Below are 56,339 nucleotides of genomic sequence, written 5' to 3' on the forward strand. Positions count from 1 at the left end.
ACACCCCCCCCCCCACCCCCCCGGGGGGGGGGGGCGGGCCCCCTCTCTGCGCTGTTCAGCGGTGTTTTTCGATGAGGGCGAGGACCGCCTTTTTGTCCTGAAAGCCGACGCTGGTGGCCGCCGCCCGGCCGCCTTTGACCAGCAGCAGGGTGGGGATGCTCATCACCTGGTAGCGCACCGCCAGGCCGGGCTGCTCATCCACATTGACCTTGCAGATCTTCACCCCGGCGGGCGGGTCGGCCGCGATCTCGTCGACGATAGGGGAAAACATCCGGCAGGGGCCGCACCAGGGGGCCCAAAAGTCGATGACTGCCAGGCCATCGTAGCGCTCGACCTCCGCTTCAAAATTGGCTTCTGTCAACACCAGTGGTTCCATTTGCAAACGCATCCTTTCTCCTCCCTCAAGACCGGCTGCTGCCGTCGAGGGTCTGCTGTACGATCTGTTCCATCACCGATCGGGTGAGCATCCCCGGCACATAGCCGAAGAGGTTGCCGTCCCGGTCGATCATATAGGTGGTGGGGAAGGCGGTGACGCCGTAGCCGCCAAAGACCGCGCCAGTCTCGTCCATCACCACCGGGTAGTCGTATCCGTTTTTCTGCAGGAAGGAGACGACCTCCTCCCGGCTGACGTCCTGGTTATGGGGGTACTTGGCGCTCTTGGGGTTGGCCACCCCCAGCACCACCACGTCGCCGCTGTTCTCGCCGTACTTTTCATAGAGGGCCTGCACGTCGGGCATCTCCCGCTGGCAGGGGCCGCACCAGATGGCCCAGAAGTTGAGAAAGACCACCTTGCCCCTGTACTCCGACAGGGTGTGGGTCCTGCCGTTTTGGTCCACCAGGGTGAAGTCGGGGGCGGGGAAGGCGCTGGTCTGCGAGCTGCCCCCCTGGGACTGGCTGCCGCCGCCGGAGGAGGCGCCCCCCTCCCCCGCGTCCGCGGTCGAGGAGGAGGTGTTCTGGGAGGCCCCGTTTTGATCGGCGCCGCCGGTGCCGATGCCCGAGAGATAGCCGGTGATGCCGTTCATCCAGCCGGTGAACATCATCACCCCCATCAAAATCATCAGCGCGCCCCCCACCTTGACGGTGTAGCGAAGCCCCTTCTGGTGGCGCTTGAAGAAGTTCAGCAGGCTGCTGGTAAAGAGCCCCACCCCCAGAAAGGGGAGGACAAAGCCCAGGGTGTAGACCCCCACCAGCCCAAAGCCCACCAGGGAGGAGCCGGCCGAGGAGGCCATCAGCAGCACCGAGGCCAGGGCCGGGCCCACGCAGGGGGTCCAGGCAAAGCTGAAGGTGAAACCCAGCACCAGGGCCACCAGGGGGCTCATGGCGAAGCGGTCCATCCGAAGGGGGAGGCGGTGCTCCCGACTGAACCCCTTGCCGCCGAAAAAGCCCAGCTGGTAGAGGCCGAAGAGGATGACGATCAGCCCGCCGACGCGGGCGAAGATCGCCCGGTTGCCGCTGAAAAACTTGCCCAGGGCCGTGAAGCCAAAGCCCAGCAGGAAGAAGGCGAAGCTGACCCCCAGCACAAAAAAGAGGGTGTTCAGCAGCACCGTGCTGCGCTTGTAGCGGATCTGCCCGTCGGGGCCGAGCGACTTGGTCCCCCCCGCCAGGTACCCCACATAGAGGGGCACCAGGGGGAGGACGCAGGGGGAGAAAAAGCTCAACAGCCCCTGCAAAAATACCGTGAGGACCGGCACGCCGGTCTCGATGGACAAGCCCATAGAGGACCTCCTTCACTGAAAAGAATCGGCGCTGTCTGCGCTCAGGAGAGGGCGGCAAACAGGTCGTTGAACGCCTCGCTCATGGTGGGGTGGGTGTAGATGCCGTCGCGCAGGGCGGTGTAGGGCAGGCCCGCGTCCATGGCCAGTTTGACCAGGTTGATCATCTCGTAGGACTCCTCGCAGAAGAGGTGCGCCCCCAAAATCTGGCCGGTCTCCCCGTCCACCACCGCCTTGAGCAGCCCCGCCGGGTTTTGCAGCACCTGCGCCTTGGGGATGGCGGCGGCCGCCAGCCGGGCGACCTTCACCCGGTAGCCCTTGGCGCGGGCCTCCTCCTCGCTGAGACCCACCCGGGAGAAGGCGGGGTCGAGGAAGACACTGTAGGGCACAGCGCCGCGGTTTTGGGTGGTGCGGCTGCCGTCCCCCAGCAGTTGGGAGCGGACAATGCGGCTGTCGTCCAGGGAGATGTAGGTGAACTGCAGTCCCCCCACCACGTCGCCCATGGCCCAGATGTGGGAGGCGGTGGTGCGCAGCCGCTCATCCACCTTGACGGCGCCCCGCTCGGTCAGCTCCACCCCCGCCGCGTCGAGGGCGAGCCCCTCCACATTGGGGCGGCGGCCGGTGGCCACCAGCACCGCGTCGGCCTGCAATTCGCGGGGACCGTCGGGGTTCTCGAGGGCGAGGACCGCCTGGGCGCCTTCCTCCCGCACCTCCTTCACCTGGGTGGAGAGGAGCACCTCCGCCCCCAGGCCCTGCAGCCGCTGCAGGACGGCCTGGGCGATCTCCCCGTCCTCCCGGGGGAGGAAGCGGCCGCCGTCTTGGATCACCGTCACCTGACTGCCGAAGGAGGTGTAGAGGGAGGCAAACTCCATCCCGATGTACCCGCCGCCGATGATGGCCAGCCGGCGGGGCAGCTCCTCCAGGTCCAGCAATCCCTCGCTCAAATAGACCCTGGGATTCCCCTGTAAGCCAGAAATCGGGGGGACAAAGGGGCGGGAGCCGGTGTTGAGGAAGATGTTCTCCCCCCAAAGCAGCTGGACCTGCCCCGCCCCGTCGGTCACCTGCACCGCGTGGGGGCCGAGGAAGCTGGCCGTCCCGTCGATGACCTGGACATTGGGGTTGCCCGCCAACTTGTCGTAGTTTTTCTGGCGCAGAGCGCCGGTGAGCCGCCGCTTCTCTGCGATGGCCTCCCGGTACCGGGCCGCCTTCTCCGCAAAGCTGCCCCCCTGCACCTTGGAGAGGGCGGCGCTGTGGACCAGCGACTTGGAGGGGATGCACCCCACATTGATGCAGGTGCCCCCGTACATCGCGGGCGAGCGCTCGATCAGGGCGACCTGTTTGCCCGCTGCTCCCAGAGCCCCAGCCAGGGTCTTGCCCCCCTTGCCGAATCCAATCACAATGGCGTCGTACTTTTTCAACGAAAAGACCTCTTTTCCCTTTTGACAGGGCGGGCGCACTGAGCGCCCACCCGCGTGTATCGACCCAGACCGCGGGGGAAAGGCCTGCGGCTGGGAAAGCCCTGTGTCAGGGCTGCTTGCCGAATATCTTCTGGCCGATGGAGCGGATGGTGATCCCCTCCAGCCGCGCCTTGCAGCACTCGTCCAGTTCGCCGTAGATGTCGTCCATAATTTTGCCCATGCCAGAGGCCACCAGACAGGGCAGGTCGGTGTCCCCACTGCGCCAGTTGGCCGAGACAAAGCAGCAGTCCAGCGCCTCGCCGATTTGGCGGAGGGTCACCTCGCCCGCGTCCCGGTCAAAGAGGTAGCCGCCGTCGGCCCCCTCCTTTGTCTCCACCAGGCCCGCCTTTTTGAGCTTGGAGAGCACCTTTCGCACCCGGGCGGCATTGGTGCAGATGTTCTGGGCCAGCTCCTCGCTGGACAGGGTGCCGCCCCGGTGGCTCAAATAGACCAGGGCGTGCACCGCCACATTGAATTCACTGGTCAACCCCTATTCCTCCCCTCTGACAGTCTCGTAGGGCCAGTCGATGATGCCGCCGAAGTCGTACACCTGCTGGTACCCCAGGGCCGCCAGCTGCTCGGCGGCGGCCCTGCTGCGCACCCCGCTGCGGCAGTAGACCAGCAGCTCCGCCCCGGTGTCCGGCAGGGCGGCGGGCCGCTGGCTGCCGATGGTGTCCAGCGGCACCAGCACCGCGCCGGGGATGTGGCTCTCCCCATACTCCTCGGCAGTGCGCACATCCACCACCGTCGCCCCGCCGGCCTCCATCCGCTCCTTGGCCTCTCGGGGAGAGATCTTGTGGTACTCCCCCGCGGCCGCGGAGGCGGCTGACCCGCCGCCCGCCCCGCCGCAACCGGTGAGGGCCAGCAGCGAGCCCAACAGGGCGGCCGCCAGTGCCCTTCCCTTTTTCTTCATCTCGACTCACCTCAAACTGTAATTTGTTTTGTATCAGTTTCTAACTGTTATTATATCAGTTTCAGTTTGAATTGCAACCCCCTTTCTAAATTTTTTTACAGTGGCAGGGCGGGGCCCTTCTTTCTGGCCTTTTTCTCCGCTGGGCAAACTGGCCGCTCTATCTCTGCCCCACAACAAAAAGAGGCCGACGGAAAACTGCTCTCCGTCGGCCCCTTCTCCTCTATTGAATCTATCTAATGCTTCGGAGGTATCAACTGAACTGCCCTTGGCGAAGGAATGCCTCGCGGCCCTCCAATGCCTCCATCAAGAAGAGGACGCCCAAGGTCACCCCACAGCGAAAGGCCTCGCTCTGCTCCATGCTGTACCGGTCGTTCCACAGCCGCTGCATCTCTTGCAGCTCGATGAGCTCCTTCGGCGACAACCTGTCCTTCCACCAGTCCAGTCCGTCACTCAGGGCTTTGGCAGTCTGCCGATAGGCGTCGCTGCAAGGATCGATTGTATCTTGCGGACAAAGTTCTCCGCGAAAGAGCCGTTCCAACAGCGTGTTGTCTGTCATCGGTTTGCTCCCTTCTCAGTCGGTCGCCGACCCTTGAAAGAAACCGCCGCGCATGGTATCATATTTGCGCTGCAAGTTGCCTTCGGGCGGCGAGCGGTGCTGGGAAGCGGCTGCTTTTGTGAAGAGGAAGCCGCTTCTTCTCATTTTTTGAGGGCATCCCTCACCAGGTATATCCCCTTGCGGACCACTTCCGAGCGGGTGGCGTGCATTTGTTTGGCGCACTGGTCGAGGACCTCTTTGGTCTCTCTGTCCACCCGCAGGTAGATTCGCTCCGACAGGGGATTTTCAGATGGCGGGCGCCCCATCTTTTTCCCCGACATGAATTCACCTCACTTTCCGTCGGTTAAAAATCTTATAGTATTTAGTCGACAAAAGTCGAGAAAAATTTGCAAATTAAAAGCAAAACACGCCTTCCCCTCTTCGCCCGACGTCATTTGAAGGAAGTGGTCTTTGCTGTCCAACGCCACTTTTACACCGCGACGCAAACTGTAAAAATCATCCAGTCGATCAATCGTTTACAGACCAATAGAGCTTTGCAAAACAATGGATGCAATAGCACCGACAGAAGGCCTCGTGAAACTGCTATTTGTTAAAACAGAGAATCGTCTAAAAATGAAATACAATCAACAAAAAGCCAATGTGTTCCGGCTTGCTGCATCCCTGCCAGTAAGAAAATTATACTAGATATGACTGCGTTTTATTAGGGAAATGGGCTGCCGGAAAGGGGTTCAAGCGGATAAACCCGCCGCTTGACCGGGGGTGTCGGTGCTAACTTTGATACACGCTACAATTCGTTTGGGTTCGTCGGCAAACTTAAACCGCACCTTGCTATTGCCGTTTTCGCAAACCTCGATATGGTCTACAAGCTCGATGAGGACGTCCCTTGACAGCGCGTTGATATTTTGATAGTGCACATATGAAAACTGCCAGTAAAAAACGGCTTTCCCCGCAAGCATACGGAGAGGGGGCGAGCAGTCCAGCTCATTGACACTGTACTGCGCAGATATATTCCACAGATAAAAGGCCCCCTTGCTCGGGGCCTTTTATTTTGCGCCAAAAACGGGTTATAAAGTGGGTTATGAAAAGAGAAAAGCGCATGACAAATGGCTTTGTCATGCGCTTTTATTTGGTGGAGGCGACGAGAATCGAACTCGTGTCCGAAAACCGCTCCCCACGGGCATCTCCGAGTGCAGACCATCTTTTACATTCCCCGCCCCGCGCGCCGGTGGTCAGGCTCGCGGGCCAAGTATCCTCATATACCTGATACGCTACGAGGCCCTCGCGTATACATGTTCGCCACTAAAATGACACCCGAACGCGGTCCGTGGCCCCCCCGCGCCGGATGAGCGGCACTAGGCCGCTAAAGCGTAATCGTTGTTATCGACGTTTACTTTTAAGGTGCGGATTGTTGAGGCGGTCCCGCACCGCCACTCGCTTCCCGTGCTTCACGATCCCCGTCGAAACCATTGCGCCCCCTCATAAATGCGCCCCTGCGGGCGCCTGGGTGTGCCGGTTTTTATCAGCGGGTGCGCTCTTTGAGCGCCCGGTCGATCTGGCGCTTAGCGTCCCGCTCGGCGGCGGACGCCCGCTTGTCGTGCAGCTTTTTGCCCTTGCACAGGCCCAGCTGCACCTTGACCTTCGACCCCTTAAAGTATACCGAAATGGGGATCAAAGTCAACCCCTCCTGCTTGATTTGGCCCAGCAGGCGGTTGATTTCTCGCCGGTGGAGGAGGAGCTTGCGCTCCCGCACCGGGTCCCGGTTGAAGATGTTCCCCTTTTCATAGGGGCTGATGTGCATCCCCAGCACGTAGACCTCGCCCTTGTAGATGTCGCACCAGCTGTCCTTCAGGTTGACCGCCCCCGCCCGCAGGGACTTGACCTCGGTCCCGGCCAGGGAGATCCCCGCTTCGATGCTCTCCAAAATAAAGTAGTCGTGGCGGGCTTTCTTGTTTTGGGCGATGGTCTTGATGGCCTCTTTGTTTCCCACGGGTCTCCCCTCCTTCTTCGGCCCCCTCTGGGAGAGGGTATGCCGTTTTGCTCCATTTCATGCGCCCCGCAACAGGGGGCAGAGCTGTTTTTGTGTCAGAGTTCGCTGCGCCCCTCCAGCGCCCGGTAGAGGGTCACCTCGTCGGCGTATTCCAGCACCCCGCCCACCGGGATGCCGTAGGCCAGCCGGGTCACCTTGATCCCCAGGGGCTTGATGAGCCGGGAGACGTACATGGCGGTGGCCTCCCCCTCCACGGTGGGGGAGGTGGCCATGATGATCTCTTTGACCTCGCTGTTGTTCAGGCGGGCCAGCAGCTCTTTGATGTAGAGTTTGTCCGGCCCGATCCCGTCGATGGGGGAGATGAGCCCCCCCAAAATGTGGTAGGTGCCGAAGTACTCTTTGGTGCGCTCAAAGGCAAAGACGTCCCGCGGGTCCTCCACCACGCAGATGGTGCTCCGGTCCCGCCCCTCGTCGGCGCAGACCGAGCAGACCTCGGTGTCCGACAGGTTCTGGCAGACCTTGCAGCGCTTGATCTCGCGGTGGGCCCGAACGATGGTCTCGGCAAATCTCTGGGCGTCCTCGGCGCTCATTCCCAGCACGTAAAACGCCAGCCGCTGCGCCGTCTTGCGGCCGATGCCCGGCAGCTTTTCAAACTGCTCGGACAGTTCGCTGAGGGCGTTGATGTTGTAGGACACGGCCTAGAAGGGCATCCCGGGCAGGCCGGCGGCCCCGCCGGTGACTTCCGCCATCCGGGAGGACGCCTCGTCCTCCACCTTGCGCACCGCCTCGTTGACAGCCGCCATGATCAGGTCCTGCAGCATCTCGATGTCGTCTGGGTCCACCACCTCGGGCTTGATTTCCAGGGCGGTGAGCTCCTTCTTGCCGTTGATGGTGACTTCGATCATCCCACCGCCGGCCGACACCTTGAACTCGCTCTCCTCGATCTCGTCCTGCACCTGGGCGATCCTCTCCTGCATTTCCTGGGCCTGCTTGATCATCTGGTTCATATTCTTCGGGCCGTAGCCCTGGGGCAGTCTGGCTTTCATGGGCGCTTGCACTCCTTTTTTCATCTCATCAGCTGTCCGAAACAGCCGCCTATTCTTTGATCGTCACGTCGATTCCCTGGGCCTGGGCCCGGGCGATGAGCTGATCCAGCTTCTGGCCGCCCCCCTCTGTGGGCGCGGCTTCGTCCTCCGGCTCCCGGTAGGGGCCGAGGCGGCAGGTCTTGCCGGTCACCTCGCTCACCGCCGCCCGGATGTCCGCCTTGGTGCGGGCGTTCTCCCGCATCATCTTCAAAAAGGTGGCGTTCTCCGAGGCGATGAGCACCAGGTCACCCGATAGGTAGGCCCGGGAGTTTGCCAGGGCCGCGGCGGCCAGCCGGTTGTGGTTTGCCAGGGCGTCGAGCACCTGGGGCCACTCCGGCAGCGGCTGGGGGGCGGCCTCTGCGGCCGGAGCGGCTGCCGCCACCGGCTTTTCGGGAACTGCTTCCGGGATCGGGGGCGCGGCGGGGGCAGGGGCGGCAGGCTCCTGCCAGTCGGCGTCCTCCGCCGGGGGCGGGGCGTCGGGGAGGGGCACCTCCTCTTCCCGCTCCTCCCGCGCCGGTTCTGGGGCGGGGCGGGCGACCGGCTTGGCCTGGGGCACGGCGGCCGGCTTGGCTGCGGACACCCGGACCGCGGTGACCTGCGGGGCTGTCGGCTGATTTGCGGCGGCGGTGATCTCCACCAGCAGCATCTCCATGGCGATGCGGGGGGAGGCGGCCCGCCCCACCGCGTCGGCCCCCTTCATCAGCCGGGCCATCCAGCCCATCATCTCCCCCTGGGGGATGCGGGCAGCCTGCTCGACATAGCGCTGGCGGTCGTCGGGGGGACAGAGGACCAGGGTGTCAAAGTCCTCCATCACCTTGCAGAGCATCAGGTCCCGGCCGTGGCTGAGCAGTTCCTGTGCCAGGCGGCCCATGTCCACCGAGTGGGCGAAGAGGTCGTCGAGCAGGGCGATCGCCCGGCCCAGGTCACGGTCGAGCAGGCAGTCGAACAGGTCAAATAGGTAGCTCTTGTCGGCCACGCCGCAGAGGTCCTTGACCATCTGCAAGCTCACCCGCTCGCCGGTGGAGGCGCACTTGTCCAGCAGGGAGAGGGCGTCGCGCATCCCGCCGTCGGCCAGTTTGGCCAGCAGGAAGCGGGCGTCGTCGTCCAACTGCACCCCTTCCCTCTCGGCGATGACCGCCAGCCGCCCGGCGATCTGCTCGGCGGTGATGCGGGCAAAGTCGAAGCGCTGGCAGCGGCTGAGGATGGTCACCGGCAGCTTGTGCAGCTCGGTGGTGGCCAGGATAAAGACCACGTGCTCGGGCGGCTCCTCCATGATCTTGAGCAGGGCGTTGAAGGCGCTGGGGGAGAGCATGTGCACCTCGTCGATGATGTAGACCCGCTTTTTGCAGCGGGTGGGGACGAAGTTCGCCTCCTCCCGCAGGGCGCGGATGTTGTCCACCCCGTTGTTGCTGGCGGCGTCCAGCTCCACCACGTCGGTGATGGAATCCTCGTCGATGCCGGTGCAGATGTCGCAGACCCCGCAGGGCTGGCCGTCCTTGACGTTGGGGCAGTTGATGGCCTTTGCCAGGATTTTGGAGCAGGTGGTCTTGCCGGTGCCCCGGGAACCGGTAAAGAGGTAGGCGTGGGAGAGTTTCCCCGTCTCCACCTGATTTTTGAGGGTGGTGACGATGGGCTCCTGCCCGATCACGTCGTCAAAGGTCAAGGGGCGGTATTTGCGGTAGAGAGCGCGGTAGATGGCGGCCACCTCCTTTTTTGAAAATAGCGCAAAAAACAGGGCCCGTACACTGTGGTATGCGGACACACAGGTTGATCTGCGGCACACAAGACGACCCGCTTAATGCTGCTCGGTTCCCCGCCTGACATGGTTCACGGCGCCCTGTCGCACAGGACCCGCATATCCGCATACCAGAGTGCGCGTTTGCCCTGTTTTATAACGAGACAATTGTATCATATCCGCCCCCGGGTTGCAAGCAGAAATCCGTTTCCTTTCCCCCGGTGTGGGCGGCGCTTTTTCGCCCCTGTGCGGCGGGGCAAAGCGGTGTTCCCACCCGCGCGACCGGCCCATGCCGAGGGAGGCGGCCCAGCACTGAAAAAGGGGCGGGGGCGGCATTTTCCCCTTCCAAGGGCAGCCGTTCCGCGGCCTTCTTCTGCTGCCCGACAGCCAACTCTTTTTCACAGTCAGTCCACTCGATTTTGAGGGGGGCGGACACCCCATTGTATATTGTATGAGGTAGTCGCCCAGTCTTTTCCGAATCCATATTTCTCGACATCCGCTCGCCCCAAACGGGCGAAGAGCGAACGCTGAACCCCCGCGGGATAGGGATCCAATATCCCCCCAAAGCTCCCCTCCCTTGACATCCGCCCGGTTTTGCAAAGCAAAATCGCCCACTCAAAGTGGACGAAAGGCAGATGTCGAAACTTCGTGGGATGGGGACCCAATGCCCCCTCCAAGCTTCCCTCTCTTGACATCTGTCCGGTTTTGCGAAGCAAAATCGCCCACTTGAATGGGCGAAGGGCAGATGTCGAAACTTCGTGGGATGGGGACCCAATGCCCTCTTCCAAGCTTCCCTCCCTTGACATCCGCCCGGTTTTGCGAAGCAAAATCGCCCACTTGAATGGGCGAAGGGAGGATGTCGAAACTTCGTGGGATGGGGACCCAATGCCCCCCAAAGCTCCCTTCCCTTGACATCCGCCCGGTTTTGCAAAGCAAAATCGCCCACTTAAGTGGGCGAAGGGAGGATGTCGAAACTTCGTGGGATGGGGACCCACGAAGTTTTATTCGTCCACGAACCGATACCCCACCCCCACCTCGGTGAGGATGTAGTGGGGGTGGGCGGTGTCCGTCTCGATCTTGCGGCGGATGTTGGCCATGAACACCCGCAGGGACTGGGAGTCCTCGGTGCCGGAATACCCCCAAATCTCCTTGAGGATAAAGCTGTGGGTCAGCACCTTCCCCCGGTGCTCGATGAGCAGCAGCAACAGCTTGTACTCGATGGGGGTCAGGTGCACCTCTTCCCCGTTCACCCGCACCTGCCGCCGGCCAAAGTCCACCGTCAGGTCGCCGGTGGAAAAGACCTCCTCCTGGGGCAGGGCGGCGGGCGGGGTGCGCAGCGCCACCCGCACCCGCGCCAACAGCTCGCCGATGGAGAAGGGCTTGGTCACATAGTCGTTGGCCCCGCCGTCCAGGGCCTGCACCTTCTCCCTCTCCTGGGTGCGGGCGGACACCACGATCACCGGCACCTGCGAAAAGGAGCGCATCTGGTGCAGCACCTCCAGCCCGTCCAGGTCGGGCAGCCCCAGGTCCAGGAGCACCAGGTCGGGCGGGTCGTTCATCACCTGCCCGATCCCCTCGATCCCCGTGGTGACCACCTGGATGTCGTAGCCGCTGGTGCGCAGGGAGATGGAGAGGAAGTTCGAGATGCTCTTGTCGTCCTCGACAATCAGAATACGGCGCTCTGCAAACATTTTTTGCCCTCCTCCTCGCTCTTTTCCAGCGGCAGCCAAAAGCGGAAGGTGGCGCCGCCAATGTCGTTGTTCTCCGCCTCGATCCCCCCGCCGTGGGCCTGCACGATGGACTGGCAGATGGAGAGTCCCAGGCCGATCCCCCGCCGGCTGTCCCCCGGCGAGGTGACGAAACTGTCAAAGAGGTGGGGCAGCAGCTCCGGGGCAACGCCCCCGCCGTTGTCGCTCACCTCAAAGACCACCCGCTCCCCCTCCCCGTGCACCGCCAGGCGGATGGCGGCGCTGTCGGGGGTGTGGGCCACGGCATTTCCCAGCAGGTTGACCAGCACCTGCACCATCAGCTTGCCGTCCATGGGCGCCAGCAGCAGCTCGTCGGGCAGGGAGACCGCCACCGGGCGGGTGTGGGGCAACCTCGCCAGGCGGGCGGTGGCCTCGGCCACCACGTCGTCCACCACCTCGTTTTTCACCTGCAGCGCCAGCTTGCCGTCCTGGATGCGGGTCATGTTGAGCAGGTTTTCTACCATGCTCTCCAGCCAGGCCACGTCGCCGGAGATGTCGCCCAACAGCTTCATCGCCGTCTCCCGGTCCAGCTGGTCGTAGCTGTGGCGCAAAAACTCGGCCGAGCCGCCGATGCCGGTGAGGGGGGTGCGCAGGTCGTGGGAGACCGCCCGCAGGAGATTGTTGCGCAGCTTCTCCTTTTCGATCTCCACCTGGTTGCGCTGCTGCAGGGCGTAGAGCTGTTCCCGCTCCACCGCCAGGGCCAGCTGGCTGATCACCGTGTCGATGAACAGGGTCTCCTCCTCCCCCAAGGGGGCGTTGCCGCAGTACACCTCCACCACCCCCAGGGGGCGGCTGCCGCTCTTAAAAGGGGCATAGCGCCACTGGGAGATGGCGAAATTTTCGGTGCCACAGCCGCAGGGTTCCCCCTCCTTTAGGCACCACTTGGCCAGGGTGTCATCCCCCACCTCCACCCCGTCCAGGTAGTGGCCGGGCAGGTAGTAGGGCTGGGAGAGGCCCCCACCCTCTTCGATGAGATAGACCACGCACCGCCGCTGCACCCCTTCGTAGATGCTGGCGACACCGTGGCAGACCACCTCTTTTAGCCCCGAGAGGTTGAGGAAGCTGCGGCTGATCTCGTAGAGGCGCTGGGTCTGGTCCTCCTTTTTGCGGGCCAGCTGGGCGTGCCTTTGCAGCTGGGAGGTGAGGCTGGCGGCGATGAGGGAGACCAGCAAGAAGAGGATGAGGGTGACGATGTAGCTGGGGTCGGCGATGCGAAAGGTCAGCCGCGGCTGGGTGAAGAGGAAGTTGAAGACGAAGACGCAGACCAGCGAGGCCACGATCCCCCAGAAAAAGACGCCCGTCTCCACCACGATCACCAGCACACCGGTGAGATAGACCATGGTGATGTTTTCCTGGCGGATGCCGACGCGGTCGAAGAGGGCGGCCACGGCGGTGCAGACAAGCAAGATCAAGACCGTCTGCCCCAGGTGGAGCAGGCGGCCCTTTGCGCGGGCTCGGTCAGGACCCATAACGGCCTCCTTTTTTGTCGGGAAAAGAAGAATTTTGTAACAGCAGTATAGCATATCTGCCCGCAAAAAGAAAAGCGCCGCCCGGCCGATTGCGCAAACGGGCAAAATGCGCTATACTGAAAGGCAGTATCGAGCGAAATGCGATAAAGGACGGTTTGACAGAGAGAATGGACAAAAAGCAGAGACACGCCACCCTGATCCTGGTGGGGATCCTGACCATCGCCTGCGCCCTGTTGGTTTTGGTGCGCTGCGACACCGGCTATAAAAACGACGTGAAAGACGGGGCCTTTATCCTCACCGCCAAGCAGGTCACCGACACCTTCAACGCCAAGGCCGCCGGCAAATTCCCCAACTTCAAGGCCGCCGGGGACGCCACCTATACGGGGGAGGAAATGACCCTCGCCTACACCGCCGAAAAGGAGGGGGGCGTGGTCTCGGCCGTCTCCCTGACCGGCAAACTCGACAGCGAGGAGCACATGAAGAACTTCTCCGGCTGCGCCGGCATCCTGATGGTGGTGATGGACAACAACCTGCGGGAGGAAGAGCTCAACACCCTCATTGAGGAGTTGGCCTTTGCAAAGGTAGCGACCGGCGAGGAGGAGATCCACACCCAGTACCAGCACAACCAGCGCGTCTACCGCTTTGACCGCACCGGCGACAGCGCCGCCTTTACCGTCACGGCCCAGAAGTAAAAAAAGAGGAGCACTGCTCCTCTTTTTTTGTTGGGACAGCTGGAGATCCCCTCTGCCGGGGGATTGTGCCGCCCGGCGGGGCTGTGGTATAATTGGGCACAGTAAAGATTGTCCGCGCCGCCGGGCGGCCCCGCACCGGGGCTGTCCGGCGCGCCGGCGACGGGAGGATGTTGGAAGAGATGACCTACAAAAAGGAATTTATCGAGTTCATGGTGCGCTCCGGGGTGCTCACCTTCGGCGACTTCACCACCAAGAGCGGCCGCAAAACCCCCTACTTCATCAACACCGGCAACTACAAGACCGGCTATCAGGCCTCCAAACTGGGGCAGTTTTACGCCGCCTGCCTGCACGACAACCTGGGCGACCAGGTGGACGCCCTCTTCGGCCCCGCCTACAAGGGCATCCCCCTGGCGGTGTCCTGCTCCATCGCCCTCTACGAGCAGTACGGGCAGGACGTGAACTACTGCTTCAACCGCAAGGAGGCCAAGGACCACGGCGAGGGCGGCACCATGGTGGGCTACAAGCTGCAAGACGGCGACCGGGTCGCCATCATTGAAGACGTCATCACCGCCGGAACCGCCATCCGCGAGTGCCTGCCAGTGCTGCAGGGCGCCGCCAAGGTGGACATCCGCGCCCTCGTCATCTCGGTGGATCGGATGGAAAAGGGCACCGGCGACAAGTCCGCCATCCAAGAGGTGAAGGAGCAGTACGGCATCGACGCCTACCCCATCGTCACCGTGCGGGAGATCATCTCCTACCTGCACGGCCGGGAGATCGACGGCAAGGTCTACATCGACGACGAGATGAAGGCCCGGATGGAGGCCTATCTGGAGAAATACGGGATCTGACCGGCCGAGGGCCGGAGGAGAGGGCTGCGCCGGCCGGCGCGGCCCTCTTTTTTTGCCGCTGTGCCCAGCCGGCGGGAGCGCCCCTTTATTAAAAAAGATCGCACCGATCCCCCCTCCCCATTCTTTCTTTACTTCGCGAGAAAAAGATGGTAAAGTGAAAATAGGACAGGGGGGCCTCGCATCAGCCGTGGCCCCAGAGCAAGCCCCTTCTGTCGGGTCGTATTTCCACCCCATTTTGAAAGGCGGTGGTCCATTCGTGAAACGCATTACTGACAACAAGTTCATCCTTCTCTCCGCCCTGTTTTGCGCGGGGCTCTTTGCCCTTCTGTGGGGCACCGGCATGGTCCTCTTCCCCCATGCCTTTTCCCCCCTGAACCTGCTGCTCCTCTTTCTGGGCGCCTTTTTGGCCATCCTGGTGGCGGTCTTCCTCTTTCGTCAGCGCTTCAACCGGCACCTCTACCGGCTGGCCTACGCCGACTTGCTGACGGGGATCGCCAACGCCAACTACTTTGAGGAGGAGGGCACCCGCCGGCGGCGGGCCGCCGCGCCCCACAGCCTCTGCGTCGTCTCCACCGACATCAGCCATTTCAGTACCATCAACGACAGCTACGGCCGGCAGATGGGGGACGACATCATCCTGCAAGTGACCAAAGCCCTGCAGGCGACCTTTGGCGGGGAAGCGCTGTTGGCCCGGGTCAAGGCCGACCACTTTCTGCTGCTGCTCCCCTTTTCCGGCGAGGAGGGGACCCGCGCTGCCCTGCTGCGATTCGGCGCCCAAAACAGCGACTACGCCGCCGCCAGCCACCACATCAAGCTCCGCTTCAATTTTGGGGTCGCTGAGATCGGCGACGATCACACCCCTTTTACCGCCTTTGTCGACGCGGCGGAGATCGCCCGCCGCGAGGCCCGCATCCGCCCCGACCCGGTCCTCTTCTTCTCCGGCGAGCTGGAAGAGCAGTTGCGCCAAAACAGGGAGATGGAGGACCAGATGGAACAGGCCCTGGCGGACGGGGAGTTCGTGGCCTACTACCAGCCCAAATTCAACATGGCCACCGGCGAGGTCTGCGGGGCGGAAGCCCTGGTCCGCTGGCAGCGGGGCCCCTCTCACCTCTACTACCCCGACCAGTTCATCCCCCTGTTCGAGCGAAACGGCTTTATCACCGAGGTGGACTTCTGCGTCCTCGACCAGGCCTGCGCCCTGCTGCGCCGCCGGCTGGACAGCGGGCTCCCCGCCTTTCCCATCTCGGTCAACCAGTCCCGCCTCCACCTACAGGAGGAGGGGTACCTGCAGCGGCTGACGGAGATGGTGGAGCGCCACCGGGTGCCCCCCGGCCTGATCGAACTGGAACTCACCGAGACGGCCTTCAACGAGCTGGGCCACCTCGAGGAACTGGGAAGGCAGCTCAAAGAGATCGGCTTTCTCCTCTCCATCGACGACTTCGGCTCCGGCTACTCCTCCCTCTCCCTGCTGGGGGGATTTCCGCTGGACACCATCAAACTCGACCGCACCTTTATGGACAAGGCCCTCTCCTCCCCCCGCTCCCAGATCATTGTCCAAAAGGTGGTGGAGCTGGCCCACGAGATGGGGATCTTGGTCATCAGCGAAGGGGTGGAACTGCCGGAACAGGCCCGCTTTTTGCTGCAGATCGGCTGCCAGCACGCCCAGGGCTACCTCTATGCCCGCCCTCTCCCGGCGGACGCGTTTGAAGCCCTCTGCCGGCAAAACACACCGGCCGCCCCCACTGCGGACAAATGAAAAAAGGCCCCGCCCTCTTTTTGCGAGAGGGCGGGGCCTTTTTTGGCTACAGCAGTTTCTGCAGGTCTTCGCTCAGGTGGCGCATGTGGGTGATTTCAAACTCCACCGTGCTCTTGAGCATTCCGTTGTAGAGGTTGCCCTCTTTGGCGGGCTGCCGGTCCTCTGCGTACAGCCGGTCAAGGCCCTCCTCCAGCACGGCAATCTGCTCGTCCATATAGGCTTTTACCTTTTTCTTGGCATCGCTCATCCTGTGTCCCTCCCTGGTTTTGGGTTGGCGGCCGCCGAAAACAGCCGCCTTCACCCTTCACTTTTCCCCGCCGCCGGGCAGATATGCGCCGCCCGCCGCCCTTTGCCCTTTTGCTGCAAAAAACAAAGCGGTTTTGTGAAGTCCACCAAAATCGCGATCCGTTCACAGAAATTGCGAAAACTGCGCACAGACCGGACATAAAGTGCCCTTACAATGAAAGCAGAGGGGGGAAGGGGCTTCTGGTCCCTTTGAATCCCCCTCCAAAAGGGGGAACGACCTGTGAAACTGACATTTTACGGCGCCGCGCACGAGGTCACCGGCAGCTGCCACTGCATCGAGGTGGGGAACACCCGCCTGCTGGTCGACTGCGGCCTACAGCAGGGGCGGGACGAAAAGGACAACCAGCAGCTCCCCTTCGCCGCCGCTAGCATCGACGCGGTGCTGGTCACCCACGCCCACATCGACCACTCCGGCCGGCTGCCCCTGCTGGTAAAGGACGGCTTTCAGGGCAAGATCTACGCCATCGACGCCACCTGTCGCCTCCTCTCCATCATGCTGCGCGACAGCGCCCACATCCAAGAGGTGGACACCCAGTGGGAAAACCGCAAGCGCGGCCGCTCCGGCGACGAGGGGGTGGAGCCCCTCTACACCGTGCAGGACGCGGAGCGGGTCCTGCCCCTGCTGACCCCCTGCCGCTACGGCGAGTTTGTGGAGATCGCCGACGGTGTGCGGGCCCGGTTTCAGGACGCGGGGCACCTGTTGGGCTCCTCCTCCATCGAGCTGTGGGTGCGGGAGGGGCAGGTGGAGAAGAAACTGGTCTTTTCCGGCGACATCGGCAACACCGACCAGCCCATCATCCGCGACCCCCAATTTCTCACCCAGGCCGACTACGTGGTGATGGAGAGCACCTACGGCGACCGGCTGCACGAGCCCTCCACCGACTATGTGGCCGACCTGGCCGACATCCTCAACCAGACCTTCGCCAAGGGGGGCAATGTGGTCATCCCTTCCTTTGCCGTGGGGCGCACCCAAGAGCTGCTCTATTTCCTGCGGGAGATCAAGGACCGGCACCTGGTGGGGGCCAACCCCCACTTCCCCGTCTACGTGGACAGCCCCCTGGCCACCGAGGCCACCCGCATCTACAGCAGCGACCTGCTTCCCTATGCCGACGAGGACACCCTGAAACTGCTCCACCTGGGCAGCGATCCGCTGGAATTTGAGGGGATGCGGATGTGCGAGAGCAGCGAGGAGTCCAAGGCCCTCAACGCCGATCCCACCCCCAAAGTCATCCTCTCGGCCAGCGGGATGTGCGAGGCCGGGCGGATCCGCCACCACCTGAAACACAACCTCTGGCGACCCGAGTGCACGGTGGTCTTTGTGGGCTACCAGGCCGAGGGGACGCTGGGGCGCGCCCTGCTGGAAGGGGCGCGGCAGGTCAAGCTCTTCGGCGAGGAGATCGCCGTCAAGGCCCGCATCGTCAACTTCCCCGGCCTCTCGGCCCACGCCGACAAAAACGGCCTGCTGCGCTGGATCGGCGCCTTCTCCCCCGCCCCGGCCCACGTGTTCGTGGTCCACGGGGAGGACGGGGTCTGCCGGCAGTTTTGCACGGCGCTGGAGGCGCGGGGCCTCTCGGCCCACGCCCCCAACTTCAGCGAGGTGTACGACCTGGCCGCCGGGCAGATCGTCAGCGCCGGGGTGCCCTTTGAGCAGCTGCGCCCCAAGTGCGAGCGCAAAAACGGTTCCTCCAACCAGGCCTTCGGCAGACTGCTGGCGGCCGGGACCCGCCTGCTGGATGTAATTGCCCACAACCAGGGCGGCAGCAACAAGGATTTGAGCAGGTTCCGCGACCAGATCATCGCCCTGTGCGAAAAGTGGGACCGCTGACCGATGGCACAAAAAAATCTCTCTTTTCCCAGTTGACGAACGGGGAGATAGATGCTATAATACAACCTGTTAAACGGCTTCCGGGCCGTTTACATGCAGATGTGGTGGAACTGGCAGACACGCTACTTTGAGGGGGTAGTGGGCGTAAGCCTGTGTGGGTTCAAATCCCATCGTCTGCACCAAAGGCACTCGGTCGATGACCGGGTGCCTTTTTTGTTTTCTTTTGTCCGCATCGGCGCAACCGTTGCGGGTCCTCCTCTTTTTCCCCTTTTTTGACAAATCGTCGCCCTGTTGATACAATGGCAGTACACTATACTAAAAGCTGCGGGCACAAGCGCTCGCGGCAACAGGGGGAGAGGGACATGGGGCTGTTCGAGAAAATCAAAGAGCCGGTCTTTTTAAAGCGGGACAGCAGCGCCGACGAACAGTTGGCGGCCCTACAAGCGCTGCGGGAAACCGCGCTCCCGGCGCTCCAAGAGCAAATCGACCAGGACATCCGCGCCCTACAAGCTGGGATCGCCGGGGAGAAAAACATCCTCTTTGAACTGGAGAACAGCCATCTGCCCATGTTTGTCCTCCGCGATTTAAATCTCGAGTTTGACGGGAAGAAAGCCCAAATCGACTTTTTGCTCATCACCCGCCGCCGCAATTACGTGGTGGAGTGCAAGAATCTGTACGGGAACATCGAAATTGGCAGCGGCGGGGACTTTGTGCGCACCCTCTCCTACGGCGGCCGCTTTCAAAAAGAGGGCATCTACTCCCCCATCACCCAAAATCAGCGCCACCTGGACTTGATTTTTGAGCTGCGCCGGGCGGAAAAGAGCAACGCCCTCATCCGCTCCCTATTTGAAAAGAACTTCTCTGAAAATTATCGGTCGGTCATCGTGCTGGCCAACCCCAAAACCGTCCTCAACACCCGCTACGCCAAGCGGGAGGTGCGGGAAATGGTTATTCGCGCCGACCAACTGGCCGACTATATCCGGCGCTCCAACACCCAGTCCAACCTGTCCTCCGCCAGCGATAAAGAGATGGAGGCCCTGGCCCGCTTCTTCCTCGCCCAACACCACCCCGCTTCCGCCGATTTTACCGCCAAATACCGGCAGCAGCAGGGCGAATCCGCCGAACCCCAGGCCGATCCGCCCCCCTCCTCTGCCGCGCACTCCCCCCAGCTTCTCTGCCCGCGGTGCGGGGCCCCCATGGTGCGCCGGCGGGCCACCCGGGGCCCCAACGCGGGGAAGGAGTTCTACGGCTGCACCAACTATCCCCGCTGCCGGGGCATTGTCAACATCGACCAGTGATGGGGTTCCCCCTTCTCCCGCTTTTCTCCCCCCTCTCTTTGCGCTATAATGAAAAAAAGCGCAAAGGGAAGGGGGAATTTCTATGTGCGGCCGCTACAGCCTGTACACCGAGCGCGAAAACGCCCAGCTGCGAGCCATTCTGGCGGAGATCGCCCGCCGCTACCCCGAAAAATCCAGCCAGGCCGCCAGCGGAGAGGTCTTTCCCTCCAACTGGGCCCCCGTCCTCGCCCACACCGGCAGGCGGATGGCGGCGGGGTTGGCCAGGTGGGGCTTTTCCTCCCCCAAGGGTGGGGGGCTTGTCATCAACGCCCGGGCGGAGACGGCGGCCGAGCGCCCCCTCTTTCGCGACAGCCTGCTAGAGCGCCGCTGCGCCGTCCCCGCCACCGGCTTTTTCGAGTGGGACAGATCCTGTCGCCCCAGCGCCAAATACCGCTTCACCCTGCCGGGCCAGCCCCTGTTCTACCTGGCCGGCTGCTACCGGTTGGAGGGGGGAGAGGCCCGCTACACCCTCTTCACCACCGCCGCCAACGCCTCGATGGCCGACATCCACCCCCGGATGCCGGTCCTCCTCGCCCCCGGCCAGTTGGAGGGGTGGCTGACCGACACCGGCGCCGCCCTCGCCCTGCTGGGGCAGACGCCGCCCCTGTTGGACAGAGAGCGGTGCGCCCCGCCGGAAGGGGACGAAATCCAGCAGGGCCGCCTCTATTAACGGCACAGTCAAAGCCATCGGTGAAACAGACGGCACACACCGGACCGAAAAGGGCGCCATCCAGGCGTAGCCCCTCAAGGGGCATCGAACGCTATCCCATCACACACTGCCGCCAGCAAAATGGCAATCTAGAACACCATTTCGCGTCGTCTGTCCCCCCCAAACCGCCTTTCTTTTTGCACCTTCAGCACGTTCTCGTTTAGAAGGCCGCCGTCAAGTCATTTGACTTTCCCGACGGAGTCAGGGGATCGGGGCACCAAAGCGACAAGCAAAATCGCCAGTTGAACTGGCGGCACGCACCGGCCCGAAAAGGGCGCTATCCAGGCGTAGCCCCTTCAAGAGCCGCCAGATGCTATCCCATCACACACTGCCGCCAGCAAAACGGCAATCTAGAACACCATTTCGCGTCGACTATCCCCCCAAACCGCCTTTCTTTTTTCGCCTTCAGCGCGTTTCCGTTCCGAAGGTCTTTTACCAAAGCCACTTGACTTTCCCGGCAGAGCCAGAGGTTTGGGGCACCGAAGGACAAAAAAAGCGGGCGGGTGCGAAATCGATCGCACCCGCCCGCTCTCTCTTTGTGTCAAGTGATTCCTAGTTCTCTTCGCCCTTAAGTCTCAGGCCGCAAAAGTGCACCTCGTAGCGCTGGATGCACTCGGCGATGATCTCCTCCGCCCGCTGGCGGCCCAGGGCCTCAGAGGTGGTGGTGTGGCCGTGTTCCAGCCCCTTGTACACCTCGAAAAAGTGCTTGACCTCGTCGCTGATGTGGGGCGGCAGGGCCGAAATGTCCTGGTAGAAGTTCCAGGTGGGGTCCTGGCAGGGGATGGCGATGATCTTGTCGTCCACCTCGCCGCCGTCGATCATCCGGATCACGCCGATGGGGTAGCAGTCCACCTCCACCAGGGAATCCAGGGTCTCGGAGCACATGACCAGCACGTCCAGGGGGTCGCCGTCGTCGGCGTAGGTGCGGGGGATAAAGCCGTAGTTGGCCGGGTAGTGGGTGGAGGTGTAGAGGATGCGGTCGAGCCGCAGCAGACCGGTGTGTTTGTCCAACTCGTACTTCTTTTTGGTGCCCGCCGGGATCTCGATGACCGCGGTAAAGGTCTCGGGCTTGATGCAGGCGGGTTCGATGTCGTGCCAGATGTTCATCTCATATTCCCCTTTTCTCTCGTCTCGCTCTGTCTGGCTTTAGTATAGCAAACGGGCGGCAAAGTTTCAATCGCTTTCTCGGCCGCCCCGGCGCACCGACGCCCGACTGCCGCCCCCCGGCAGGGGACGCACCGCCAGCGCCACCGGCAGCCGCTCCTCCAGCCACTCCACGTGGGAGATGATCCCCACCACCCGGTCTTCCCGCCGCAGCCGCTCCAGGGTGTCCACCGCGCACTCCAGCGCCTCGGCGTCCAGGCTGCCAAACCCCTCGTCGATAAAGACCGTCTCCAGGCTGACCCCGCCGGAGAAGAGCTGGATGACGTCGGCCAGCCCCAGCGCCAGGGAGAGGGAGGCCTGAAAGCTCTCGCCCCCCGAGAGGGTGTTCACGTGGCGGGTCTTGCCGGTGAGGCTGTCGAGCACCTCCAGGTCCAACCCAGAGGCGCGGTTTCCCTTCTCCCGCTCGGTGCGCCGCAGCAGGGTGTACTTGCCCTCGGTCATCCCCGCAAAACGGCGGTTGGCCGCCCGCACCACCTGGTCGAAATAGGCCGAGAGGACGTACCGCTCGAAGGAGAGCTTCTTGGCGTTCTGGCCGCTGGCCACCCGGTAGAGGTCCACCGCGTCCCGGTAGCCCTCGCCCCAGCGGTCGCGCTGGGCCAACAGGGCGGCAATGGCCTCCCTGCAACCGCCGTTCTGGGCCAGGGCGACCTGTCCCTCGGACAGCTGCCGCTCCAGGGCCTCCTCCTCGGCGGCCAGCTGTTCGCTCCGGCGGGCGGCCTCCTCCAGATCGCAGGGGGTCTTTCCCTCGTACTCTGCCAATCCCTCCAGCCGGGCCCGCCACTGGGCCCCCCGCTCCCGGTAGGCGGCGATCTCCCCTTCCAGGCGGCGGATCTCCTCCTCCCCGCCCTGGGGCAGGGCGTCGGCCCGCAGCCCCTGGCGGGCAAACTGCTGGCGGGCCGTCTCCTCTTCCGCCTCGGCGGCGGCAGCCGCTTCCCGGGCGCTCTCGGCGTAGATGTCCACCGCCTTTTGCAGGCTGGCCTGCCGCTCCTGGGCCCGGGAAAAGGCGTCCCGCCGGGCCGCGATCTGCTCCGCCAGGGCCTTTGCCTCAGCTTCGGCCGCGGCGGCCTCCCCCTCCAACTGATGGGGGAGAGGGAGGTCCGCCAGCTGCCCCCGCTCCTCTTCCAGGGCCTCCCGCCGGCTCTGTTGGCGGGAGGCGGCCAGCTCGCAGCCCGCAGGGGTGTCCAGCCCCTTGGCCGCCAGCTGGTCCAGGGGGATAAAGGCCGCCACCTGGTCTGCCAACTGCCGCTCCTCCGCCGCCAGCAGGGCGAGCTCATCTTTCAGGGCGGCGTCCTGGGCGGGCAGGTCCTGCACCCCCTGCAGGGCGGCAGGCAGGGCGGCGCGGCAGGCCGCCTCCTCGGCGCGGGCCCCCTCCGCCCGGCGGCGCAGGGCCTCCACCCGGGCCGCCGTCTCCTCCAACTGGGCGGCGGTGGGGATCTCGCCGCCCGTCCGGGCCGGGGCCGGGTGATGGGTGGCGCCGCAGACCGGGCAGGGCGCGCCCGGCGTCAGCCCCTCGGCCAGCAGGGCGGCCTGCCCCTGCAGGTGGCGCCGGCTCTCCTCCTGGGCCCGGCGCTGGGCCTCTGCCAGGGCCGTTTCCGCCTCCCCTCTGGCAAGGGCGGCCTCCCGCAGGGCGGTGAGGGCGCGCCGCTGCTCCTCCCCCTCTTGGCGCCTGTCCCGCAGCTGCAGGTATGTCTGCAACTGCCCCAGCCGCTGCAGGGTGCGCTCACAGCGGGCCAGCTCTCCCTCCACTCGCTCTCGGCGGCGGGCCTGTTCCTGCTGGCCCCGCAGGGCTTCTGCCCGGCGTAGGGCCGCGGTGCGGGCGGTCTCCTGCCCCAAAAGGGCCTCGGCCCCGGCCTGGGCGGCCTCCCAGCGGGGGCGGTTCTCCGCCAGGGCGCGGGCGGCTTCCTTCGCCTGCCGGCGGGCGCTCTCGGCCCGCTCGGCCGCCTCCTTGGCCCGGCGCATGGCCTGGCGGCAGAGTTCGGCCCGGCGGGCCAGGTCCAGGGCCTCCTCCCGCTGGGATTGCAGGGGGCCCTCCGCCTGCCAGGCGGCCCATTCGGCCTTGGCAATCGCCAGGGCGGCAATGCCCTGGTTTTGCCGGGCCAGGGCGTCGGGGTCCAGGGCGCGGTGGCGGGCAGCCACCTCCTGCCGGCGGGCGGCGGCGCGCTCCAGCTCCCCCTGGGCGGCCTGCAAGCTCTCCTCCAACTGCTGCAGGATGGCGTCGTAGTCGGGGTACTCCGCCCGGCAGAGCCCCTCTAACAGGCTGCCCGGCGCGCAGGCGATCTTCTCCCGCTCCACCTGAAGGCGGACGGTCAACTCCTCCATCTTGGCCTGGGCCTCCCCCGCCTGCTCCCGCAGCAGGTCCTCCAAGCGGCTGAACTTCTGGGTGCCGAAGATGCGTCGAAAAATCTCCTGCTTCTCGGCGCTGGAGGAGTCCAACAGCTTGCGAAACTCCCCCTGGGGCAGCAGCACGATCTGCCGAAACTGCTCGGCCGTCAGCCCCACCAGCTCCACCACCCGGGCGTCCACCTCCCGGATTTTGGAGAGCACCTCCCCCTTGGGGCCGGTGAGCACCGCCCCCGCCTTCACCGTGACATACCGGCCCTTGGCGTTCTGGCGCACCTGCTGGGGCTGGCGCTCGATGCGGTAGCGCTCGCCGCGGATGGCAAATTCCAGCGCCGCAGAACAGACGGCCGTCTCCTCCGCAAAGTCGCTGCGAAACTGTTCGGGCTGGCGGCGGTCGCCGCTGGCCCGGCCGTAGAGGGCGAACATCACCCCGTCGAAGAGGGTGGTCTTCCCCGCGCCGGTGGGGCCGGTGATGAGAAAGATGCCCTCCTCCCCCAGGGCCTCAAAGTCGATTTCCTGGCAGCCCCCAAAGGGGCCGAAGGCGCGCAGTTCCAGTTTGACAAGGCGCACGGCGCTACACCTCCCCTTCCAATTTTTCCAGCAGGGCGCGGATGGTCTCCATCTGGCCAGGGGTGGGCTCCATCCCCTTCACGTCCCTGTAAAAGGCCGCAAACCGCTCGTCGGTGGGCCGGTCGTCCTGGGGCGTGAGGTCGGGCAGGTCCTCCCCCTGTACCCGCGCCTCCAATTTGACCCCCAGCAAGTTGGGGTAGAGCGCCCGCAGCCGGCTCACCGCCCCGTAGACCAACTCGTTGTCGGCGATGACGGCGTAGAGGTAGTCCTCCCCCGGGGGGTGGAGGGCGCCGGACGCCAGCTCTTCAAAGCTGCCCCGCACCACCGCCAGGTCCCGGCGGACGGGCAGCCGCTCCTGGCGCACCGAAACGGCGCCGGCGGCGTCGATCTCCACCACCGCCACCGCCTTCCTCTGCCCCTGTTCCGAGAGGGAGTACTTGAGCAGCGACCCGCTGTACCGGGCCGTCTCCCGCCCGCAGGTCTGGGGGGCGTGCAGGTGCCCCAGACAGGCGTAGTCGAACCCCCGCAGGGCGGAGGCGGCCACCAGGTCGCCGGTCCCCACCGAGAGCTCGGAGTCGCTGCGCACCAGCTCCTCCCCCCCGGCAAAAAAGCCGTGGGCCACCAGCACGTTGGGCCCGGCGGGAAGGGGCGTCCCCTCCAGCAGCGCCCGGTAGGCGTCGGTGTAGGTGGAGTATTCCCCCTCCGGCAGCAGCCGCCGCAGCTGATAGCGGTCGGTAAAGGGGGCCAGGGTAAAGGTGACGGCGACCCCGTCGCGGCCGGTGACCGGCACCTGCGCCAGGGGGAGGGTGCAGCTCCCCTCCACAAAATAGCCCTCGCTGCGCACCAGGCGGTTGGCAAAGGAGAGGCGCTGGGGGCTGTCGTGGTTGCCGGCGATGGCCAGCACCTTCACCCCCATCCCCACCGCGGCGCTGACAAAGTCGTCAAAGGCGGTGACGGCGGCCGCCGGGGGCACCGAGCGGTCGTACACGTCCCCGGCGATGACCAGGGCGTCCGCCCCCTCCCGCCGCAACAGCTCCAGCAGGCCGTTCATGGCAAAAATCTGGTCTTCCAGCAGGGAGAATTCCCCCAGCACCTTTCCCAGGTGCCAGTCGGCAGTGTGGATAAACTTCACGCGCGCGCCCCCCTATCCGGCAAAGACCAGCTGCACCAGCACCATGTAGAGGGCGGTGCCCCCCAGGATGCTGATGGGGTTGTTTTTCTTCCACAGGTGCAGCCCCACCACCGCGGCTCCCGCCAGCAGTTCCGGCAGGCCGTAGGGGTAGGTCAGCAGGCTGACCCCCCGCAGGCAGTAGACCACCAAAATGGCCATGATGGCCGGGGGCAGCACTCGGCCCAGGTAGTTGACCCAGCGGGGGGTCCCCCGCTTGAAAAACCAGAAGGGGGCCGCCCGAGTCAAAAAGGTCACCGCCCCCACGACGGCGATTATTGCCACCACATGCCAAGCGCTCACTGCTCCCCCTCCTCTCCCAGCTTTTTCACGATCGGCCGCGAACAGGCCAACAGCCCCAGCACCGCCAGCAGCAGGGCGGGGATCAGGAACTTGTCCGGCCCCAGCAAAAGCAGGCAGGCCAGGGCGCACCCGGCCCCCCAGAGGGCGGGGAAGCGGCTCTTGTAGGCCTGCCACTGCTCGACGGCGATGACGATGAAGAGGGCGGTCATGGCAAAGTCGATGCCGGTGGTGTCAAAGGGGAGCAGCCCTCCCACCACCGTGCCCAGCACCGCCCCGGCGATCCAGTAGAGCTCGTCCAACAGGGCGATGGCAAAGAAAAACTGCCCCTGCTCCACCCCTTCCGGCGCCCGCTGGGAGCAGAGGAGGGAATAGGTCTCGTCGGTAAGGGAGTAGATCATGTACCAGCGCTTTTTCCCCATCTGGCGGAAGCGCTCGGTGAAGGAGAGGCCGTAAAAGAGGTGGCGGAAGTTCACCGCCAGGGTCATCAGCGCCACCTGCACCAGGGAAAAGCCGCCCCCCAGAAAGTTGAGCATCACAAACTGCATCGAGCCGGCGTAGACCGCCGCGCTCATCCCCGCCGCCCAGAGGGGGCCGTACCCGCCCTGGCGCAGCAGCACCCCAAAGGCAAGCCCCACAAACAGGTATCCCAGCAGCACCGGCACTGTGACCGGAAAGGCCGCGCGAAAGGCTTTTTTCAACTGTCTCCTCTCCCCTTTTCAACATCCCAGACCCGGGGCGTCAGCGCCCCAGGGTGTGTTCCAAAAAAATCTTGACGCCGATGCCCACCAGCAGCCAGCCCCCCACCACCTGGGCCCAGCGCCCCAGCAGGCAGCCGAAGCGGTGGCCCAGGTAGACCCCGACAAAGCAGCACAAAAAGGTGCAGCCGCCGATGATGGCCGCCGCCTGCCAGATGTTCGCCCCGATACAGGAGAGGCTGACCCCCAGGGCCAGGGCGTCGATGCTGGTGGCCACGGCCTGGCCCAAAAGCAGCCGCCCGGTGAGCCGGCGGGGGCGGGAGAGGGGTTCGATCTCCTCCCCCCGGGCCTCCCAGACCATCCGCCCCCCCAACAGCGCCAGCAGCGCCAGGGCCACCCAGTGGTCAAACCGGTGGATGTACCCGCTGAAGGTGTACCCGGCAAAAAAGCCCAGCAGCGGCATCGCCGCCTGGGCCAGGCCAAAGGCCGTGCCGCAGGCCAGGGCGCAGGGGAGCGGCCGCCCCCTGTGCGCCAACCCGTTGGAGACCGAGACGGCAAAGGCGTCCATGGCCATCCCCAACCCCAGCAAAACCATGGTGGCAAGATCCACGCTCTTCTCCCCTCCCGCCGGGCAGTGCGCCCGTGTGATACCGCAGTGGTCGTCGGCCATTGGGCAGGGGGCAAGCGGGTCTGTGCATCTGCCTGGCCATTATACCGCTATTTGTATGCACTCGGCAACCGCTTTACCTCTCCCCCCGCCCGCCGGGGGGTGGATTTTCCCCGCCAAATCCTCTATAATAGATGCGGCGCAGGCGCTCGGGCGGGCCGCACGGCCCGCCGGCGCCCCCTGCCCATTCGCCGCTAAAGGAGTTTTTTGCCATGATCATTGAACCGAAGATCCGCGGGTTTATCTGCACCACCGCCCACCCCGCCGGGTGCCGCGAAAATGTGCGGGAACAAATTGCATACGTCCGCTCGCAGCCCAAGACCGAGGGGGGCAAAAAGGCCCTCGTCATCGGCAGTTCCACCGGGTACGGCCTGGCCACCCGCATTGCCCTGGCCTATTCCTGCGGGGCCGCCACCCTGGGGGTGCAGTTTGAAAAGCCCGCCGCGGGCAAGCGCACCGCCTCCGCCGGGTGGTACAACACCGCCGCCTTTGAGGAGTTCGCCGCCGCCGACGGCCTCTACGCCAAAACCGTCAACAGCGACGCCTACTCCCAGCAGTGCAAGGACGAGGTCATCGCCAAAATCAAGGCCGATCTGGGCCAGGTGGACGTGGTGATCTACAGCCTGGCCGCCCCCCGGCGCACCCTCAAAGACGGGACCACCGTCTCCTCGGTGCTCAAGACCACCGGCAGCGACTACACCAACAAGACCATCGACTTGAAGGAGCGCACCCTCTCTGAAATCACCATCCCCCAGGCCAGCGAGGAGGAGATCGCCCACACCGTGGCCGTCATGGGCGGTGAGGACTGGGAGGACTGGATGCTCGCCCTGCAGGGTGCGGGGGCCCTGGCCGAGGGGGCGGTGACCGCCGCCTACTCCTACATCGGGCCGGAGTTGACCCACCCCATGTACAAAGACGGCTCCATCGGCCGGGCCAAGGACCACCTCTTTGCCACTGCCGCCAAGCTGGCCCAAGAGATCCCCGGCCTGCGCAGCTACCTGTCGGTCAACAAGGCCCTGGTGACCCAGTCCAGCGCCGCCATCCCCATCGTCCCCCTCTACATCTCCCTGCTCTACAGGGTGATGAAGGAGAAGGGTCTGCACGAGGGCTGCATCGAGCAGATGTACCGGCTGGTGCACGACCGGCTCTATGCCGAGCCCACCCCGGTGGACGGGGAGGGCCGCATCCGCCTGGACGACTGGGAGATGAGGGATGAGGTCCAGGCCGAGGTCGCCCGCATCTGGGAGGGGCTGAACGACGAAAATCTGGAGCAGTACGCCGACATCGACGGCTACTGGCAGGACTTCTACCAGATGTTCGGCTTTGACCTGCCCGGCGTCGACTACCAGGCGGACGTCGACCCCGCCGTGAAGATCCCCAGCATCGCCGAATAGTGCCGGAGCGGGCGGGATACCGCCCGCTCCTTTTGTGTTAAAGAGAGGAGGGGGAGCAGATGCTGCGCATCGGGGTGTTTTCCGACCCACACGGCAACCTGCCCGCCCTGAAGGCCGCCCTGGCCTACCTGGAGGGGGCGGGGTGCCGCGAGTTTCTTTGCTGCGGCGACCTGGTGGGGGTCGGCCCCTGGCCCCGGGAGGTGGCCGCCCTGCTGCAAAGCCGGGGGGACATCCGCTGTCTGGCGGGCAACCACGACCGCTATTTCGACCGCTGCCTCGCCCCGCCCTATCCGCCCCGGATGGAGGAGGGGGAGGCCGCCCACCACCGCTGGGTGCACAGCGCCCTCACCCCCGCCTCCCGGGGGTGGCTGCGGGAACTCCCCCTCTCCCTGACCCTGCAGCGGGAAGGGGTCTGTATCAGCGCCCTCCACTACCCGCTGGACGCGGCGGGCGAGTTTGCCGCCCCCCGCCCGTCCCCCACCGCCGGGGACTGCCGCGCCCTCTTTGGCCATCTGCCCGGGCTGGTGGTCCTCTGCGGGCACGACCACGCCGGCTTTGCAGTGGCGGACGGGGAGCGCCTCTACCTCGATCCCGGCTCTCTGGGCTGCCCCCACGGGCGGGGCGGGATCGCCCGCTGCGGGGTGCTCACCCTGGACCGGGGCCGCTGGCAGTGGCAGGCCGCCGCCCCCGCCTACGACCTGGAGGAGGTGCGGGCCGCCTTTGCCCGCCGCCGGGTGCCGGAGGGGCCCGCCCTGCTGCGGGACTTCTACGGGCTGCCCCACCCCTCCTCTTGAACCAAAGCCACCGGTAAATAGAAGGGCGCCATGCAGGCTTCACCGCGCAAGGGACAGTGAAATTTCGCATCACACTCCCCCCTGCCACTGGCAAACCGGCAACCTGGGACAACAGTTCACCTATCCCCAAAGGTCGCTTCTCTTTTGCACCTTCGGCACCCTTTCGTTCCGAAAGCCTATGACGCCAAAGCAATTTACTTTCCCCGGCAGAAGCGAGGGCTCCGGGGCCAAAGCGACAAAAAAATGCCCGCGGGGATCTCCCGCGGGCGCTTTTTTGCCCTTTTTACCGCTCGGCCCCCTCCCCTTGCAGGTGGGCCAAAACAGGGGCCAACTCCCCCTCGTCCGCCCGGCGCACCGCGACGCCCAGCAGGTCCCGCCTCGCCAGGCGGATGAGCCCCTTGTGCACCAGCCCCAGCGCGTCGAAGTCAAAGTCCCCCGGCAGCCAGAAGGCGGCGGCTCCAGAGGGGAGGTTTTGTCCCTTGAGGGCGGCCAGGTCCACCTCTTCCCGGGGGGTGAGCCCGCAAAAACAGGCGACCACCTCTTTGCCAGCCAGTTGGGCCGCCCGCTTTTTTACCCCGGAGGCACAGCTCCAACAGCCGGCATAGACCCCGCCCACCAACACCAGGGTCTGCACCCCGGCTAGCGCCTCCGGGCGCACCCGATCCCACTCCACGGCGGGGCAGTGTAGATGCTCGGCCAGCCATTCGGCGTACCGGCGGGAACTGCCGTAGTGGGAGCGATGGGCCACCAGAATCGTCTTCGTCATCTCTCCATCTCCTCCAGTCGGTTGCAGAGGGCCAGCAGCAGCCGGTTTGCCGCCGCCAGGTCTGCCGGGGCGACACCGGCAAAGAGCTCCTCGACAAAGGCCCCGTCCTGTTCCTGCCGCTGGGCCCGGTACTCCTCCAGCCGTTCGGTGGGCGCCACCCGCAGGGCGCGGCGGTCACTCTCGTCCCGCACCAGGGCGACAAACCCCTTCTTTTCCAACTTCAGGGCCAGCTGCTTGACATTTTGGCGGGAGCTGCCCATCTGCCCCGCCAACTGGCTCAGGGTCGGGGGCCGCTCAAAAAAGGTGGTGAGGCAGAGCAGCAGGTACCACTGCTTGGCTGTCAGCTCCTCCAGATAGCGGTCCCCCACCGTCTCCAACCGGTTGCTGGCCGCAAAGAGCAGGCCAAAGGCCAGATAGTGCCCGTCCATCCCCTCCAACTTCTCCATCCCCTGCACAGTGCGTTCCCCCTCGCAAATAAGTAATATATTACTTGTTTGAGTATACTCTCACTTTCCTTCCCTGTCAACCGCCCGATGGCGCAAAATAGCCGCTCTCCCCGCAAACGGGGGAGAGCGGCTGTTTTTTCATTGACTGCGGCCCCGGTCAGTTTTGGTAGAAGGCCACCATCTCCTGCAGCAGGGCGTAGAGTTTCTCCTTGTCGGCGGACATGGCCACGTCCACATTGGGCTCTTTCTTCCAGCGGTTCGGCAGGTCCACCACCGTCTGTCCCTCGGTGAGGCTGCCCCGCACCTCACAGGTGGCAAAATAGGGCTCGGTGCGGATGACCTCCGGGCAGTAGAGGGCGGCAATGGCCAGCGCGTCGTGGAGGATGATGCCGCTCTCCCGCCCCTCTCTGGCCTTCTGGGCCCGGGTGTACTCCCAAATGCCCCGCAGCAGCGGCGAGATCGCGCAGTCGGGGGCCAGCAGCCGGTCCATCTCCTCGGCGGTGAAGAAGGTCTGGCGGGTGGCGTCCAGCCCCACCATGGTGATGGGGATGCCGCTCTTAAAGACCACGTCGCAGGCGTGGGGGTCGATCCAGATGTTGAACTCCGCGTAGGGGGTGGAGTTGCCCACCCCCCAGGCCCCGCCCATCATGGTGATGCGCTTGATCAGGGGCTTGATGTCGGGGTATTTCAGCAATGTGATGGCGATGTTGGTCAGGGGGCCGATGGCGGCGATCTCCAACTCGCCCTTCTGGGCCACCGCCTCCCGGTAGATCACGTCCCAGGCGGGGTCCTCTTCAAAGGTGCAGCAGGGGGCGGGCAGCTCCACTCCGCCCAGCCCGTTTTCGCCGTGGGTGGCGGGGTTGATCACCCGCTCCTTGATCATGGGGCGGGCGGCCCCCTTGCCCACCGGCGCCCCCAGGCCCAGATAGTCGTTCAGGGCCAGGGCGTTGGGGGCGGTGTGCTCCAGCCCCACGTTGCCGGAGACCGGGGTCAGGGCGCGGATGTCCAGCCGGCCGCTGGCCTTTGCCAGGGCAATGGCAAAGGCGTCGTCGGTGCCGGGGTCGCAGTCGATGATGACGGGGATCTTCTTCACAGCAATCTCTCCCTTTTGATCTGTTCGGGCGGCCGGGGCCGCGCGTATTTCCTCGCTCTAGGGCAGCCGCCGCAGCGCTGCCAACAGGCGGCGGGCAAAGGCCTCGCGGTCCACCTCCACCCCCACCAGGGCGTTGCAGGGGCGGCCGGTCTTGGCGCCGCCCACATCCACCGCCGTGGCGCCGCGGGTGGTGCGGCCGCAGAGGTCCGCCTCCAGATGGGCGGGCAGGGCTTTCACCAGCGCCTCGTCCAGCGCCCAGGCGGCCGCCAGGGGGTCGTGGAGGGCACAGCCGGGCGCGCCCTCGTAAAAGGCGGCGTAGTGGACAAACATCTCCCAGGCAAACCGGCCCGCCCGGGTGCCGCAGTCCCGCCAGGCCTCCCGCTCCGCCGCGGTGGCGTAGGCCTTGTAGGTGACGTCCAGCCCCGCCAGCTTGACGGGGATACCGGCGGAAAAGACGACCTGCGCCGCCTCCGGATCGCGGCCGATGTTGGCCTCGGCCACCGGGGAAAAATTCCCCCGGCACCAGGCCGCGCCCCCCATCAGCACCAGCTGCTCGATCTTCTCCTTCAGGTGGGGGTAGCACAGCAGGAAGGTCGCCAGGTTGGTCATGGCGGCCACCGCCACCACAGTGACCCTTTCCGGGCTCTCCTCGATCAGCCGGGCCATCAACTCCACCGCCCGGCAGGGTTCGGGCCGCCGCACCGGGTCGAGGATGGAGACATTCCCCAACCCGTTTTCCCCGTGGATGGAGACCTTGCCGGAGGGGGAGAACCGCCCCAGCAGCGGCTTTTGGGCCCCCAGCGCCACCGGGATGTCCTCCCGCCCGCACAGCCGCAAGACCGCCAGGGTGTTGCGGGCCACCTGCGCCAGGGGGACGCTCCCCTCCATGGCGGTGATCCCCAGCAGCTTGGCCCGCGGCTCTCCCAGCAGGTAGAGCAGGGCCAGCGCGTCGTCGATGCCGGTGTCCACGTCCAGCAAAATCGGCGCCGGCCGCCCCTCCTCGCCCCTCACTTCAGCCTCTCGCAGGCGGCGGCCAGCAGGTCGATAAAGGCCTCTCTGTCCAGATCCATCGCCACCTGGACATTGGGGGCCTTGCCGGTGACCCCCCGCAGGTCGCAGACGGTGCAGCCCTGGGTGTGCTCCCCCTCGATGTCCACCGTCACGTAGCAGTCGCGCAGGGTGAGCACCTGGGGGGCCACCACCGCCGCCACCGCCACCGCGTCGTGCATCGGCACCTCCAGCCAGTCGGTGCCCGGCAGGGTCTGGTCTTTAAAAAAGTCCATCAGCCCGGCCACCAGCCGCCCGCCCCTGGTGTCGATGGCGTGAAAGCGGGCCAGGTCGCCCAGGGTGGGGCGGGCCTTGTTGGTGGCGTCCAGCCCGCACATGGTGATGGGAATGCCCGCGTCAAAGACGATGCGGGCGGCCTCGGCGTCCTCCCAGATGTTAAACTCGGCGGTGGGGGTCCAGTTCCCCCCCACCGCGGCGCCCCCCATCAGGCAGATGCGGGCGATCTTCTGGTGCAGCTCGGGGTTTGCCAGCAGGAAGATGGCGATGTTGGTCAGGGGACCCATCCCCACCAGCACCGTCTTCTCCTCGCTGCCGCGCACCTTTTCGGCCATGAAGTCCCAGGCGTTTTGCTCCACCGGCGCATGGGTGATGGGCGGGAAGACCGGGCCGTCCAACCCGCTCTCGCCGTGCACGCTGTCGGCGATCTCCAACCCCCGCATCAGGGGCTGGGCCGCCCCCTGGCAGACCGGCACGTCGGCCCGGCCGACCCACTCCAACACCCGAATGGCGTTTCGCGAGGTGTTTTGCAGGGTGCTGTTGCCGGCCACCACCGTCATCCCCCGCACCTCCACCAGGTCGCTGGCCAGGGCCAGCACCATGGCCATGGCGTCGTCGTGCCCCGGGTCCCCGTCCAGCAAAACAGGTATCTTTTTTGTCGTTTCCACCGCTTCAAACTCCTCCTCTGTGCGGCGCAAAAAGGGCGTCGCTCGTCCCCCCTAGTATACAGGAAAAATCCCCCTGGCGCAACGCCGTCCCACCGGGGAGAGCCCCCCTTTTTTCGCCTTTTCTCCCGGTCGCCACCCCGCCTTCGCCGCGCAAAAAAGGGGGGCGTTCCCGCCAAAAGGGAGCACTTCCCCGCCCCGGCGCGCATATCCCCCCCGCCCCGGCCGTATAGATAAAGCAGTGCAAAACTTTGGCAGCGATGGAGTGGATGATATGAAGTGTTATGTGTTTCGCCTGAAAAAGCGGATGCTCGTGATCCCCCTGGCGGTGCTGGCGGCCATCGGCATCTGCGTCGCCGCCTTTGCCGGGCGGGGCGGGGAGAGCGAGTCCGACCTCTTCCCCAGCGAGTACGGGCTGGATGCCGAGACCCTGGCAAACGCCGCCCCCCAGTCGGAAAATGGGCAGAAGGTGGCCTACCTGACCTTTGACGACGGCCCCTCGGAGGAGACCGAGAAAATCCTCAACGCCCTCCAGGAAAAAGACGTCAAGGCCACCTTTTTCGTGCTGGGCACAGAGCTTGAAAAGCGGCCCGACACCTACAAGCGGATCGTGAGCGAGGGGCACGTGCTGGGGCTCCACTCCTTCTCCCACGAGTACAAGGAGATCTACGCCTCCCCCGAGTCCTTCTGGAACGACCTCAACAAGCTGCAGGAGGCGGTGACCACCCTCACCGGCCAGCCCAGCACCGCCTACCGCTTTCCCGGCGGCAGCTCCAACACGGTCTACCGGCGCTACAGCAAGGTCAGCGGCCTGATGGACACCATCATCCCCCAGCTGTCGGAAAAGGGGCTCTCCTACTACGACTGGACCGTCTCCGCCGAGGACGCAGTGGGGAGCAAGAAGAGCGCCGACTACATTGTGAACAAGGTGGTCAAGGAGGCCCTCAAGCAGGACTGCCCGGTGATTTTGATGCACGACGGCCCCGGCCACAAGGCCACCGCCGAGGCGATCCCCCGCATCGTCGACGAGCTGCAAAAGGAGGGGTACTCCTTTGCCACCCTCTCCGACTCCGTCACCTGCCACCACAGCCGCAGCAAGTGATCTCCTGCGGCCTCCTCCCCCTGTGCAACCCGACAGGCGGGCCTTGCGGCCCGCCTGTTTTCGTGGTATTTTGTACGGTAGACAAAAGACTGAGGAGGGCGAACCGTGGCACAGAGAGAGAAGACGGAACCGGTGGAACTGACCAACATGGTGATGGTCTACGACCCCCAGAGCAACCGGGCGGTGGTCCAGCGCCGGGTCAAGAGCTGGAAGGGGGTCACCTTCCCCGGCGGCCATGTGGAGCCGGAGGAGAGCTTGGTGGACTCCGCCGTGCGAGAGGTGAGAGAGGAGACCGGCCTTGAAATCTCGCAGCTGGAGCCCTGCGGCGTCATCCACTGGAGCACCGGACACGGCCGGCCCCGCTACCTGGTCTTTCTCTACAAGACCTGCCACTACCGGGGGCAGCTGCTCGCCGCCACCGACGAGGGGGCGGTCTGGTGGCAGGACCTGAACACCCTGCCCCAGCTCGACCTCTGCAAGAATTTTGAGCACTATCTCCCCCTCTTTTTGAAGGGCGGGCACTGCGAGGTTTACGGCACCGGGATCGAGGCCGACGGCAGCCGCCGCATCGCCTACAAATAGGGCGTCAAAACAGGGCTCCCTGGGGGGCAAAAAGCAAAAAAAGCCGTTTTTCTCACCCTATTTTGGGCCGCGCGCTCCACTCGGGCGAAAAAAACGGCTAAAATTGTCTACACAAAGCCAGTATTTACAAATTGTCCATTGTCAAAGGCGGTGGGCCGTTGTAAACTGATACTATTCCAGAGCAGCCGGATCGGCTGCTCTGTCCATCGGGTGGTGTTTCCTTGTTCGGCTATGTCAAGCCCTTTCAGCCCCATCTCCGCGTCTGCGAGTTGGACACCTACAAGTCCCTCTACTGCGGGCTCTGCCGCCAGTTGGGGGCCAGTTTTGGCCCCTTTTCGCGGCTGACCCTCAGCTACGACTTCGTCTTTCTCGCCCTCCTCTTCACCGGCCTTTCGGAGGAGGGGCCCCAGTACGGCCGCTGCCGCTGCATGGCCAACCCCCTCAAAAAAAAGGCCTGCTGCCTCGAAAACGAGGGGCTGCGCTTCTCCGCCGGGTGCGCCATGATCATGGCTTACTACAAGGCCAAGGACAACCTGCACGACCACGGCTTCAAGGACCGGCTGCTCTCCGCCCTCTCCTACCCCTTTTTGGCCCGGGCGCGAAAGAAGGCGGCCCGCCAGTACGGGGAGATCGACGCCATCATGGCCGAGGCCATGGCCGCCCAGCGCCGGATCGAGGAGGAGGGCTGCGACAGCGTCGATCGGGCGGCCGACCCGTCCGGCACCTTTTTGCGCCGGGTGTTTGAGCAGGTGGCCCGCACCGACGGGCAGCGGCGCATCCTCTCGCGCATGGGCTACCTCCTGGGCCGCTGGATCTACATGATGGACGCCTTTGACGACCTGGAGAGCGACCTCAAGCGGGGAAACTACAACCCCCTCATCGGCCGGTACAGCCTGCACAGGGGAACTGATTATAATCGGGCTGCCATCGGCCAAGATATTGTGGAGATGCTCAACTTCACCATCAGTGAATTTTCCGCCGGCTACCAGCTGCTGGACCTGTATCACTACAAGCCCATTTTAGACAACATCGTCTTTTTGGGGTTTAAAAATACCCAAGCCAACGTTTTTACCAAATACAAAGGGGACGCATAAATGGACGCATATCGAGTACTGGGGGTATCCCGCGACGCCAGCGACGAGGAGATCAAATCCGCCTATAAAAAACTGGCCACCAAATACCACCCGGACAACTATGTCAACAACCCGCTGGAGGACCTGGCCGCCGAGAAGATGAAGGAGATCAACGCCGCCTACGACGAGATCATCACCGCCCGGCGTTCCGCCAAGCACACCGGCGGCACGGCCGGCTCCAGCGCGGGGTCAGCCGGCTCCCAGCGCCGCTACGGCGCCACCACCCAGTTCGTCGATGTGCGCAAGCTCATCGAGCAGGGGCGGATCGTCGAGGCCGAGGAGATCCTCGACGGGGTGCCCGGCGGCTCCCGCAGCGCCGAGTGGTATTTCCTCAAGGGCTCCATCTTCTACAACCGCGCCTGGCTGGAAGACGCCCTTAAGTACTTTCAGCAGGCCCAGAGCATGGACCCCGGGAACCCCGAGTACGCCGCCGCCATCCGCCAGATCCAGAGCCAGCGGGGCGGCGCCATGTACGGCAACCCCTACGGGGGCGGGTACAACACCAACCCCAATGTGGGCGGCTGTTCGGCCTGCGACGTCTGCAACGGCCTCATCTGCGCCGACTGCTGCTGCGAGTGCATGGGTGGCGACTTGATCCGCTGCTGCTGACAAGCTCTGTAAACGCCTTTCAAGATTGCGGGGGACCGTTGTGAAATCCAGAAGTTTTCGGGTGGCCCTGGGCGGGGTCCTGGGCGCGTTGAGCGTGGTCATGCTCTTCTTCTCCGGCCTCTTTCCCTTTGCCTCCATCGCCCTGCCCGCCGTGGCGGGGGTGCTGTTTATGCCCATCGTGGTCGAGTCGGGCCGCCGGTGGGCCTTTTTCTGCTACCTGGGGGTGGCGGTGCTGGCGGCGCTGTTGGTGCCCGACAAAGAGGTGGTCTGTCTCTTTGTCTTCTACCTGGGCTACTACCCCATCCTCAAATCCAAAATAGAGGAGCTCTCCCACCGCTGGCTCCAGTGGGGCTGCAAGCTCCTCCTCTTCAACGGGGCGATCCTCCTCGCCTACTACCTGATGCTCCACGTCTTTGGGCTGGCGGCGGTGGCCGACGAGTTCTCCACCTACACCACCGGCTTCCTCGCGGTGCTGCTGGCAGTGGCCAACGTCACCAACGTGGTCTACGACATCGCCCTCACCCGGGTGGTCTCGATGTACATCCACTGGTTTCGCCCCAAATTTCTGCGCCGCTTCTGACCCCGTTTCACCGCCCCCCCGCCCCCCATCCCTCGCCCTGCCGCGGGGGCTTTTTTGCGCCCTCTTTTGCAGGGAGCGCCCGCCCTTCCTGCAACTCAAAAAGGGGGACCTCGGTGGACGCGCCTCTGTTTCCTCTCCAATAATTTCCGTTCAGCCCGTCCCCTACAGGCGGCCAGGGAGAGCGTTCCCCCCGATCCCGCATTTTCCTTTTCGGGGAGAAATCGCTCAAAAAGCAGCACGAATTTTGACTTTTTGCATAACATGGGGTATAATATCTTTCACTTGTGAAGAGAGAGGAGGGCAGGAGAAGAGAAAGCGCCAGGGCCCACGGGGCCGACGAGGCGGAGGGTGATCGAAGATTCGGCGGATGCCCTCCCGGCTTTGGCAGAAGAGATTCTGCCCGGTCGTGACCGGCGCCACAAAACCCGCTGGCAACGGCGGGGACAAAGGGCGTTCGGGGAACAATTTTGAAATGATTTGAGGGATACATAGTATGTGTGGAATCGTAGGGTATGTCGGCCGTGAAAACTGCGCCGACCTGTTGATCGACGGTCTGAGCAAACTGGAGTACCGGGGGTACGACTCGGCCGGGGTGGCCATCTTTGACGAGGGGGCCATCCGGGTCGTCAAGGCCCAGGGCCGCCTGGCCTGTCTGGAAGAGAAGCTCAAGTCCCAGGGCTGGCCCACCGGCCACTGCGGAATCGGCCACACCCGCTGGGCCACCCACGGGGTGCCCTCCGACGTGAACTCCCACCCCCACTGCGGCAAGCACACCGCCGTGGTGCACAACGGCATCATCGAAAACTACATCGAAATCAAAGAATTTTTGCTGGGCAAGGGCTACACCTTCCAGTCCCAGACCGACACCGAGACCGTCGCCAAGCTGCTTGACTACCACCTGGAAAACGGCGCCAAAGACGAGTTTGACGCCATCAGCCGCACCCTGCGGCAGGTGCGGGGCTCCTACGCCCTGGGCATCCTCTTTGACAGCTGCCCCGACAAACTCTTCGGCGTGCGCAAGGAGAGCCCCCTCATCGTCGGGCTGGGCGAGGGGGAAAACTTCATCGCCTCCGACGTGCCGGCCATCCTCAAGCACACCCGCAACTACTACCTGCTGGAGGAAAACGAGGTGGCCACCCTCACCGCAGAGGGGGTCACCATCACCGACCTGGACAGAAACCCCATCGAGAAAGAGGTGCTCACCGCCACCTGGGACATCGAGGCGGCCGAAAAAGGCGGCTACCCTCACTTCATGCTCAAGGAGATTTTTGAGCAGCCCTCGGCCTTCTCCAACACCGTCTCCCCCCGCCTGCGCGACGGGAAGATCGACCTGGGTATCGAGCTGACCGACGAGCAGCTGAAAAACTTTAAGCAGATCCACATCGTCGCCTGCGGCACCGCCATGCACGCCGGCATCGTTGGGCGCTACCTCATCGAAAAACTGGCCCGCATCCCGGTCAATGTGGACGTGGCCTCCGAATTCCGCTACCGCGACCCCATCCTCAACAAAGAGGACCTGGTCATCATCATCTCCCAGTCGGGCGAGACCGCCGACACCCTGGCCGCCATGCGGTTGGCCAAGAAACACGGCGCCCACACCCTGGCGGTGGTCAACGTGGTGGGCTCCTCCATCGCCCGCGAGGCCGACAGCGTCCTCTACACCTGGGCCGGCCCCGAAATCGCCGTGGCCAGCACCAAGGCCTACACCGTGCAGCTGTCGGTGATGTACCTGCTGGCCTTCAAGCTGGGGCTCTGCAAGGGCACCCTCTCCCAGGACGACGCCGCCGCCCTCATTGACGAGCTGGCCGGCATCCCGGCGCAGCTGCAGTCGATCCTCGGCCACGCCGAAGAGTACAAGGCCATTGCCGAGAAGTACTGCCGCGCCGAAGACATGTTCTTCATCGGCCGGGGGCTGGACTACGCCCTCTCCCAGGAGGGGTCTCTCAAACTCAAAGAGATCTCCTACATCCACAGCGAGGCTTACGCCGCCGGCGAGCTGAAGCACGGCACCATCTCCCTCATCACCGACGGGGTGCCGGTCATCGCTTTGGCAACCCAGCAGCGGCTGTGCGAGAAGATGGTCAGCAACATCAAAGAGGTCAAGGCCCGCGGGGCCGACGTCCTCTTCATCTGCTACGAGGGATACGGCGACTGCTCGGAGTTTGCCGACAGCGTCATCGCCCTGCCCCAGTCAAACGACCTCTTCGCCCCCCTGCTCTCCATCATCCCCATGCAGCTGTTTGCCTACTATGTGGCCCTCCTCAAGGGCTGCGATGTGGATAAACCCCGCAACCTGGCCAAGAGCGTCACCGTGGAGTAAATTTTCAAACGGTAAAGTCTTTAAGAGGGAGCCCGCCTTGATGCGGGCTCCCTCTTTTGCACCCCAGCCCCAGTCCTTGTGGAAATAGAGAGGCAGTTGTGTTATGGTGGATAAAAAGCAGAGCGCCCACCGCAAGGCGGACGCCCCAGAAAGAAAAATACTTGTGGAGGTGTAGAAAAAATGGAGTACCGGGTGGACGACCGGGGACTTGACGCGGCGGCGTTTCTCTCCTTTGTCAACCAAATATGGCCGGGCGACTACGACCTGCAAAAGACCGAGCGCGCGCTGGCCAAGACCATCAACATTGCGGCCTACGACGGCCAACTGCTGGCGGGGTGCCTGCGCATCCTCACCGACGGCTACTATTTCGGCACCATCACAGAGCTGTTGGTCCTCCCGCAGTACCGGCGGCGGGGCATCGGCAGCCGCCTTCTCCAGCTGGCCCGGGAGCACACCCCCACCATGCTGTATTTTGGCGCGCAGCCAGGGGCAGAGAGGTTCTACGAAAAGAACGGGTGCCGGCCAAGTCTGCCCTCCTACGCCATTCAAAAAGAGGGGGCGCAGTAGACCCGTTCCTTCTCTAGCGAGCAACTTGCCGTGAACGGCTCTTCTCCTTTTGGAGTGAAGACGGGCTCCCCCCCTCCTCCGCACCGGCGGCCGATCGCGCTGGCGCTGCGCCTCTTGCCGCCTCGGCAATGAAGTTCCTTTTGTTTGAAGGGGAGTAAAAAATCGCGGTCGCGCACAATCGTCTTTTTTGATATCGGGAAACCCGCCCTTCCCCGCATAGGCGAACACTGCAGCCTGCCTTTCTCCCTTAAAAAGCGGCCTGATGCAGAGACATCTCTCCCTTGGCAGAGAGATGCAAGCCATTTTCCCCCCGCCCCTGCACCCGACCGTGCTGGGGCAGGGGCCTTTCACCCCTCTAACAGTAAAACTTCTTTCAACCGAGAGAAAGTACAGTTTACAAGGGACTACACAGGGTAGGTATCTGACGGGAGGGGTGCCGCCAGTCAGATTTTCCATGTGATGTTCAAGCTGTCGCTTGTGGCGGCTATGGTGGTGATCATCAAATCCACCACACGCCGCTTGTCATCAAAAGATACATTCTCCCAGGTATCGAGGTAGCCGGAAATCTGGCTGACCTGTTCCGGGCTGATGGCCTCCACAGTCAACTCCGCTATCCTTGCCAGAAGTTCCTGCTTGCGCCCGTCCAGTTCCGCTATCTTCACATTCACATAGGAGAACAGGACATTGTTTGCCCCCGTCAGACTGTCCACCAGCTTTTCAATCTCGCTGTCTACATGGGCAAGTTCCACTTGCAGGGCGGTGATTTTCGGGTTTGCCTTTGCCGCTTTCTTTTTTCCTGTCAGCGTCTTGTAGCTTGCCAGCTTCTTTACCATCTGCTGATAAACAACCGCTTCCAGTTCCGAAGTGATGATTTTCCCACAGCCAGGACAGCTTTTATTGTCCAGCCGTTTCGTGCAGCGGAGATACTGTTTGCCGGAGGGATTGTAGATACTCATAAGAGCATACCCGCAATTCCCGCACTTGATTTTTCCTGCCAGCCATGTGTGGGTGGCTTTCCGGGCAGACTGGATTTTCATGTTGTTCATCAGCTTCTTGCGGCAGGTCAGCCAGGTGTCGGAGGGGACGATACCCTCATGGGGAGCCAGTACCAGCATTTGGTCTTTTAAGTCGTTTTTCTTGCTGGCCTTTACATCTCGCCCTTGATACAGATAGCAGCCGTTCATGCCCGTAAAATCGGCAACGTCATTGACAATGACTGTACCTTGACTTTTGAAAAATTCGTACACATCAAGGTCTGCCTGCACATAGACAGGATTGCGTAACATCTGCGCCAGCGTGGGGCGTATCAGCTCTTTGCCATGGAACAAAATCCCCTGTTCGGCAAAGTACCGGGTAATGTCCCCGTAGGAAGTTGTGGGCTGGGCGTACATCTCAAACATCAGCCGGATATTGGCCGCTTCCTCCGGGTTTACCACCAGCTTCTTTGTGTTGATACCGTCCATCTTGATAGGCTCCGTATGGAAGCCGTAAGGGGCTTTCCCGCCCATCTTAAAGCCCCGCTGACTGCGGGAGTAGTAAGCGTCCGTTACCCGCTTCTGTATCGTTTCCCGTTCAAGCTGGGCGAACACGATACAGATATTCAGCATGGCCCGTCCCATCGGCGTGGAGGTATCAAACTTTTCCGTAGAGGACACAAACTCCACATTGTACTGCTGGAACAGCTCCATCATGTTGGCAAAGTCCAGAATGGAACGGCTGATACGGTCGAGCTTGTAAACCACGACCTTTGCAATCAAGCCCCGCTTGATGTCCCGCACCAGTTCTTGAAACTTCGGACGGTCTGTGTTCTTGCCGCTGTACCCTTTGTCTGTGTATTCCTTGCAGTTACCGCCTTTCAACTCGTATTTGCAAAATTCAATCTGGCTTTCAATGGAAATGCTGTCCTTTTTGTCTACCGATTGTCTTGCATAGATTGCGTCTATCCGATTGTTCATATTGTCGCTCCTTTTCTTAAAAAAGAAACGGAGCTGCTGACAGTTCTATTATACCGCCAGCAGCCCCGCAAATCAATGATGGGTTTGGAAAACCTTATGTCCCGGCTTCCTCACTCTCCCGCTTGTCGGCGTACTTGCGGAACACCTCATAAAGCTGCTGTTCCAGTTCCCGGCGTTTGGCTGCTTCCTGTTCCGGCGTGAACACCGGGGAGAGATTTTCCAGTGTGATTTCCTTTCCCTGAAAAGTCACGATTTCGATTTCCTTTTTGTATCTGATATTACTTATAAGATCACCTTTCCTTTCCATGCTGCCGCTGTTGCCGTTTCAGTTCCGCTAAAATCTCCGGCGGGATACGGTCAACCAGCCGCCGCATATCGTCCAGTTCGCTTTTTAACTTCGCCCGTTCCATCGTGTCATTCATCTTGCCTTTTTCGCTGGCCTTTGCCCTGACTTCCAGCTTTTCATTTTCCGCTAACAAGTCATTGATTGTGACCTTGTATTTTTTCAGTTGCCCGGAGAAGTTCTCCATCTGCGGAAACCACTTTTTCAGCATGGAGAGGGCTTCCTCTTTCTTCTTTCCGGCGTTCAGCGGGGTAATGCCGGAGAGAACCGCTTCAATGGCCCTCGCCTGTTTGGAGAGGTTGACCGCCTGTTTGAACAGCCGGGTGGGGATATGCTTCCGGCCCGTCTTGCTGGCGCTTTCCCCACGCTCCAGGTCGGGGTACTGCTCCACCATACAGGCGTGAAAATCGTCCTGCCACTTCGTCAGATTGGCCCGGTTGCCGATAATTTCTTTGGCGCACAGGCGGTTGTCCTTTGTCAGCGGCACAAAGACCAAGTGCAGATGGGGCGTTTTTTCATCCATGTGTACCATAGCCGAAACGATGTTCTCCCGGCCCACCCGGTCAATGAGGAAGTCCGCCGCCCTCTGGAAGTAGGCCGCTATCTCCTTTGGGGACTTGCCCTTGAAAAACTCCGGGCTGGCGGTAATCAGCGTGTCCACAAACCGAGTGCTGTCCTTGCGGGTGCGGCATCTGGCCTGCTCGATGCGGCTCTGAATGAAATGGTAGTAGCGGCCATCCGGCTTGACGATGTGGAAATTGTACTTGCTCCGGCTGGTGTCAATGTCCGGGTTGCTGGCGTACTGCTCCTTTTTCCGTTCATGGTGGGCTTCCAGCGGCCCCGCCGGGTGGCCCTTGTGCTTCTCAAATCGCAAAATTGCGTGTTGTGCCATTGAACTCCTTTCCCCATTCCATTCCTTTCCGGCGGGTTTTCCCGCCGAAAATATCTCTGATAGGATTGGAATGGAATGAATGTAAATAGATGGTTTTAATCTCTGTATTTCTATATACCGTCAGATTTCCGTACTTCAAGAGGATTGATTTTCGTACTCGCCAAGTACGGTTTTCAGCCCTCCGGCGTACCATAACCGGATTTCTTGAAGTCGGTGTTTGGAACCGCTTCATAGGATTTCGGGTAAATGCGGTTGGGTTTTCCACAGCCCTGTTTCTGGATTTCCACCAGCCCCGCATACTGCAACTCCCGCAGGGTGTTGACCGCTTTCTGCCGCCCGCAGCGGAGCAAAGCGACCACCTCGCAGATGGGGTAGTACAGGTAGACCCGCCCGTACTCGTCCGCCCAGCCGTTCTTCCGGGACAACTCCGCCCGGCGCAGGACAAAGGCATACAGCACCTTCGCTTCGTTGCTCAAGGGCTGGAATGTGGGTGCTTCAAAAAGGAAATTGGGGAGCCGGGTGAAACTGAACGCCTTTTCCGGCTGGTGAATATAAATCGTGTTTGTCATAGCGTGTTTTGTGGACGGTTAGAGGCCCGTTTTCCGGGGCGAATGATAAATGATACCAGCCGCCCCGGTTGAGGGCTTGCGGAGCCTTGCAAATCAAGGCTTTTCCCGCTCTTAACTGTCCACAGCAGACCTCCTTTTCCGTTCACTTTCTGTTTTCTGCCGCCTGTGAACTCTGGCGGCGCAGTCCGGGCAGTATTTGCCCCGGTTGGACTTCGGGACGAACACACCGCCGCACTCCGCACAGCGTTTCAAGTCCCTGTCCCGGTAAATCTCCGCTTCCAGCGTCCTGTCCAGCGGCAAGACCGCCCAGCGGAACCACTTGCAGCAGACGGAGAACGAAATCATCTGCGGACAGGCGCAGGTGTCGCCATCGTCCAGCGCAAGGCAGTTTCCGTCCTCGCAGTTGCAGCACTCCCGGCGTATCAGGCCGCTGGCTCGTCTCTTCTGGGGCGGGGTTATGCGGTAGGGGGAGCCGTCCGGCCTGTGTTCCAGCGGCGGCAGGTGTTGATAGGGTCTTTTGCTCATGCGTCCCTCCGTTTTCTTTGGCGTGTTCTGTTTCCAAGGTGCTTGTCCATCGATGAACTATCCCAAGTCTACACCTTTTTGACCGCCTGTGCCGTATATCCAAGAGGTAGGAAATCAGCCTGAAAAACTCCCTATTTCCACGCTCTCGGATTTGTGATATAATCAAAAAAAGATAAAAGACAAATTCAGGTTTCTGGTCTTCTTGCACAAAATAAAGGAGGAGCTATTATGCAAATTGTTTATATTCCAAGCGAATCAATGTCTGTTCAAGGTAAAAAAGATGAAATCTATAAAAGATATGGGAAAGACTGGAATATTAGAGAACAGGGAGGAGGTAACGGAAATTGGTTGTTGACCAGAAAAAGTGATGTGCTTGTAGATGGAAAAAGTTATCGTACTTTTGTACTTGAACACTACGGTAAATCCAAGCTGACAGCGAAGCTTGTTGATAAATTTCGTGAAGATGTAGCAAATGGTAAAATAAAACTGTAAATGCCTATGCCGTTATGCTATGAGCATAGTACATAGCATAACGGCTTCTCTTTCGTTGAGCTAGCAAGGAGGGTGAATATGTCTTTATCCATACAAGAGCGATTAAAAGACCTACGTGTGGAGCGTGGCTTGACGCTGGGGCAGCTTGCGGAGCAGACCGGGCTTTCCAAGTCTGCGCTGGGCAGTTACGAAACGGAAGACTTCAAGGACATCAGCCACTATGCCCTTATCCGGCTGGCGAAGTTTTACGGTGTGACCGCTGATTATCTGCTGGGGCTGTCTGAAATGAAAAATCACCCAAACGCCGATCTTGCAGACCTGCGTTTGAGTGATGAAATGATTGACCTGCTGAAAAGCGGGAGGATAGACAATACCCTGCTGTGTGAGCTGGCGGCGCACCCGGATTTCCCCCGGCTGATGGCTGACCTTGAAATCTATGTGAACGGAACGGCACTGAAACAGGCGCAGGGTGCAAACGCCATAGTGGACACGATGAGCGCAACTGTTATAAAAAAGCATAATCCTGGCATGAGTGATACGCAGTTAAGACAGCTTATCACCGCCCATATTGATGAGGACGAGTTTTGCCGCTATGTGATACAACGGGACATAAACGGGATTGCCCTTGCTCTGCGGGAAACACACAAGGACGATTTTTTCAGCGTCCCAGAGGATAACCCGCTAAAAGAAATGCTGGAAACTGCTGGTGAAATCGTCAGCCAGGACAGCGACACGGAACAAGCGTACTTGGCGTTTATCTGCAAACGGCTCAAGCTGAATTTTAGGAAGCTGTCAGTAGAAGAACGGAAGTGGCTGAAAAAGATTGCGGAAAAATCCGACTTGCTGAAGAATCCAAAACCGCAGAGAGGACGAAGATAAAAAATGCCTGAACGGCGGTTCTGGTTTTTCAGAACCACCATCCAGGCATTTTGTTTAGTAATAGAAAAAGGTGCAGTTGATTATTGCGTATTGTCAATCTCTCTCAAACCGGGTAGTAAAAATACGGCAAGCGCAACGATGATAATGCCAATTCCGCAAATGACAAACCATTTCTCAACTCCCAGCCGCTCCGCCAGAGGCCCGGAAATGACAAGGCCAAACGGCATGGCGAGGGAAGCGGCGCTTGTCAGTAGAGAAAAAACTCTCCCCAGATATTCTGGTTTGACCGTTTCTTGAAAAATCGCATTTTGCACACCGTAAAATGGAGCGGAAATTCCCATAACAGTACAGCACACAACAAAGACAAGAAATGCGTCTGGCGGCAAAAGCCCGGAGAGCATATTGCTAACGCCCATCAGGAGAACGGAAAGACCGATGGTGTACCGCCGTTTCTTAAAACCGCCCCAAATGCTCAGAATGACTCCGCCAAGCAGCATACCAACCGCAAAAGCAATTTCAGCGGCAGAGGCATGGGCCGGTGTTCCTTTGAAGTATGACATACAGATGAGAGGAAAAAGCGTACTGATTGGCATATAAAAGAACATATAAATTACACCAATCCAGAGCAGAGCAAAGAGGCCCCTGTTTTGCTTTAATACCACATACCCCTCTTTCATATCCTGTAAAAACTGTTGTCTTTTCGTTTCTGGACATAGTTCAGGCGTTGGTATGGACGAAATCGCAACAGTCACACAGGCAAGGATTGCACCCACAATATCTAACAATATAATTGCATTAAGAGGCCAAACAGCATATAAAAACGCTGCGGCAGCTGGACTGATAATCGCACTTACTGCTTGCATGGTCTGCGTGTAACCAGCGCATTTTGTAAGTTCCTCTTTTGGCACAATCATAGGTGTTGCTGCGCTGAATGCTGGAGAATGAAAAGCAGTTCCCGCACTTCGGATTAACAGGACAACCATAATAGACCATACGGGCAATTCCATGTAAAACGCCACCAGCGCCAGAATACCGCCAGCGGCGGCAATTATCAAATCCGCACCAATCATTACGCTTTTACGGCTGTGCCGGTCAACAAAAGCACCTGCAAACGGGCCTAAACAGGCTTGCGGCAAAAATCCAATCAGTGTTGCCGCCGTCAATATGATTGCAGAATTAGTTTTCGCAACCAAATAAAAGATAATGGCCATTTGCAAAATACCGCTGCTAATAAAGGATATTGCTTGTCCGGCAAGAAGTGTAAAATAAGTTTTTCTCCATGAATTGTTGTTTTGGGTCATAATGCGAACCTCCTTTTTTATTGCATTGTTCCTTTGTTTCTGCAATAAAAAGCAGGCGTTGTCCCACAGAGAGGGCAGACGCCTGCATAACAACAAAGCACGAAAAAACACCACGATACAGTTCAAAGACTGCTCGTGTCAAACCTACGTGTTCCTTTGCATACGCACGCAAAAAAAGCCCACCATCATGTGGAAAGGTACTTCTACTTTTTATTGCTTATTAGCGTACACAAATTAACACACGTAAGCCTCCTTCCAATCTCAAACTGTCGCACAGTATAACACACATCCGATAGACTTGTCAACCATTTTTAACCTTGTTTTCCATCTTGTTTTTCCATCTCTTACGGGCAGTAGCAAAGCCAGGCGAGCCAGTCAACGGTCAAGATGAACGGCGCTTTCAGCGCCGCCGTTGACAGTCTCGCCCGTCTTTGCTAATGGGTAATCAAGGCGGGAAAGCCATTTTAGGGCTTTCCCGCCCATTTCAATTTTGGGAGAAGAAAGGCCCCAAAATGAACGAGTGCGGCCAAACACTTTTAGGGATTGGCCACCTTGTCCACCCATCCAGCGGGGCGGCGGGGAACGGTCAAGGCCGGGCGTCAGCCCATTCATTTCAGCCTTGACGGTTTCCTGCCGTCCTGCTACTTTTCCCGGAGTGTGGCCACACATCTGGTCACGGTGTCCAGAGCTTTGGGACTTTTTGTCCCATAGGCCGGGGGCGGAGGACGAGGGACGGGGGCTTTCATAATACGCCCTGTCTGCTGCTGAAATCAGCCCTTTGTTTCCGGCTTACCAGCCCCAAACAAAGCCCTGCTTTCCTGCCGCGTCAAATGCCCTTGCCCTCCCCGGCGGCAACGGTATTTTCAGGGCAACGCCGACAGAGCGTATAACACACTACACTTTGCTCCGCAAAGTCGTGTGCCAAATGGGGCGCTGCCCCCTTTGGAAACCCCCGCAACAAACAGGTGCTATGCACCCAGCCGGGAGCATAGCGCCGTTTGTTGTCAGCAGCCCGTTTCACGGTCTGCGTGTAGTTCCTTGTAAACTGACCTAAGAACTATGCAAAATCTCTGTGGGCAGTGCTGTTTAATTCGACAGCCGGAAACGCACTGCATCCCCCCTCTCCCCCACTGCAGGAAAGGGGTTCCCATATCAGAGAGGGCGAGTTTCCTTCTCCCTCTTCCCGCACTTGACCGCATTCATGCCGAGATATCCTAGACACCTGGCAGTGAAACTTCGTTCATCTCTGGAAGACGTCGAAAAGCGGCAATGAACAGTATCGCTGCTCCCCACAGCCGGCTCAACTGTCCCCCTCACCATATAGAGGGCCTATTGCAGTGCACTTTTCTCCCCCAGAGAGCGACCTATTCAGGGAGAGGCTTTCTTCGTAAAAAAGGGCAAGCCTCTTCTCCCTCCCCTTTTTCGCCCCCAACCACAACTGCGCCGGGCCCTCTCCCATATCTGTCAGCAAATTTTCTTTTGTCTCTGGAAGACGTCAAAAAGCGGCAATGGACAGTATCGCTTCTCCCCACAGCCGGCCCAACTGTCCCCCTCGCCATATAAAGGGCCTATTGCAGTGCACTTTTCTCCCCCAGAGAGCGACCTATTCAGGGAGAGGCTTTCTTCGTAAAAAAGGGCAAGCCTCTCCTTCCCTTTTCCGCACCCAACCGCAGCTGCACCGGGCCCTCTCCCACATCTGGCAGCAAATTTTCTTCTATCTCTGGAGGATGTCAAAAAGCGGCGATAGGCATCGCCGTTTTTCCGGCCGATCGGCCATTTCTCCTCGCCACATAGAGGCATTCTTCCCCCCAAGGAGCAACCTGCTGCAGAAAAAAACCGACTTTATTAAAAGAGGGCATCCCTTCCTTTGACCAGTTGCACCAGCACAGGCCACCCGGCTGGCCTGGCGACTCGATTGCTCCGGCCTTTCGAGAAATGCACAGAAAGTCGCGGACTTGTGCCGCCTTTTGTCCGCGATTGACAGGCTTTTTGTCCGGCCGTATAATAAGTGAGGAAGTGCTGTAAAGCAGTAAAATAATTGCACTGCCCCCTTATCCGCGACCGCGGGGCAGCTGCTATTGGGAGGAAAAACAGATGGATCTGCATCAACTTGTCAAATCGCATGAGTCGTACGTGGTGGAGCGCAGACGGGAATTTCACATGCACCCCGAGCTGAGCTTGCAGGAGGAGTGGACCTCCGGCCGCATTGCCGAGGAGCTGGGCGCCATGGGCATCCCCTACGAGATCGTGGGCCGCCGCAATGTGGTGGGCGTCATCGAGGGGGGAAAGCCGGGCAAATCCCTGGCCATCCGCGCCGACTTCGACGCCCTCCCCATAGAAGAGGAGACCGACGTCCCCTACAAATCCCAAATTCCCGGCTGCATGCACGCCTGCGGCCACGACGCCCACGCCGCCATGCTGCTGGGCACCGGCAAGGCCCTGCTGGAAATCAAAGACCAGCTGGCGGGGAGGGTCTATCTCTGCTTCCAAATCGCCGAGGAGGCCGGCCAGGGCGCCGACGAGATCGTGGAGTACCTGCAGGGCAAGGGCGGGGTCGATCAGGCCATCGGCATCCACGTGCTGGGCGACCTGAACCCCGGTACCCTTGAACTGGTGCCCGGCGCCCGCCTCTCCGGTGCGGAGATTTTCTACATCGATGTCAAGGGGGTGGGGGGCCACGGCTCCCGGCCCGACCTGACCGTCGACCCCATCAAGGCCACGGTGGACTGCTATCAGCGGCTCATCACCATCCCCGTCAACCACCACAGCATGTTTGACACCTGCGTGGTCAGCCCCTGCGCCATCAAATCGGGGGACCGCTTCAACATCATCCCCGAGACCGGCCACATCGAGGGCACTATCCGCTACTACAAGTACGGCGACGGGCAGAGGGTGCTGGAAAAGATCCGCCAGACCTGTGAAGGGGTCTGCGCCTCCCACGGCTGCACCGTCGAGGTGACCAGCGCGGTCGCCGCCAAGTTCCCCCTCATCAACGACCCCGCCGCCACCGAGGCCGGCCGCCAGATTGCCCAGGAAATGGGGCTGGAACTGGTCGACGGCAGAGACCCCTCCGCCGCCTCCGACAACTTCGCTGAATTTCTGGCCGCCTTCCCCGGCTTCTACGCCAACCTGGGCTGCCACTCCACCCGTCCCGGCACCTCTGGCAACCACCACAACCCCACCTTTGATGTGGACGAGAGCGCCCTTCCCCTGGGAACCGAGTTCTTTGTCCGCTACGCCGCCTCCTTCCTGGGCGAGTAGGCGCCTTTCCCCCGCATGCCAAGAGGGCGCTGCACAGATTTTTGTGCAGCGCCCTCTTTTCTATCCGCATCGCCACCCCCTCTATTTCTCTTGGCGCGGTTCTTGTTTGTCAAGATGCATAGGCCCTCAGGGCCGACAAGGCGACATTCCCCCGAACAGCTGGCAGGATAGTTGACAGCCGCTCCCAGCGCAAAGCCATTGCCCCTCCCCGACAGATCATCCCCCGCACCTGACCGCGCACAGATGGGAAAACAGGCGATATGCCCGCCTTCAAGAGTGGGTATATCGCCTGTTTTTCTATCTGTTTTGCCAGAGAGAGGGCAGAACGCCTCTCCTCTCCGCCAGCGAACCCGAGGGCCCATACCGGGCTGCAGAGGCTGCACGAACGAGAGGTTTCGTGCCCTTCGAGCTGGAAAGGGGAGCGAAAAAGCCCAGCCCATCAGTGCCAGCAACTCCACCAGGTGCTTTGGCCCCTCCTCCCGGGGAAATGCAGTCAAAGCCGACGGCCGCGCCGGAAAATGGCTCTCGAACGCTGTCAGGAGAGAAGGATACCGGCCTTGTCCGCCATGAATTTCATCCACCGGTCCCGCTTCATCATCGAGACTTTGTCGGTCACTGTCTCCCCTGTTTTCGCGTCCTCATGGGTGATGGCAATGCCAATGGGCATCAGGCTCTGGGAGCACTTTCCCAGCTCGCGGATGGTCTTATAGGGGATGATGAGGTTTTCCTCCAGCAGCCCCGTTGTGACGATCAGCCGCTCCTCTGTAAAATAGGCCCAGCCCTGTTTCCATCTGCCCATCTTCCCGACCAGGCGCTCCACATAACTGGCCTGCAGGAAATCAACCAGGGTATCCTCCGGTTCCATGGCGCCCAACTCCACCAGTTTCGCCTTCTGTTTCTCCAATTTTGCTGTGCTCATCTGTTTCTACCTCCTATTTCTTTATCTGTCCTATTTGGGTAAAATGTCTACCCCTATTCTATCACCATTTCAAAGATATGCAAATAGGCAGTTTTTTGCAAGGTGTTGATCCTCAAAAAAAGCGGTTAACAGGCGCTTGTCCCCCTGTGTCCAACTGCTTCAATTCATTCCCAAATCTGTGCAATTCCCCAAATAAGAGACCGCCAGGCAAGCTGCAAAAGGCATCTGTTTTTACCCATTGAGAAGGAGGGCCCTCAAGCCCCCACAGACAGTTCCGCCCCCGCCTTGCGGCAGTCGGCCTGCAAAGACAGGATACTTTTCCCAGCGCCAAGCCGGACGTCCTCCCCCCTTCTTTGCACAAAAAAACGCGGCTGCGCACTGCGGCCGCGCTCTTTTATTCCGGCTGCTATTGGGCGTAGACTTCCGCCATCTTGTAAAAGAGGTCGACAAATTTCTGGCGGTCGGCGCTCTTGACCACCCGGCAGTTGGGGGTCTTGCCCGCCCGGTTGCGGTAGTCCACCACCGTCCGGCCCATGCAGGGGCCGTGGGTCTCCACCGACACGGGCAGACACTCGTAAGTAAAGAGGTCCTCGTCCAACAGGGCGGCAATGGTCACCGCGTCGCAGGGGCCGTATTTGCCGGCATAGGGGGTGCCCGCCATCCGCTTGCGGCGCTCCCCATCCCGCTTGGCCATAAAGTCAAAGAAGCACTCGCTGTACCGATTTCTCATCCCCACAAAGGCGTCGTACTCCTCGTCGGTGAGGTAACTCATGTGACAGGCGTCCAGGTCAATCATGGTCATGGGGATTCCCGCCTGGAAGACAATTTCCGCCGCATGGGGGTCAGCCCAGATGTTGAACTCGCCGTAGGGAGAATGGTTGCCCGCCGTCTGGGCGCCACCCATAATGGTCAGGTGCTTGATCAACCCCTTCAGTTCGGGGTACTTGAGAAGGGCAACGGCGATGTTGGTCAGGGGACCTACCGCGGCGACCTGCATCTCGCCCTCTGCCTTTTTGCACTCTTCATAGATGACGTCCCAGGCGGGCAGGGGATCTACCTCCTTGTCGGTCTCGGGCAGCTCCAGCCCCCCCATTCCGTTTTTCCCGTGGGCCATCTCCGCCGTCTCCTGGGGCACGATCAGCGGCTTTTCCGCTCCAGCCGCCACCCGGGTCTCGGTCAACCCCATCATCCCGGCCAGACGGCGGGCATTTTCCAGGGTGTAGTGCAGGGGTACATTTCCCGCCACTGCGGTGATGGCGCGAATCTCCACCCGGTCGCTGGAATTCGCCAGCAGCAGGCAAAAAGCGTCGTCCACACCCGGGTCGGTGTCAATGATCAGGGGAATCCTCTTTTCCAAATGAATCATACTCCTCTCAAATGGCGGTCTGCCCGCCTGTTATACCAGTCGACAGAGAGCGCCCTTGGAAAGCGCTCTCTTTTGTGACAGTTCGCCGGCCTGTGTGGCCAGCTGTCAGCCGGTTCCTCAGTGTCGGCTGCCCAGCTCTCAATATATCCAAGTTTTCAGTTTCTGCGGCAATCGGCTTGGCCCCTTGGGGGATCTTCCCGGCCGGCACTGTTTTCGCCTTTGCAGACCCTGGCCGCAGGGCGTTCTCCTGAACGCCGGAGAGGGAGTTCCCCTCTGGCCGCGCCAGCTGGCCCGGCCCCCCGCACGGCCATCGGGTGCCGCTTGCCTGTTGAAAGCACTCACGTCCATCCGGCTGCACCAAGGCGGTTTTGATCACGGGACTGTCCTGGTGACAAGCTCCCCTCCGGCTCCTAGCTCTTTGCCCTGCAAGGCGAATTGCAATGGGCATTGCCGTATGCCGCGGCCATCTGCCGCCGGTCTCCCATGCGGTTTTAACACTTAAGCGGCCTGTTCGTCGTAATGGTGCAATAGCTCTTTGATGAGATCGACAAAGGCCTCCCGGTCAATGTCCAATCCCACATCGCAGTTGGGCTCTTTGCCGGTGACGCCGCGAAAATCGGTCACCGTACAGCCCACCGTGTGCTCGCCGTCCAGGTCGACCGAGACATTGAGGTGTTCTGTCCGGCAGATGGTGGGGTCGATGACCCAGGCCACAGCCACCGGGTCGTGCAGAGGGGTCTCATTGACGCCAATGGACTTGTAGTAACTCGAGAAGAAATCCAGCAGATCGGCCACCATCACCGCTGCCCGATTGCCAATGGCCCGGAAGTCGGCGATGTCGCTGTCCCGAATCAGTGCCTTGTGGGTGATGTCGATGCCGCACATGGTGACGGGGATGCCGGAGGAAAAGACCAGGTGAGTCGCCTCCGGGTCCTGCCAGGTGTTGAATTCAGTGGTTGGGGTGCGGTTGCCGCTGATGGCGGCCCCGCCCATCAGGGAAATGCGGCTGATCTTCGCCTTGAGTTCCGGGTGAGCCAAAAAGAGGGTGGCGATATTGGTCAGGGGGCCCAGGGGGATCAGGGTGACCGGACGGTCACACCCTTCAATCAACCGGCGCATAAATTCGACTGCGTGGGTGGAAACGGGTTTGGAGTGCGGGGGCGGCAGCGTCGGGCCGTCCAGCCCGCTCTCTCCGTGCACATTGGCCGCCACCGTCAGCTCCCTGCAGATGGGGCCCTCGGCCCCCACGGCCACCGGCACCTCTTTGCCAATGTAGTCGAGCACTGTCAGGCAGTTCTTGGTGATCTTCTCCAGGGTCTGGTTGCCCCCCACCAGGGTCACTCCCAGCACCTCCAACTTCTCGCTGGCCAGCGCCATGGTGAGGGCGATGGCGTCGTCGTGCCCAGGGTCGCAGTCGATAATAACGGGGATTTTCTCCACAGATGTCTCCTCCTTTGAAAAGCTGCAGCCATTTGGGTCGGCTGCCTTGGAAAAAACAAATGGATAGCCAAACAGCTATCCATTTGCAAGGTATTCGGATTTTGACTATCTGGACATGCGGAGCTTTTTGATTTTCGCTTCGCGGCGGATAGCGTAGACGATCAGGCCGATCAGGGTGACGAAGTAAGGGATCATCAAAACCAGCTGATAGGGGATCTTCAGCGACTGCAGGATGGTGGCAATAGCTTCAGCAGCGCCAAACAGCATGGCGGCCAGCATGGTGCCAACAGGATGCGAGTTGCCGAGGTTCATAGCAGCCAGGGCGATGAAGCCACGGCCAGAGGTCATCTCACGCTGGAACCAGGTCACATAGTCCATGGAGAGGTAGGCGCCGCCCAGAGAAGCGAAGAAGCCGCAGATGATCAGAGACATGGCTTTGATTCTCTTGACGTTGACGCCGACAGACTCAGCGGCATCGGGGTTCTCGCCGACTGCACGGATCCGCAGACCAATGGCGGTCTTGAACAGCAGGAAGGCGGCGATGAACACACAGATGAAGGCAAAGTAAGTCAGGATGCTGTGCCCGGAAAGGATTTCGCCCAGAACAGGGATATTCTTGATCAGGGGGATGTCGATGCTGGGCATTTTGTAGCTGGTCAGCTTTGTTGATGTGCCCTTCTCACCCGTTATCATAAACAGTACGAATATGGTAAGACCGGAGACGAAGGTGTTCAAAGCGGTACCGGCAAGCACCATGTTGGATTTCATGTAAATGCCGTCCCAAGCGAGGATGGCAGCAATCAAAACGCCTACCAGAATGGCGGCCAGAACGCCGGTCCAGAGGCTTCCACCGTAGTGGCACCCGAGAACGCCGCCCAAAGCTGCGGCCAGCATAGTACCTTCCAAGTTCAGGTTCAGAACGCCTGCTCTTGCAGTAAAGATAGCGCCCAGAGAAGCCAGCAGGATGGGGGTTGTAAAACGCAGAGCAGCTTTCAGGGTAGCCCAACTAAACAGAGTCGAAAAAATCTGTTCTAACATTACTTCGCAACCTCCTTCACAGCAATCTGTTTCTGAGCATTCTTAACGATGAGCTTGTGTTTCCACTTGGCCAGGAACATGTCGGCGGCAACCAGCATGATGACAACGCCCTGGATGATGAACACGAACTCGATGGGCATATCGGTAACACGGGACATGACGTCAGCACCGGTACGGATGTATGCCAGGAACAGAGCAGACAGGGGAACCATCGCGGGGTTGTAGCGAGCCAGGATGCCGACCATCAGAGCGTCGTTGCCGTAGGTCGGGGGAGCTTCCCAGGTGAACCGGGTGAACAGACCCATCATCTCGACAGAGCCGCCGATACCGGAGATGACACCGCCGATAATCTGAGAGTACATCATAACGGAGGCAACCGCGATGCCGGAGTACTTGGCGAAATCCTGGTTCTGGCCGACTGCGCGAATGGCGTAGCCCCATTTGGTTTTGTAAAGGAGCAGGTAAGCGAAGACCACGACCAGGGCGCAGACGATGATGCCGGTGTGAATGCGGGTGCCCTTGATCAGAACGGTCAGCTTGGCGGACTTATAGAACTCGTAGGATGCGTTGAAGCCTGCGTCTTTATCTTTGAAGATGTAAATCAAGAAGTAGGCGACAAAGTTGTTGACGATGTAGTTGAGCATCAGGGAAGAAACGACCTCAGAGGCCTTCCATTTCACCTTCATGAAGGCGGGAACAGCGGCGATGGCACCACCGATGATAGCGCCCATGAAGATGACCAGCAGGCTGTGCAGGCCCTTCGGCAGCTTCACGTAGATGGCAAACCAGGAGCTCAAGCAGGCCGCCAGGAAGAAGGAGGACTGGGTGATCATGGAGAACTGGTTGGCCGAGTACATGATGGCAACACCGACGCCGCAGAAGGTCAGGGGGATTGCCAGCTCAATGACGTTTGCCATCCGGCGGACGGACTGCAGAGGCCCGATCAGGAAGACCTTGAAGGTCTCAAACGGGTCTTTACTGA

55 protein-coding genes, 1 tRNA gene and 2 other RNA genes (1 of these 58 running past the window's edge) are annotated in these 56,339 nt (G+C 61.6%); 19 read left to right on the forward strand and 39 right to left on the reverse strand.

Features of this window, described 5'->3' with window-relative positions; translation table 11 throughout:
* Positions 1 to 55: 55 nt before the first annotated feature.
* The 16 genes from trxA to ACTNAU_RS08905 all read right to left on the reverse strand — a co-directional run bounded on the left by trxA (position 56) and on the right by ACTNAU_RS08905 (position 12,662).
* Positions 56 to 376 (reverse strand): thioredoxin, encoded by a 321-nt coding sequence (gene trxA, locus ACTNAU_RS08830; RefSeq protein ID WP_441098198.1) that lies wholly within the window; start codon positions 374 to 376, stop codon positions 56 to 58.
* 25 nt (positions 377 to 401) lie between these two features.
* A complete protein-coding gene (locus tag ACTNAU_RS08835; RefSeq protein WP_441098199.1) occupies positions 402 to 1,715 on the reverse strand; it encodes a redoxin domain-containing protein in 1,314 nt (437 codons plus the stop codon).
* 41 nt (positions 1,716 to 1,756) lie between these two features.
* Positions 1,757 to 3,130 (reverse strand): FAD-dependent oxidoreductase, encoded by a 1,374-nt coding sequence (locus ACTNAU_RS08840; protein ID WP_441098200.1) that lies wholly within the window; start codon positions 3,128 to 3,130, stop codon positions 1,757 to 1,759.
* 106 nt (positions 3,131 to 3,236) lie between these two features.
* Complete coding sequence (locus ACTNAU_RS08845; protein WP_185916104.1) at positions 3,237 to 3,656, reverse strand: RrF2 family transcriptional regulator; 420 nt, start codon at positions 3,654 to 3,656, stop codon at positions 3,237 to 3,239.
* Positions 3,657 to 3,659: 3 nt separating this feature from the next.
* Positions 3,660 to 4,082 carry a rhodanese-like domain-containing protein gene (locus ACTNAU_RS08850; protein ID WP_216401594.1) on the reverse strand — a complete coding sequence of 141 codons (423 nt, stop codon included), beginning with the start codon at positions 4,080 to 4,082 and terminating at the stop codon, positions 3,660 to 3,662.
* Positions 4,083 to 4,332: 250 nt separating this feature from the next.
* Positions 4,333 to 4,638 (reverse strand): DUF6809 family protein, encoded by a 306-nt coding sequence (locus tag ACTNAU_RS08855; protein ID WP_441098201.1) that lies wholly within the window; start codon positions 4,636 to 4,638, stop codon positions 4,333 to 4,335.
* A 140-nt stretch (positions 4,639 to 4,778) separates the two neighbouring features.
* On the reverse strand, positions 4,779 to 4,958 hold the full coding sequence (locus ACTNAU_RS08860; RefSeq protein WP_216401592.1) for a ribbon-helix-helix protein, CopG family: 180 nt from the start codon (positions 4,956 to 4,958) through the stop codon (positions 4,779 to 4,781).
* Between the two features lie 408 nt (positions 4,959 to 5,366).
* Positions 5,367 to 5,552, reverse strand: coding sequence for a hypothetical protein (locus ACTNAU_RS08865; RefSeq protein WP_441098202.1), 186 nt, complete (start codon positions 5,550 to 5,552; stop codon positions 5,367 to 5,369).
* A 213-nt stretch (positions 5,553 to 5,765) separates the two neighbouring features.
* Positions 5,766 to 6,114, reverse strand: a transfer-messenger RNA (tmRNA) gene (gene ssrA, locus ACTNAU_RS08870).
* Between the two features lie 43 nt (positions 6,115 to 6,157).
* Entirely contained in the window at positions 6,158 to 6,625 is a 468-nt protein-coding gene (gene smpB / locus ACTNAU_RS08875; RefSeq protein WP_021659421.1) for an SsrA-binding protein SmpB, read from the reverse strand.
* A gap of 95 nt (positions 6,626 to 6,720) precedes the next feature.
* The gene (gene recR / locus ACTNAU_RS08880) at positions 6,721 to 7,320 is read right to left on the reverse strand and encodes a recombination mediator RecR (protein ID WP_021659422.1); all 600 of its coding nucleotides are present in this window, start codon (positions 7,318 to 7,320) and stop codon (positions 6,721 to 6,723) included.
* A 3-nt stretch (positions 7,321 to 7,323) separates the two neighbouring features.
* On the reverse strand, positions 7,324 to 7,671 hold the full coding sequence (locus ACTNAU_RS08885) for a YbaB/EbfC family nucleoid-associated protein (protein ID WP_044992516.1): 348 nt from the start codon (positions 7,669 to 7,671) through the stop codon (positions 7,324 to 7,326).
* Between the two features lie 49 nt (positions 7,672 to 7,720).
* A complete protein-coding gene (gene dnaX, locus ACTNAU_RS08890; RefSeq protein WP_441098203.1) occupies positions 7,721 to 9,415 on the reverse strand; it encodes a DNA polymerase III subunit gamma/tau in 1,695 nt (564 codons plus the stop codon).
* A gap of 52 nt (positions 9,416 to 9,467) precedes the next feature.
* Positions 9,468 to 9,567, reverse strand: an RNA gene (gene ffs, locus ACTNAU_RS08895) — signal recognition particle sRNA small type.
* Positions 9,568 to 10,446: 879 nt separating this feature from the next.
* Positions 10,447 to 11,136 (reverse strand): response regulator, encoded by a 690-nt coding sequence (locus ACTNAU_RS08900; protein ID WP_185916095.1) that lies wholly within the window; start codon positions 11,134 to 11,136, stop codon positions 10,447 to 10,449.
* Positions 11,112 to 12,662 carry a DUF4118 domain-containing protein gene (locus ACTNAU_RS08905; protein ID WP_441098204.1) on the reverse strand — a complete coding sequence of 517 codons (1,551 nt, stop codon included), beginning with the start codon at positions 12,660 to 12,662 and terminating at the stop codon, positions 11,112 to 11,114. Before ACTNAU_RS08905 ends, ACTNAU_RS08900 begins: the two co-directional genes overlap by 25 nt.
* A gap of 167 nt (positions 12,663 to 12,829) precedes the next feature.
* On the opposite strand from ACTNAU_RS08905, the gene ACTNAU_RS08910 reads away from it, so the two are divergent.
* The 3 genes from ACTNAU_RS08910 to ACTNAU_RS08920 all read left to right on the forward strand — a co-directional run bounded on the left by ACTNAU_RS08910 (position 12,830) and on the right by ACTNAU_RS08920 (position 15,958).
* Positions 12,830 to 13,354, forward strand: a complete 525-nt coding sequence (locus ACTNAU_RS08910; RefSeq protein WP_256136624.1) for a hypothetical protein — start codon at positions 12,830 to 12,832, stop codon at positions 13,352 to 13,354.
* A gap of 179 nt (positions 13,355 to 13,533) precedes the next feature.
* Entirely contained in the window at positions 13,534 to 14,202 is a 669-nt protein-coding gene (gene pyrE, locus ACTNAU_RS08915; protein WP_441098205.1) for an orotate phosphoribosyltransferase, read from the forward strand.
* A gap of 256 nt (positions 14,203 to 14,458) precedes the next feature.
* Positions 14,459 to 15,958: a putative bifunctional diguanylate cyclase/phosphodiesterase gene (locus ACTNAU_RS08920; protein WP_441098206.1), complete on the forward strand. Its 1,500-nt coding sequence runs from the start codon at positions 14,459 to 14,461 to the stop codon at positions 15,956 to 15,958.
* 46 nt (positions 15,959 to 16,004) lie between these two features.
* Here the strand turns inward: ACTNAU_RS08920 and ACTNAU_RS08925 are convergent, their stop codons facing one another.
* Entirely contained in the window at positions 16,005 to 16,205 is a 201-nt protein-coding gene (locus ACTNAU_RS08925; protein WP_021658401.1) for a hypothetical protein, read from the reverse strand.
* Positions 16,206 to 16,484: 279 nt separating this feature from the next.
* On the opposite strand from ACTNAU_RS08925, the gene ACTNAU_RS08930 reads away from it, so the two are divergent.
* The 4 genes from ACTNAU_RS08930 (at position 16,485) to ACTNAU_RS08945 (ending at position 20,096) form a co-directional block, all read left to right on the forward strand.
* The gene (locus tag ACTNAU_RS08930; RefSeq protein WP_185916089.1) at positions 16,485 to 18,089 is read left to right on the forward strand and encodes an MBL fold metallo-hydrolase RNA specificity domain-containing protein; all 1,605 of its coding nucleotides are present in this window, start codon (positions 16,485 to 16,487) and stop codon (positions 18,087 to 18,089) included.
* 95 nt (positions 18,090 to 18,184) lie between these two features.
* Positions 18,185 to 18,271, forward strand: a tRNA-Leu gene (locus tag ACTNAU_RS08935).
* Positions 18,272 to 18,388: 117 nt separating this feature from the next.
* Complete coding sequence (locus ACTNAU_RS08940) at positions 18,389 to 19,387, forward strand: NERD domain-containing protein (RefSeq protein WP_441098207.1); 999 nt, start codon at positions 18,389 to 18,391, stop codon at positions 19,385 to 19,387.
* An 82-nt stretch (positions 19,388 to 19,469) separates the two neighbouring features.
* Positions 19,470 to 20,096, forward strand: coding sequence for an SOS response-associated peptidase (locus ACTNAU_RS08945; protein ID WP_441098208.1), 627 nt, complete (start codon positions 19,470 to 19,472; stop codon positions 20,094 to 20,096).
* A 591-nt stretch (positions 20,097 to 20,687) separates the two neighbouring features.
* On the opposite strand, the gene ACTNAU_RS08950 is transcribed toward ACTNAU_RS08945, so the two are convergent.
* The 6 genes from ACTNAU_RS08950 to ACTNAU_RS08975 all read right to left on the reverse strand — a co-directional run bounded on the left by ACTNAU_RS08950 (position 20,688) and on the right by ACTNAU_RS08975 (position 26,985).
* On the reverse strand, positions 20,688 to 21,242 hold the full coding sequence (locus tag ACTNAU_RS08950; protein ID WP_185916086.1) for an inorganic diphosphatase: 555 nt from the start codon (positions 21,240 to 21,242) through the stop codon (positions 20,688 to 20,690).
* Positions 21,243 to 21,308: 66 nt separating this feature from the next.
* A complete protein-coding gene (locus ACTNAU_RS08955; protein ID WP_441098209.1) occupies positions 21,309 to 24,209 on the reverse strand; it encodes an AAA family ATPase in 2,901 nt (966 codons plus the stop codon).
* Between the two features lie 4 nt (positions 24,210 to 24,213).
* Positions 24,214 to 25,341, reverse strand: a complete 1,128-nt coding sequence (locus ACTNAU_RS08960) for an exonuclease SbcCD subunit D (RefSeq protein ID WP_185916084.1) — start codon at positions 25,339 to 25,341, stop codon at positions 24,214 to 24,216.
* Between the two features lie 12 nt (positions 25,342 to 25,353).
* Entirely contained in the window at positions 25,354 to 25,680 is a 327-nt protein-coding gene (locus tag ACTNAU_RS08965; protein ID WP_441098210.1) for a branched-chain amino acid transporter permease, read from the reverse strand.
* The gene (locus ACTNAU_RS08970; protein ID WP_059005421.1) at positions 25,677 to 26,378 is read right to left on the reverse strand and encodes an AzlC family ABC transporter permease; all 702 of its coding nucleotides are present in this window, start codon (positions 26,376 to 26,378) and stop codon (positions 25,677 to 25,679) included. Before ACTNAU_RS08970 ends, ACTNAU_RS08965 begins: the two co-directional genes overlap by 4 nt.
* 40 nt (positions 26,379 to 26,418) lie before the next feature.
* On the reverse strand, positions 26,419 to 26,985 hold the full coding sequence (locus ACTNAU_RS08975) for a manganese efflux pump MntP (RefSeq protein ID WP_185916082.1): 567 nt from the start codon (positions 26,983 to 26,985) through the stop codon (positions 26,419 to 26,421).
* Positions 26,986 to 27,254: 269 nt separating this feature from the next.
* Here ACTNAU_RS08975 and fabV point away from each other — a divergent pair, with 269 nt between their 5' ends.
* Together fabV and ACTNAU_RS08985 are read left to right on the forward strand one after the other, a co-directional pair.
* On the forward strand, positions 27,255 to 28,436 hold the full coding sequence (gene fabV, locus ACTNAU_RS08980) for an enoyl-ACP reductase FabV (RefSeq protein ID WP_441098211.1): 1,182 nt from the start codon (positions 27,255 to 27,257) through the stop codon (positions 28,434 to 28,436).
* 59 nt (positions 28,437 to 28,495) lie between these two features.
* A complete protein-coding gene (locus tag ACTNAU_RS08985; RefSeq protein ID WP_441098212.1) occupies positions 28,496 to 29,230 on the forward strand; it encodes a metallophosphoesterase family protein in 735 nt (244 codons plus the stop codon).
* 283 nt (positions 29,231 to 29,513) lie between these two features.
* Here the strand turns inward: ACTNAU_RS08985 and ACTNAU_RS08990 are convergent, their stop codons facing one another.
* The 5 genes from ACTNAU_RS08990 to ACTNAU_RS09010 form a co-directional block, all read right to left on the reverse strand.
* A complete protein-coding gene (locus ACTNAU_RS08990) occupies positions 29,514 to 29,996 on the reverse strand; it encodes a flavodoxin domain-containing protein (protein ID WP_216402221.1) in 483 nt (160 codons plus the stop codon).
* Positions 29,993 to 30,442 carry a MarR family transcriptional regulator gene (locus ACTNAU_RS08995; protein ID WP_441098230.1) on the reverse strand — a complete coding sequence of 150 codons (450 nt, stop codon included), beginning with the start codon at positions 30,440 to 30,442 and terminating at the stop codon, positions 29,993 to 29,995. The genes ACTNAU_RS08990 and ACTNAU_RS08995 overlap by 4 nt, the downstream gene beginning before the upstream one ends.
* A 157-nt stretch (positions 30,443 to 30,599) precedes the next feature.
* Positions 30,600 to 31,535, reverse strand: a complete 936-nt coding sequence (locus ACTNAU_RS09000; RefSeq protein WP_441098213.1) for a nucleoside hydrolase — start codon at positions 31,533 to 31,535, stop codon at positions 30,600 to 30,602.
* Positions 31,536 to 31,592: 57 nt separating this feature from the next.
* Positions 31,593 to 32,546, reverse strand: a complete 954-nt coding sequence (locus ACTNAU_RS09005) for a nucleoside hydrolase (protein WP_441098214.1) — start codon at positions 32,544 to 32,546, stop codon at positions 31,593 to 31,595.
* Entirely contained in the window at positions 32,543 to 33,487 is a 945-nt protein-coding gene (locus ACTNAU_RS09010) for a nucleoside hydrolase (RefSeq protein WP_242861778.1), read from the reverse strand. Before ACTNAU_RS09010 ends, ACTNAU_RS09005 begins: the two co-directional genes overlap by 4 nt.
* A 271-nt stretch (positions 33,488 to 33,758) precedes the next feature.
* On the opposite strand from ACTNAU_RS09010, the gene ACTNAU_RS09015 reads away from it, so the two are divergent.
* From ACTNAU_RS09015 to ACTNAU_RS09045, 7 genes are all read left to right on the forward strand, one after another.
* Positions 33,759 to 34,586, forward strand: a complete 828-nt coding sequence (locus ACTNAU_RS09015; RefSeq protein ID WP_185916075.1) for a polysaccharide deacetylase family protein — start codon at positions 33,759 to 33,761, stop codon at positions 34,584 to 34,586.
* A gap of 105 nt (positions 34,587 to 34,691) precedes the next feature.
* On the forward strand, positions 34,692 to 35,168 hold the full coding sequence (locus ACTNAU_RS09020; RefSeq protein ID WP_441098215.1) for an 8-oxo-dGTP diphosphatase: 477 nt from the start codon (positions 34,692 to 34,694) through the stop codon (positions 35,166 to 35,168).
* 221 nt (positions 35,169 to 35,389) lie between these two features.
* Complete coding sequence (locus tag ACTNAU_RS09025; protein ID WP_256136635.1) at positions 35,390 to 36,262, forward strand: DUF5685 family protein; 873 nt, start codon at positions 35,390 to 35,392, stop codon at positions 36,260 to 36,262.
* Positions 36,263 to 36,910: a DnaJ domain-containing protein gene (locus tag ACTNAU_RS09030; RefSeq protein ID WP_441098217.1), complete on the forward strand. Its 648-nt coding sequence runs from the start codon at positions 36,263 to 36,265 to the stop codon at positions 36,908 to 36,910.
* A gap of 40 nt (positions 36,911 to 36,950) precedes the next feature.
* Positions 36,951 to 37,490: a hypothetical protein gene (locus tag ACTNAU_RS09035; protein WP_185916072.1), complete on the forward strand. Its 540-nt coding sequence runs from the start codon at positions 36,951 to 36,953 to the stop codon at positions 37,488 to 37,490.
* 493 nt (positions 37,491 to 37,983) lie between these two features.
* Positions 37,984 to 39,810 (forward strand): glutamine--fructose-6-phosphate transaminase (isomerizing), encoded by a 1,827-nt coding sequence (gene glmS, locus ACTNAU_RS09040; protein WP_256136637.1) that lies wholly within the window; start codon positions 37,984 to 37,986, stop codon positions 39,808 to 39,810.
* A 180-nt stretch (positions 39,811 to 39,990) separates the two neighbouring features.
* Positions 39,991 to 40,377 (forward strand): GNAT family N-acetyltransferase, encoded by a 387-nt coding sequence (locus ACTNAU_RS09045; RefSeq protein WP_441098218.1) that lies wholly within the window; start codon positions 39,991 to 39,993, stop codon positions 40,375 to 40,377.
* 443 nt (positions 40,378 to 40,820) lie between these two features.
* On the opposite strand, the gene ACTNAU_RS09050 is transcribed toward ACTNAU_RS09045, so the two are convergent.
* The 5 genes from ACTNAU_RS09050 to ACTNAU_RS09070 form a co-directional block, all read right to left on the reverse strand.
* Entirely contained in the window at positions 40,821 to 42,332 is a 1,512-nt protein-coding gene (locus tag ACTNAU_RS09050) for a recombinase family protein (RefSeq protein ID WP_002575864.1), read from the reverse strand.
* A 94-nt stretch (positions 42,333 to 42,426) separates the two neighbouring features.
* Positions 42,427 to 42,618: a hypothetical protein gene (locus tag ACTNAU_RS09055; RefSeq protein ID WP_321118048.1), complete on the reverse strand. Its 192-nt coding sequence runs from the start codon at positions 42,616 to 42,618 to the stop codon at positions 42,427 to 42,429.
* A gap of 4 nt (positions 42,619 to 42,622) precedes the next feature.
* Complete coding sequence (mobV, locus tag ACTNAU_RS09060; RefSeq protein ID WP_002575862.1) at positions 42,623 to 43,567, reverse strand: MobV family relaxase; 945 nt, start codon at positions 43,565 to 43,567, stop codon at positions 42,623 to 42,625.
* A 173-nt stretch (positions 43,568 to 43,740) separates the two neighbouring features.
* A complete protein-coding gene (locus ACTNAU_RS09065; RefSeq protein ID WP_002575861.1) occupies positions 43,741 to 44,136 on the reverse strand; it encodes a replication initiator protein A in 396 nt (131 codons plus the stop codon).
* A gap of 111 nt (positions 44,137 to 44,247) precedes the next feature.
* Complete coding sequence (locus tag ACTNAU_RS09070; RefSeq protein ID WP_002575860.1) at positions 44,248 to 44,661, reverse strand: cysteine-rich VLP domain-containing protein; 414 nt, start codon at positions 44,659 to 44,661, stop codon at positions 44,248 to 44,250.
* 228 nt (positions 44,662 to 44,889) lie between these two features.
* Between ACTNAU_RS09070 and ACTNAU_RS09075 the strand changes: the two genes are divergently transcribed.
* Together ACTNAU_RS09075 and ACTNAU_RS09080 are read left to right on the forward strand one after the other, a co-directional pair.
* Positions 44,890 to 45,153 carry a hypothetical protein gene (locus ACTNAU_RS09075; RefSeq protein WP_002575859.1) on the forward strand — a complete coding sequence of 88 codons (264 nt, stop codon included), beginning with the start codon at positions 44,890 to 44,892 and terminating at the stop codon, positions 45,151 to 45,153.
* 78 nt (positions 45,154 to 45,231) lie between these two features.
* On the forward strand, positions 45,232 to 46,032 hold the full coding sequence (locus ACTNAU_RS09080; RefSeq protein WP_002575858.1) for a helix-turn-helix domain-containing protein: 801 nt from the start codon (positions 45,232 to 45,234) through the stop codon (positions 46,030 to 46,032).
* An 80-nt stretch (positions 46,033 to 46,112) separates the two neighbouring features.
* Here the strand turns inward: ACTNAU_RS09080 and ACTNAU_RS09085 are convergent, their stop codons facing one another.
* Entirely contained in the window at positions 46,113 to 47,333 is a 1,221-nt protein-coding gene (locus tag ACTNAU_RS09085) for an MFS transporter (protein ID WP_002584949.1), read from the reverse strand.
* Positions 47,334 to 49,427: 2,094 nt separating this feature from the next.
* Between ACTNAU_RS09085 and ACTNAU_RS09090 the strand changes: the two genes are divergently transcribed.
* Positions 49,428 to 50,594 carry a M20 metallopeptidase family protein gene (locus ACTNAU_RS09090; protein WP_441098219.1) on the forward strand — a complete coding sequence of 389 codons (1,167 nt, stop codon included), beginning with the start codon at positions 49,428 to 49,430 and terminating at the stop codon, positions 50,592 to 50,594.
* A gap of 535 nt (positions 50,595 to 51,129) precedes the next feature.
* On the opposite strand, the gene ACTNAU_RS09095 is transcribed toward ACTNAU_RS09090, so the two are convergent.
* The 5 genes from ACTNAU_RS09095 to ACTNAU_RS09115 form a co-directional block, all read right to left on the reverse strand.
* The gene (locus ACTNAU_RS09095; RefSeq protein WP_185916068.1) at positions 51,130 to 51,513 is read right to left on the reverse strand and encodes a hypothetical protein; all 384 of its coding nucleotides are present in this window, start codon (positions 51,511 to 51,513) and stop codon (positions 51,130 to 51,132) included.
* Positions 51,514 to 51,919: 406 nt separating this feature from the next.
* Positions 51,920 to 52,870 carry a nucleoside hydrolase gene (locus ACTNAU_RS09100; RefSeq protein WP_441098220.1) on the reverse strand — a complete coding sequence of 317 codons (951 nt, stop codon included), beginning with the start codon at positions 52,868 to 52,870 and terminating at the stop codon, positions 51,920 to 51,922.
* 507 nt (positions 52,871 to 53,377) lie between these two features.
* Positions 53,378 to 54,319: a nucleoside hydrolase gene (locus ACTNAU_RS09105; protein ID WP_441098221.1), complete on the reverse strand. Its 942-nt coding sequence runs from the start codon at positions 54,317 to 54,319 to the stop codon at positions 53,378 to 53,380.
* Positions 54,320 to 54,424: 105 nt separating this feature from the next.
* Positions 54,425 to 55,357, reverse strand: a complete 933-nt coding sequence (locus ACTNAU_RS09110; RefSeq protein ID WP_185916065.1) for an ABC transporter permease — start codon at positions 55,355 to 55,357, stop codon at positions 54,425 to 54,427.
* Positions 55,357 to 56,339, reverse strand: the 3' portion of a protein-coding gene (locus tag ACTNAU_RS09115) for an ABC transporter permease (protein WP_441098223.1). 97 nt of this gene lie beyond the right edge of the window; the window shows 983 of its 1,080 coding nt (coding positions 98–1,080); its start codon lies beyond the right edge, outside the window; it ends in the stop codon at positions 55,357 to 55,359. The genes ACTNAU_RS09110 and ACTNAU_RS09115 overlap by 1 nt, the downstream gene beginning before the upstream one ends.

Origin of the sequence: Bittarella sp. HCP28S3_D9 (assembly GCF_052065655.1) — a bacterium.
GTDB classification, from domain to species: Bacteria; Bacillota; Clostridia; order Oscillospirales; family Ruminococcaceae; genus Bittarella; species Bittarella massiliensis.

Excerpts from the sequence above, each read along its gene's own strand:
- ACTNAU_RS09075 (WP_002575859.1), top strand. The coding sequence starts at position 44,890 with ATGCAAATTGTTTATATTCCAAGCGAATCAATGTCTGTTCAAGGTAAA.
- ACTNAU_RS09065 (WP_002575861.1), bottom strand. The coding sequence starts at position 44,136 with ATGACAAACACGATTTATATTCACCAGCCGGAAAAGGCGTTCAGTTTC.
- ACTNAU_RS08900 (WP_185916095.1), bottom strand. The coding sequence starts at position 11,136 with ATGTTTGCAGAGCGCCGTATTCTGATTGTCGAGGACGACAAGAGCATC.
- ACTNAU_RS08950 (WP_185916086.1), bottom strand. The coding sequence starts at position 21,242 with ATGAACATCTGGCACGACATCGAACCCGCCTGCATCAAGCCCGAGACC.
- ACTNAU_RS08835 (WP_441098199.1), bottom strand. The coding sequence starts at position 1,715 with ATGGGCTTGTCCATCGAGACCGGCGTGCCGGTCCTCACGGTATTTTTG.
- fabV (WP_441098211.1), top strand. The coding sequence starts at position 27,255 with ATGATCATTGAACCGAAGATCCGCGGGTTTATCTGCACCACCGCCCAC.
- ACTNAU_RS09045 (WP_441098218.1), top strand. The coding sequence starts at position 39,991 with ATGGAGTACCGGGTGGACGACCGGGGACTTGACGCGGCGGCGTTTCTC.
- mobV (WP_002575862.1), bottom strand. The coding sequence starts at position 43,567 with ATGGCACAACACGCAATTTTGCGATTTGAGAAGCACAAGGGCCACCCG.
- trxA (WP_441098198.1), bottom strand. The coding sequence starts at position 376 with ATGGAACCACTGGTGTTGACAGAAGCCAATTTTGAAGCGGAGGTCGAG.
- ACTNAU_RS09015 (WP_185916075.1), top strand. The coding sequence starts at position 33,759 with ATGAAGTGTTATGTGTTTCGCCTGAAAAAGCGGATGCTCGTGATCCCC.
- ACTNAU_RS08985 (WP_441098212.1), top strand. The coding sequence starts at position 28,496 with ATGCTGCGCATCGGGGTGTTTTCCGACCCACACGGCAACCTGCCCGCC.
- ACTNAU_RS09110 (WP_185916065.1), bottom strand. The coding sequence starts at position 55,357 with ATGTTAGAACAGATTTTTTCGACTCTGTTTAGTTGGGCTACCCTGAAA.
- ACTNAU_RS08925 (WP_021658401.1), bottom strand. The coding sequence starts at position 16,205 with ATGAGCGATGCCAAGAAAAAGGTAAAAGCCTATATGGACGAGCAGATT.
- ACTNAU_RS08940 (WP_441098207.1), top strand. The coding sequence starts at position 18,389 with ATGGCAGTACACTATACTAAAAGCTGCGGGCACAAGCGCTCGCGGCAA.
- ACTNAU_RS08850 (WP_216401594.1), bottom strand. The coding sequence starts at position 4,082 with ATGAAGAAAAAGGGAAGGGCACTGGCGGCCGCCCTGTTGGGCTCGCTG.
- ACTNAU_RS09080 (WP_002575858.1), top strand. The coding sequence starts at position 45,232 with ATGTCTTTATCCATACAAGAGCGATTAAAAGACCTACGTGTGGAGCGT.
- pyrE (WP_441098205.1), top strand. The coding sequence starts at position 13,534 with ATGACCTACAAAAAGGAATTTATCGAGTTCATGGTGCGCTCCGGGGTG.
- ACTNAU_RS08990 (WP_216402221.1), bottom strand. The coding sequence starts at position 29,996 with ATGACGAAGACGATTCTGGTGGCCCATCGCTCCCACTACGGCAGTTCC.
- ACTNAU_RS08945 (WP_441098208.1), top strand. The coding sequence starts at position 19,470 with ATGTGCGGCCGCTACAGCCTGTACACCGAGCGCGAAAACGCCCAGCTG.
- ACTNAU_RS08855 (WP_441098201.1), bottom strand. The coding sequence starts at position 4,638 with ATGACAGACAACACGCTGTTGGAACGGCTCTTTCGCGGAGAACTTTGT.
- glmS (WP_256136637.1), top strand. The coding sequence starts at position 37,984 with ATGTGTGGAATCGTAGGGTATGTCGGCCGTGAAAACTGCGCCGACCTG.
- ACTNAU_RS08860 (WP_216401592.1), bottom strand. The coding sequence starts at position 4,958 with ATGTCGGGGAAAAAGATGGGGCGCCCGCCATCTGAAAATCCCCTGTCG.
- ACTNAU_RS09030 (WP_441098217.1), top strand. The coding sequence starts at position 36,263 with ATGGACGCATATCGAGTACTGGGGGTATCCCGCGACGCCAGCGACGAG.
- ACTNAU_RS08885 (WP_044992516.1), bottom strand. The coding sequence starts at position 7,671 with ATGAAAGCCAGACTGCCCCAGGGCTACGGCCCGAAGAATATGAACCAG.
- ACTNAU_RS08995 (WP_441098230.1), bottom strand. The coding sequence starts at position 30,442 with ATGGAGAAGTTGGAGGGGATGGACGGGCACTATCTGGCCTTTGGCCTG.
- ACTNAU_RS09085 (WP_002584949.1), bottom strand. The coding sequence starts at position 47,333 with ATGACCCAAAACAACAATTCATGGAGAAAAACTTATTTTACACTTCTT.
- ACTNAU_RS09050 (WP_002575864.1), bottom strand. The coding sequence starts at position 42,332 with ATGAACAATCGGATAGACGCAATCTATGCAAGACAATCGGTAGACAAA.
- ACTNAU_RS09090 (WP_441098219.1), top strand. The coding sequence starts at position 49,428 with ATGGATCTGCATCAACTTGTCAAATCGCATGAGTCGTACGTGGTGGAG.
- ACTNAU_RS09095 (WP_185916068.1), bottom strand. The coding sequence starts at position 51,513 with ATGAGCACAGCAAAATTGGAGAAACAGAAGGCGAAACTGGTGGAGTTG.
- ACTNAU_RS09070 (WP_002575860.1), bottom strand. The coding sequence starts at position 44,661 with ATGAGCAAAAGACCCTATCAACACCTGCCGCCGCTGGAACACAGGCCG.
- ACTNAU_RS08905 (WP_441098204.1), bottom strand. The coding sequence starts at position 12,662 with ATGGGTCCTGACCGAGCCCGCGCAAAGGGCCGCCTGCTCCACCTGGGG.
- ACTNAU_RS08910 (WP_256136624.1), top strand. The coding sequence starts at position 12,830 with ATGGACAAAAAGCAGAGACACGCCACCCTGATCCTGGTGGGGATCCTG.